Origin of the sequence: Coprococcus sp. AF99-45, from assembly GCF_027663865.1 — a bacterium.
GTDB classification, from domain to species: Bacteria; Bacillota; Clostridia; order Lachnospirales; family Lachnospiraceae; genus Allocoprococcus; species Allocoprococcus comes.
In genome coordinates this window covers 1-57,671 of sequence record NZ_JAQDGZ010000003.1, presented here as the reverse complement: position 1 = coordinate 57,671, position 57,671 = coordinate 1, and the positions used below count along the sequence as shown (strand labels likewise).

Sequence of the window (57,671 nt, the reverse complement as noted above, 5' to 3'; positions counted from 1 at the left end):
GAACGGGTCCGAGCTTTGTGCACCTTTCGGTGTCGTGTTGCGGATCAGGTTGTTAATTAGTTTCAGCACATCCTTGTCATCCCGGACATACGCAAACGGATTATAACACCAGGAAGTCTCCGGATTGATCAAATCAAAAACCCGGACTTCATATCCATTCCGTTCCAGAACACCTCCTGTTTTGCGCAGAAGTTCCGCTTTCGGATCTGTGATCACCATCGAGCAGTTGCACTGCATGATGTTCGGAATCGCATAGGTCCGGCTCTTTCCTGCCCCGGAACCTCCGACTACCAGCACATTTAAATTTCGTTTATGCTTATATCCATCCAGTCCCATGCGGAAATGCTGTGTCAGAAGCAGATTATTCGTGTACTGCTTTTCGCAGTAACGTCTGCAGATTTCGGACACGTTGCCCCATTTTGCGGAACCATGTTCCACGCCTCTTCTATAATTTCTTTTTTGGGATTCATAAATACCAATGCCTAAGAAATAGGCTGCTGTGAATATCAGAATACATTTGAACGTATACGGTGTATACGTGATAAAAAACGGCTGTTCGAGTTTTTCGCTCAGCGTTTCTAAGATTTGAATAAAATTCTTATCCGGTGTAATGGCACAAGCGGTAATCGCTGCCGCCCACCAGACAAATGGCAGAAAGACAAGATACAGAACCCAGTCCTGCTTTTTTGTACTTATCTCTGCAAGTCAGATTCTCTTTTCTTGCGTGGCTTTTCTTCTGGATGTCCCTGTCCTTCTTTCTTATGAAAGGAATCCACTCCCGGTATCAGTGAGAGACTTCTGCCGTTGTCCCACTTAACACCAAGCTGGCCTGCATCATCCACATACTGCACAGTTCCTTCCAGTCCCTGCGGCATACCCGCTTCTCCATCCATCGAATTCAGACAGATTCTTGTTCCTGCCGGATACTGTTCTCTAAGTCTTGCCACTTTTTCTCTTGAATAAATGACCAATCAACCACTCCTTTCTCTACCAGAACATGTGTCTGCTAGTATTCGGTTTTGCAACCTGAATAATAACTTTATCTATTCCATCACTGTATCTTACGGCTGCAAGATATTTACTTCTGAGTCTGTTCAGTGCCTTACGGATCTGCCTTTGTTCCCCGGCTGTAATCTGCAGTCGTTTCTGAGCGAGGTCGTATTCACTTACTTTTTTCAGAAGAGCTTTCGTTTCTTCCAAACATTCATCCTGCTCACTCTGCGCCTGTAGCTCATCATTCAGTGCCACCACGAACATATTTTTCATAATGTTATCCTTCTTCAAATAGTATTTTGTCATCTGGCTGACCTCCTTTTTTGTTACACCAACCATATCACAAGACCTCCGTAATAGCTACTCCAACCGTCCAACTTTTTCACTTTTATCGTTCCGGCTGGTTCTTTGCTTTTTTCTCTTTTCCAGATGCTTTTTCATCCTTGGTTTCCGGTGTTTTTACAGGGTCTCCGATTGCGAACTCATCGGTTACATACTCCTGTTCCTTTGCACCAAAATTCCGTTCGATATGGTTTCGGATACTATAGGAAGCCTGACGGACATCATTTAAAAAGTCTCTCAGTTCCTGTGGATCTTTCTTTCCACATTCATTTCTCTGTGCAATATACTCCAGATTGAATCCGGTAACATCCACACCATAACGTTTCGCAATCACATAGGCTGCACAATAAGCCTGTGCACTGACTTTCTGTCGGCTGTAGGTTCCGGTATGCTGGTCCAGTGCTGCACACGCCAGTTCTCTGTTCAGTGCATGGAATGTCGTTACTTCACTCATTCCGTTGCGGATATAAATGGTACGGTATCTCGGATTGTACTGGGCCTGCACTTTGTCTGGCAGATCATCCTCAATCTGCACACGTACCGACTGGTCTTTTAAGACAGTTCCTATCAGTTCTGTCAGACTTCGCTGAGGGCGTTCTTCCAATGGCTTTCCAGACATCTGACTGATGTCAAATCCTTTTCCAATCGTATACCCTCTCCGCATTTCTCCGTCTTTTTCGTATTCAGTGGAAATCATATAAGTAATGCCATGTTCCCCGACTTTGACCGAACGGTGTTCTTCTCTCCAGCGTTCATAAGACCTTACCACCTTAAAATCTGGATGCTGTCCGTAAATCAAAAGCAGATTCGGTGTTCTCTGGGTATTACACTCTGCCATAAAGTCCAGAAAGCCTTTCAGTTTTTCTCCATCCTGAAAAACTCCCTGTGCCTGTGAATCTACTTCAGCCCATACCTCTTCTCTTTCCTGCTGTTTTTTGGCTGCATATTCTTCTTTCGTCAATTTCTGTTCAGGAACCTGCTGTTCTTCCGTTCCCCCTGAAATCATATCTGTTAAATCCATATACATTACCTGCCTTTCGTTTTCATATTCTTACGTTTCTTCCGGCTCTCTCTGGCATTTTTCCGTCTGTCCGGCCTCTTACGTTTCTCTTCCTGTTCCTTGCGGATATCTCCGAGTTCTTTCCGCACAGATGGTTTTTCATTCTTTTCTTTCCAGCTAATTTCCCGATCGGAAGAAGTATTTCTGTTGCGCGAGAAAGGTTCGGATGGATTCTTTTCTTCCCCCTCCTGCGCCTGTGTAAAATTTCCTTCCGGGAAAGCCTCATCCCCGATCTGGAACATTTCTTCCGCATCGTCCAGTTCAAATTCTATCTTGCCTTCCGGCAGGACAACGGTCTCTGTCCGTACATTCTCCCCGGTTTCTTTTTCCATCTGGTTTTCTGCCTTTTCCGGTGCAGTCTCTTTTTCCACTGCTTCCGTAACCATAGAGCCTGATTCTGCTTTTACAAAATCCAGATTCATCCGGTCTAATACCCGATTCATCTTCGCTGCATCATCTGCAAATACCATGACCTCTGTCTGGTCCGGATTCACCTTATCTTTGATGACTACATATAAGATACCTCTCGCCTTGGCTTCTTTTGCAAATTCTTTTAAACGGTCACCCGGAACGGTAAAAAATTTCATCGGGCGCTGTTCCTTTAACATTCTGGTAAGTCTTGTTTTCCCTCTTGTCTTTTTCTGGTCCTTCAAGGCGGCAGCAATAAAGACTGCCACATGCTTTGCTACATTCCCGGTGATCTTCAGCGAATACTCCATCCCTTCCAGACTGTACCGTACCACCTGATCTGCCGGTTCTGCTCCGTAATTCATACTTATCTCATCTCCTGACTTTTCTGCATTCTTTCTTTATCTTCCACACGTTTTTCATTCTGGCTCTGTTCTTCCGCTTCCTGAAGTCTCGCTTCGATTTCCAAGGAATGTTTCTCAATCTGAACGGTCATACGAACTTCCTTACGGAGTCGCTTCAATTCCTCATTGATTTCGGACAATCGTTCTTCCCCAGTCTCCCTGCCCCCATTCCGATACAATCTTCTGCGTTCTTTCATAAGTTCCGCAATCTGCTTTTGCAATGGCTCTCGGTACGCGGCAAGCTGCTCTCTGGTTATGATGTCATGTTTCAGTAGAAATTCAATCTGTTCAATCCTGCGGTCCAGTTTCCGGATATCCTCTCTGACAGCGTATGGACTCCTTTTCGGTCTTTTTGGCAGTACCCCCATTTGATATAAATAGGAATAATACAGTGCCTGAATCCCGGTCAGTTTCTTTTTGGGATGAATCTGTACTGCCTTTTGATAGACTCGTTTCACCTTTGGCTGTAGTATCTGCCCACGTATTTCCTCTTCGGAATAGTTTTTTCCGAGAGAACGCAGACGGATATACCGCTCCATTCCCGGAGCTTTTAAAGAAATGTATTTCCTGTTCAGTTTCCATGTATAACCCCGCTTTTCCATCTCTTTTAGGAATTGTAACCAGGAGTAGCTTTCCTGTACCGATTCCCTGATATCCAAACGGATCGCCATTCTCCATGTCGGTTTTCCTTCCTGTTCTGCTTTCCACTGTACATAAGGGATTGATTTTTTCTGATTGGATTCAATGATAGACAGACCATATTTTCTGCACAGGTCATCGGAAATCTTACGGATCTCCGTATAATAACTCTTAGCATTACTATGGTACTTATGTCCGTCCACCATGCTTACAGAATTCCAGACAATATGATTATGATAGTGTCTGGTATTAAGATGTGTTGTTATGACTACTTCAAACTGTCCTTTTAAGAGCCGGTCTGCCAGTTCCTGCCCGATGAGATGTGCCAGTTCCGGTGTCACCTCACCTTCTGCAAAACTCTGTACCAGATGGTATCCTTCCACACCGCCCATCTTATGGAATCTCTTTTTCGTTGTCAGCATATCTTCATACGCATTTTCATTGGTGCATCCGATGGTATCTTCGAAGACCGCTTGTTCCGTCTTTGTCCGGTTCATGGCATAATCAATGGCAGCCTCCAGAGAGTCTGCTTTCTGTGTGGTTTTTTCTTTGTCTTTCACATATTCGATGGAACGGTCCAGGCGGTGGACGGGGATAACACTTGTATAAGCCATCTGTCATTACCACTCTTCCTTTACCAGATGCCATGTCTCTTTGGTAAGCCGGAGCATTTCCTGTACACTCTGCTCACTTGCCATTCCCGAAGCATTCGCAACATGGGCAAGCTGGTTCGCATTATTGCACAGACCCGCTATCTTCCTAAGCAGTTCCGGGTGATGTTCACAAGGTTTTGCGTGTACCTGTGCTCCTAAGATCAGCGAACGCATAAACTCTTCCCGACTCAGTCCGCTTTTTTCCACCTGTTCCTCCAATTCCCTGAGTTCCCTTGCATTTAACCGCACCGGGATCACATGGTTTCGTTTTCGCATTGCATCACCGTCCCTTCTCTTTTCTCTTTCATCATATCGCCAAGCTCCTCATCGGATTTTTTCGCTGCAACCATGCAACAGGTCACTATCACTCCTATAAATCCTCCGCTCATCAATGCGATTACAATCATTACTCCATTTCTTAACATGACTTGATCCTTCCTTTCCATTTCCGTCTGTGTCCGGGGGATTGGGGTTCTCCCCAAAGTGCGTTTGGATATCCAAACGCTATGCTTGCAATACGAGTACCACCAGTTTCTGTAGCACTGGATTGACTCGATTCTGATTTATTTTGATTCTTTTATCTGTACCAATCCATCAAGTGTCGTACAAATGATATGGAGTCTGTCTGCCATACTGATTTCGGTATTCATTGTTCCTGTCACTTCTTTTCCACATACGACTACCATCCGGCATCTCCGTAAAAGGATATGTGACATTCTTCCATATCCCTGCATATCTTCTGCATCGGACTCTTCCAAGAATGGTGAGAATACAAATCTCGGACAGATTGGTACATACCCAAGTTCATAGATTTTTCTGCAATATTTCTGCACTTTTACCCGGCTTTCTTCTGCTGAACAGCACACATAAGCCAGCGCCTGTTCCATACGCTCCATCTCCTTCCTGCATCCAGTTGGATGCCATGCATTTTCTCTATAAAAAACAAGATGTCCAATTGGACATCCCGGCTACTTTTCATCCTCTTTCTGCTCTGCTTCTAATGCAATTCTCACTCTGTCACTTCCCAGTTTGTAGTAGGCATCTGTTACCTCAATTCCCACTGCACGATAACCTGTCATAACCGCTGCAAGGACAGTCGTTCCTGCCCCGGCAAACGGGTCCAGGATCAGACCTCCCGGTTCGCAAATCTGGATGACATCTTTCATAAGCTGCAACGGCTTCTCTGTCACATGAATCCGGTTCTGCGGATTTCCATATCGGAAGACGCCCGGCAGACAAGATACTGGACGGTTGATTGGCATCGGTCCGTTACTGCCCCACACAATGTATTCAGCCTGCTGGCGGAAACGGCCTTTCTGTGGACGGGAGTTTCCCTTATCCCACACCGCTGTTCCTCGCCAAATCCATCCTGCCCACTGCAATGCATCGGTAATCGATGGATACTGACGCCAGTCAATGAACAGACAGATCGGAGCTCCTTTCTTGCAGGCTTTCCGCACATCGTAAAGCCACTCGGCCATCCAGTGAGTCCATGATCTCTGATCTTTATTGTCCCCATCAAAATCCGGAAGTGCATTTGCAGCACTCATACTGCTGTATTTCTGGTTTGTAGTACGATTTCTTTCATTCTGCTTTGTTCCACCGGACGCATACGGTGGATCGGTAATGACTGCATCAAAGATTCCCGGCTGGAATGCTTTGACCAGTTTTAATGTATCTCCATGTAATATTCTCCAGTTTTCCCCTTCGGCATATTCCTCTGGGTATGTTCCCTCTTTCATAAGTTCTTCCAAACTCAGGCCATTTGTCATAGGCATCATCCTTTCTTTTCTCAGCGTTCCGGCTGATTTTTCTTCTTTGTCTTTTTATTTTCTTTTGGTGGTGGACTCAACTCGGTTTCCACATATTCACTGATAATCAAAAGTGCTTTGTAATAGTCCCCACTTTCCAATACCCTTTTACACATTTCTTTTGCTTCTGCTGTCTGTTTATTCTTTTTCAAAATAGTTGAGGCATCGCCCATAATGGAAAAAATATTCCCATTATGTCCAAGGAGCTGTAACTTGGGACGTTGTTTCTCAGGCTTTGTCGGAATCTGCTCTGTTTTCTTCTCATACATTTTCGGCTGTTCTATATCAGGATGCCAAAAATGCACATTCAGCGTTCCTCCATCTACCTTGATATCCCTCTGCTCAAATCCTTCACCCCAACCGTCACTGTACTGTCCTGTAATGTATTCAGTGAATTCCTGTAGTTCTTCCTGACTTAAAAGTTCATTTAATTCCAGTTTGGTACATCCGTACAGGATTCCGTCTTTGTTTTCTATCGTAACAACTGCACTTTGTATCTTTCCCTGAATGGACTCACTTCCCTCAAAATACTGCATGAGATCATCTTCCCCATAGCGTTTCAGTTCTTCTCGGATGACTTCTTCATAATCGGCAAGTTCTGTTCCATCTAACGGCATTCCATATTCACCACTCTCCGACCAATCTTCTTCCCATTCGGATTCTTCTGAATAAAGATTTCCAGTCAGCTCTGTCAACAGATGTATGTGTATCGTTCCTTTTTCTTCCATTCTCTATCACCTTCTTTCTAATGGTCTGTCCCTGCATTTATTTGCCTGCTTTTTTTCTTTCGCAAGGTCTGCATAATCTGCCCCTTCTTTTTCCGGCAGATTGCAAATAATCTGATACGTTCCCTCGTAATGCTTTTTCATCTGTTCTTTCGCCCATCTCCCTGCAAAGTCATTATCGGTACAGATTTCAATTTCTTTGATTTCCGGATGATTCTTCAGAAATTCTTCCAGTGCGTCCGGCGGCTTTTTAAAACGTTCACTCTGTATCTGTGCGTTTTCTTTCGGAGCAGCGATTCCCCCAAGGGAAAGACGATATTTATCCCTATTTCCCTCTTCCAGTGTCATGTGTGCCAATGCATCAATACACGCTTCATATACGGCAACTCGCTTTGTTTCTCTTTCAGGTGGAATGCAAAAGCTGTACTTTTTTTCACTCCCGGTCTGCTCCATCTTGAATCCCTTCCCGTTTTTTTCATAGATTCCTCGCAGGAATGCATATCTTGCTTTTCTGGATTCATCTTTCCCAACAAAAACAGCGTTATGGTACGGGACACTTTCATAAAGGATTTCATGTGAAATACAATATGTGATCACTTCATCGCTGATTCCTCTGTGGTTTAAATAAGCCCTGATTCGTCTGCAATTACAATACCTCTCCGGCAACTTAAATGGCAGTTTTTCCCTTTCCACAGCCTGTGTCGGAATAAAAGACGGACTCTCTTCGCACAACAGTTTTACGGCATCTGTAAATTTCATTCCATCTACTTCAATCAGGAACCGCAGTGCGGACACGCCACCGATATCTCTAGATTTCCAATGCCATTTGCTGGACAGTTCATTGATTTTAAAACTGTCATGATCCGTCAACTGCCATTCATTTCTAGTCCTTGTCTTTTGCAGCCGCTGTGCCTGATGCGTTCGCAAATACTCATACGCAGTCATATTTTTTGCTGCCTGAATCTCTTCTTCCGTTACCCAGGGCATTACAGAATTACGTCCTGAAGAGCCAGTACCTTATCCGTCCGCTCCCAAGGAAACTCCTTTCTTCCAAAATGACCAAAAACTGCCGTCTGACGGAAAATCGGACGATTCAGTCGAAGGGATTCCATGATCTGAACGGGTGTCACTCCAAACACCAGTGGGATTGCTGCCGCCAGACAATCATCCGCACACACTTTTCCTGTACCAAAGGTGTCTACCTCAATCATAACCGGCTCTGCTACTCCGATTGCATAAGCCAAAGACACCTGACACTTGCTTGCAAACTCAGCAGCTACTATATTTTTGGCGATATACCTTGCCATATAAGCTGCCGAACGGTCTACTTTCGAACAGTCTTTTCCCGAAAATGCACCGCCGCCATGCGGAACCATACTGCCATAAGTATCCACCATCAGCTTTCTTCCGGTCAGTCCGGTATCTGCATCAAATCCTCCGCACACAAATTTTCCTGACGGATTGATCAGAATCTTCGTATCCTCATCCGGCGGCAGTAATCTGAGTGCTGAGCGAAGCACTTTCTCTCTGATCTCGGCATCTAACTTCTTCAGGTTCTTTTCTGCACCATGCTGGCAGGAAACAACAACACTTTCCAGTCTCACTGGTTTTCCATCTTCATATTCTACGGTTACCTGTGCTTTTCCATCCGAAAAGATATCTTTGATATATCCGCTTCTTCTGCAAGCCGAAAGTTCACGTGTGATCCGGTGTGCCAGAACAGTCGGCATTGGCATAAGCTGCGGAGTATCATCACACGCATATCCGACCATAACACCCTGATCTCCAGCTCCCCTGCTTCTATCTCTTAATTTTGCGCCGATATTATCCCGAAATTCTTTCGACACACTCACTGCTTTCGCAATATCTGGACTCTGCTGGTGTACAAACGTATCCATTTCTATCCCATCTGTACAATATCCACACTCTTCTAAAACTTTTCGGATCACATCAAACACTGGTGGTTCATATCCGCTGGTGATTTCTCCTGCTACAAACACATTTCCTCTTGTAGCAAGGACTTCACACGCCACTCTCGAAGATGGATCGTAACGCAGACATTCATCTAAGATTGCATCTGCTATCTGATCGCATACTTTATCCGGGTGTCCTTCTGTTACTGATTCTGCTGTATAAAAACGTCTCATCTTTCTTCTCCTTATCTACAGACAGGGCAGGCGCTGCCTTATGCACATCTCCTGCCCTGTCAGATTGGTTTATCCTGTAATTTTTATTTTATTTTACTTCTGTTTCTTCTTTGTTGTCTGTCATTTTTGACTTCTTTCTGCGGTATACAGTCACTCCTGTAGCTGTTCCTGCAGATGCCAGTGCAAGCAGAACAAACGGCCATACTTTCTGGTTATCACCTGTTTTTGGTGCATTTGTTTTCTCCGGTGTTCTGGCATCTTTCATTTCTACTTTCTGGACTTCCATTGTATCTTTCAATGTGAATGTAACATCTTCCGCAATCTCGTAACCATCCGGCGCTGTGATCTCACGCAGAGTAAGTTCTTCATTGACCGGGAGCTTTGCAACGGAATGTGGCTTTCCATCCGTAATCCACTCTTCCAAAACAGTTCCGTCTTTGCGGATGATCTGAAGCTTTGCCCCTTCCAGTTCTTTCCCTGTACTAATGTCTGTTTTGGAAATTTCCACTTTGGAATATTCGTCTTTCATCTCAACCTTTGTCACACTGCCATCTTCTTTGACTTCAAACGTCACATCGCTGGCAGACACATAACCATCTTCATAAGGAGCCAGTTCTTCATGTAAGGTATAACTTCCTTCCGGCAGTCCGTAAATGACATGTTCTTCCTTCGTACTGATCCACTCTTCCAAAACAGTTCCGTCTTTATCAATGACCTGCAGTTTTGCTCCTTCCAGCTCATTTCCGGTTGTTGCATCTGTTTTGGTAATACGTGTTTCTGTCGGCTGATTCTCAACTTCTTTGTTCAGTTCAATCTTTGCAAGATTCTGATTTTCATAGGTTGCATCTACATTCCATACTTCTTCATTTGGAAGATATCCGGCTTTTCTGACTTCCTCTTTGACATAGTATTTTCCATGTGGAAGATCACTGTCGAAAGTAAGTGTTCCCTTTGTATCTGTTGCTTTCTTTTCCAGCAGGGTATCTTTCTCTACGAGAACCTCTCCCTGATTAGAAAGAATATCTTCCGCAGCATACAGTCCAAAAATAACACCTTCCAGCTTTTCTCCTGTGACAGAATCTTTCTTTTCTACCGATACGGAAACTTTCTGTCTTTCATTTTTATAGGTAACGCCTTCATAAACAACTGCCTGTGTATCATCCTCTGCTGTCAGGGTAAATTCTTTCTGTTCTGTATTCAGGACAAAATTCTCTCCTGCTACAACCTCTTTCAGATAATACGTTCCCAGTGGCAGATTGTAGATAACTGCTGTTCCATTTTCATCTGTAGTCAGTTTGGCTACCAGGTCATCTTTCTCATAACGGACAACTGGATTTCCTTCTTCGTCCTTTGCTCCGTCCGGTGAATAGATGGTATCTTTGGCATATACTTCAAACTGGGCACCTTCTACTCCGGTTTCTTCATATTTAAAGTCTTTATAGATACCTGTTTCTTCTTTACCAGATACAGCATTTCTTACTTTAGAGACCAGTGCTTTTACTTTTGCCAGAACAGAATCTCCTGTTACTTCGGTAAGCTGTTCTCCCTTTTTCGTCAGGAGCAGGCTTCCTACCTGTTCATCGTTTTTCTGTTCTACCTCTACAATCGCTGCTCCTGTATCTGGATCAATCTGATGTGCAGTGTTTGAGGATACTGTAATTACAATACCGCTCTGTGGATTTTCTTTATATGTTCCTTTTGTAGTCTGCTCTAATGGTGAAATAATCGTTGTTCCATCATACAGGGACTCTTCGCTTCCCTGTCTTACAAATCCTTCCGGTGCTTTCACTTCTTCGATTCGGTAGGTAGAGCACTTCAGTTCCTGTGGTGTGATCAGATATCCTTCCTCGTTTGTTTCGAATACACTGATCTTTTCTTTCTTCGGATACTGAACAACCTGTTCCACATATTTCTTATTTGTCACATCGTAAATCTTATAAGATGCTCCGGCCTTTAAAACCGTATTTCCAGTCTGTGCATCCTTCTTTACAATTTTCAACAAGAATTCAAACGGACGGTCATCAAATACTCTCCACTGCATTGGTTCTCTGCTGTCATTTTCCACATTTACAACAAATGGATCAATGGTTTTCAGATTCTCCGGGGTAGTGCTTTCCACTACAACATAACTTCCATACGGCAGTTCCGGGCTGACTGCATATCCTTTTGTATCCGTGATCAGTTCCGGCACTGGTACAGCTGTTCCATTCTCATAGGTGACTGCCACCTGCTCTTTGCTGAAGTCATAATTCTTGAAATCACTTGCCGTGTAGCTTTCTCCATTGGACGGTTTCAGTTTCCCATTTTTCACCTGTGTCAGGTCGCTGATCAGATATACCTTAAATCCTGCGCCTGCAACCAGGTCTGTTTCTGTCTGCTCTCCATCTTCACTGACTTTGATCAACTGGAATGCCTGTTTCTTTACCTGCTCTTTTACCGTAAGCTCTCTTGTCACTTCTGCAACATCCTGACCTTCATAAGTTACGGATACTTCATATTTTGTAGTATCCAGTGTATATCCTTCCGGTGGAGTGATTTCTTTTACATACATTTCTCCAAGGTATAATTCTGAAAACTCCAGTGTTCCATCATCTCCGATGACTCCCTGCGCGATCAGGCTGTCCTGTTTATACAGAACCCCTGTTGTGCCATCCGGATGCACGATATCTTCTTTGGCATACAGACCATACACAGCACCTCGAAGAGCGCCGTCTCCCTGTGGCTGGAATGCAAATGTTTCCTTATCAATCTTTGCAATCTTTACTTTTCCAGTGACCCTCTCATCCGTTGCTGTTACCGTCAATGTCTTACCGGCTGCAACATCCACTTGATAGACTTCCTGATTCCGTTTATATCCGGTCGGTGCAGTCACTTCTTTTACATACACAGTTTTGAGTGCGGCATCAAAATAATCGCTGACTGCTTTTCCGTCTGTTCCGGTTGCAGTCATCGTCATTAGCAGATTTTCGCACTTCTTATCGGTGTAAATACCGTAAACTGCTCCAGATAGTGGGTTCTGTGTATTGATATCTTTCTTCGTCAACTCAATGCGTGTCATATTCAGCCACTGTACACTGAAACTTACCGGAGCTGCTGTTTCGCTTTCAAATACACCGATATCCTGCTTGGAATCTCCGGTTGTCAGCACCAGCGTTCTCCATGTCTTTCCGACAGAACCATATAAGCTGCCGGAAGCATAACTGCCTGTCAGTAATAAATCCGCAGACAGATAGAATGTATCTCCACCATAAATCTGGATTTTTCCATTTGTAACACTTGTTCCTTTAGAAAGATTATGTGCAGTCACATTTTCCGGCACACTGAGTGTCACATAGTTTCTGTGATCTCCAGACAGTGTGATATTTGGTGTTTTCTGGATGTTTCCATCCCGTACTGCATTCAGCTTTGTGCTTGAAAAGCTCAGTTCACCTTTTGGCGGTTCTTCCTGTCCGAACAGATAATTGATATATGCGATAACCCCTGCATTTACAAGGTCATTATAATTACATCCGGTAAATCCGGCTTCTCCTGCGTAAGCGTAGCTGGCTGCAATATGCGTATACACATACTTTTCATCCTCTGATTTCCCGGACAGATAACTTCCTGTCAGATCTCCTGCCCCGCCATAGCCATAGTAAAGGACTTTCTGCAGATTCTTGTTACTGTCCAATACCTGTGCCACATAACTTCCACTCGGTGGGGATGCTTTCTGAGACTGGAGACAGTATGCGATCTTTCCGTTTACGGTAAACAGACAAGTAAGATAATTTCCAAGATAACTTGGATAATAGATCGTTCTTCCTTTTGTCAGTGTGACTGTTGAACCGCTGCTTGTGGCTCTTTCAGCCGCAGACAGTACCATGACATTTCCTTCTTCAATATCCTCTTTGAATTCTTCGATTGCCTGTGCAGATGCATCTTCCCCGGATGCCTCGATTTCTACATCGGTATAGTTCTGCACAGGCGAGTCCGAATCATCTTCAGATTTTGTATCTGATTTTTGCTTTTCCCCACCATTGTCCTGTGCATGTGCCTGACCTTCCGTATCCGTCAGGATCACCTTTCGGCTGATGATGTAGCTGTCACTCTGATCCTTTGGTACAACCATGTAAGAGGCAATATATGTTCCTGCTTTGTCCGGATGGTATTCCCCACCATTTTCATCTTGGATGCTGATAAGCGTAACATCCTCTTTTTCTGCATCATAATGGATTCCTTCCATACTGGTTTCCGCTGCAAATGTTTCATCCGAAATCTCTTTCGTGATATCGTCTGCCGTAACTGCCTTTTCTTTCTGACTCGTAACCGCCTGTTCGGATGCCTGTACCTCCTGCCCCACATCCGTCTGTTCGGCAGCAAACGCATTGGCACTACTTAAGGTACTGACGCCCATCAGGACAGCCAGTCCAAAGGCTGCGATTCTGGTTTTTAAATTCTTCACCTTCATGTGTGTTTCCTTTCTGATAATAAATACATTGTTCACTAAAATACCGCAGAAGGCTCTCCCTCTGCGGTAACATTTATCTTGTATATTGCTTTTCTGCTTTTTTCATTTCCTGTCTGGTGCGTTTTACTGCATCCATCACTGCCTTTGTCGGCAAATCATTTTCCAGACATCCTTCCAGAATTCCATCCAGATAAAATTTCGATGGTCTTGCCGGAACATCCTTATGAGGGGAGTTCATCGTGTATACGAATACTTCCCTTGCAGTTCCAGCCTGATCCTTTACCTGAATGGTTTCTTTCCCATAAAAATTCGGAAATCCTTCATAAAAATCCAGATTCTTTTCACAAGCTTCTGTGATCTTCCATAAGACTCCATCCACATAGCTTCCTTTTTCCGGAAGCACAGTTGCAACGCCATTTCCCGGAGCTCTGCCACGGAATGCCAGCCGGTAATCTTCCAGCCGGACATTTCCAACCACTTCAGCATCCGGACAGCGGAATCTCATCTGCCCCAGGTTCATGTTACTGCCATATGCAAAATAATATCTCTCTTCTATTTTTCTCACCTCGATCTGACGTCTTCCGTCCTTTGTTTTTTCTTCAGGCACTCATACGTGCTTTTGTCGTATCTCCATGCCAGATCACCTTCCAGATTTGCCAGCAGATGTTTCCGTACATTTTTATATTCTTCTCCGATTAATCCGAGCCGCAACAAAAACGTTCGGAATGTAAACGCCGGGTTTTCTGAGATCGGTGTCTTTTTCATCTGGGTGGATCTCTGATTGATCGCCTGTGCGGAAATCGCAAGTGCCAGTGTAATGTTCGCTCTTACCTTTCCTGCATGTAGTGTGCTTTCAAAACAGCGCCATTCCAAAGTTCCCTTGGAAAACACAGCATGAAGATTTAGAGCATAATAACGGGTATGATCATAATGGGTATGACTTCCATCCCTGCCTCCATACCAGACATTTCTTACCCGGTCCATAGTGATTGATCTATTTGGTATTTTTCGGATTTTCTCCAATACATCCGGTCGCACCCTCTGGCAATAACTATTTGCTCTTCTTTCCTGCACTTTTAATGCTTTGAACAGGATATCTTCCTTTGCGTACATAATGGTTAGCGCATTTTTCAGACTCTGCGGTGTATGGTTCGCCGCATCTACATGAACATGCTGACCACAGGACTCATTTACAAAACCTCCATGCTGTCGCAGACAGCGTACTACTTCCTGTAACTTTCCCATTTCATCATAGGATAATTTCGGAGATACCATTTCTGTTGAATATTCTCCACTTGCATCTACAATTCGACCGTATACTTTCCGTTGTGTATAAATGCTTCCATCAGACATAAATTTCCACTTTTTTCCTTCCAAATCTATTACTGACCAGATTCCGTAAGTAGTACCGTCATAATATGCTTCTGTTCCAAACATTTCAGCAACAACTTCCGCAGCACGTTGTCTGGTAATTCCTGTCATCTCGATTTCTGTGCCAAAGAACTGATCTTTTATGTCGATCATTCCTAATGGATTCCTTTCTCAGACACTTTCTGTGCATTCAGTTCGGAGTCTGCCTTTTGTAACATTCTTCCAATTGCCTCGATAACATTAACAGTTACCCCGTTCCCAGCCTGTTTATATAGCTGCGCATCCGATGTGCAGTCTATGATCTTATCGATCTGCCAGTCATAATATCCCTGCAGACGCAGACACTCTCTTGGAACCAGTCTGCGTATTCTTCCGTGATACAAGATGCCATGACGATCTGTTGCAGTAATCGTGAACATTGGTTCTTCCGGTTCCTTCATGCGTCTGCCGTTCTGCCGGACATTTTCTTTTGCTGGTGTTAAGACTGCTCTTGCTCCATCCTCTGCTAATACACCGGAACATTCTCCTTTATATTTGTGGACACCGCATTGTCTGGTGTTCAGGCTTCTGCATTCTTCCGTTACCACCGGCGGCGGTGAAAGATCGACAAAGTGCAGCGTTCCCTGTTGAACACCTGTTGTCAGGGTATGTGCAATCTGGTGTCCGACTCTTCCTCTCCTGCTGTTGAGATTCGCATAGCCCAGATCGATGCTGTCCCCTTCTCTTGCAAGTTTGTAGCCGAGTTTTGTATTCTCTTTGATTGGAACACCTACATCATATAATCCTGTCTTGCCGCCCATTCCACCTGCCTGTGATGTCAGGGTACAGCTTAATCCTTTTGGACTGTAGACTCTTTTTCCCTGACTTCCTGCCCGGATTTGAACAAGAGCTGCTCCATTTGTTTCTGGTTCAGGTAATACTTTTCCGGCACATCGGAAATCAAGATATCCGACAATATACACCCGTTTTCTTGCTTGGGGGACTCCGAAATCCTTGCTGTTAAGCACTTTCCATTCGACATGGTACCCCAGTTCAGAAAGCGTACTGAGGATGGTGCAAAACGTCCGGCCTTTGTCATGCGATAACAAACCGGGAACATTTTCAAGGATAAAATACGAGGGTCTTTTAACTTCAAGAATCCGGGCAATTTCAAAAAAGAGAGTTCCTCTTGCATCTGCAAATCCTTCTCGCTTTCCGGCGATAGAGAATGCCTGGCAAGGAAATCCTGCACAGAGTAAATCAAAATCTGGCATTCGTTCTGGTTCGATTGTTCTTGCGTCATTACAATACCACTCCCCTTCCGTATCAAACAGCAATCGGTAGTTCTTATCCGCATAAGTATCCACCTCGCAATGTCCGACACAGACAAAGTTTCCTGCCCGTCTTAAGCCTTCACGAAATCCCCCGATTCCGCTAAAGAGATCAAAAAATTGAATGGTTGCGGCTATCAACCTCCTTTTTGCTGATAAAAACAGGCGGCATGATCTCTCATACCGCCCTTCGTTATTCTGTATCAATTGGTTACCATTCTGTTGGTTCTTCTGCTTTGGATTCTTCCGGATCAGTCTCTCCTTCTGGTTCAGTTTCCTCTTCCGGTTCACTTTCCCCTTCTGGTTTGTTTTCCTCTTTCGGTTCACTTTCTCCATCCGGTTCGGCTTCCTCTTCTGGTTCACTTTCCCTTTCCGGCTCAGTTCTTTCTTCCGGTTGAGTTTCTTCTGTTCCCAATTCTCCAGTTGTCTGTTCGGATTCTTCAGGCTGCTCTTTGCTTTGCCATTCGACCTCTACCTTTTCCAGTGCTTCTTCTATAATCTGAATTAAGAAGTCTTTCTGTTTCATGTGTTTCTTTCCGATGACTACTTTTAATCTCTGGAATAATTCCTCTGATACCTGTACTGCTACTGTTCTTACTGCTCCCATGCTTATTTCTCCTTTTCCTTCCACTCTGTTGAAATGTTCTTCAATGACCTGTTGTAAAAATTTTTGTGTGCTGCTTTCTGTGAGTTCAATCTCTTCTCTTACTTTCTCATGTAAGTCCATCGGGATCTTTCCGCAGATATTTTTCATCTCTGCCATAACCTTTCTCCTTTCACTTTTGCTACACACAACATACTCCAAAGCCGCATGGAAAGCTATTCACAATACCCACCAAAGATATCGATGCATTTCTTGCCTTACCCCTAGCAGATCCAACAATGTATGTATCGTGCAATCATAGGCCTCACCCCCTTTACAAATTTTCCATTTGAGATAGAAAATCCATCATCTGATCTGGTATTTCTTCCGATGATAGTTTCGTTGTCGATTGTTCCGTAGTGCCACATATTCCTAATTCCCGAACACTTTCTTTTATCGTCTTTTGAATGACTTCTTCCATCCATTTCCGATCCTCTTTTTCCAGAATTGCCTGAACCAGATACTGGCTTTTCTGCCCTTCTGGAACACTTTGAAATTTCTCCCATGCCCTCTGGTGTTCTGGATTTTTCAGGTTCGGGCGGAACGAATATACCGGGCGTGTCATCTCGTCCACATCTGCTCTACAATCCGTTCATACCCTGTTGCGTTGGCATGGACGTCCTCTATAAAAACGGGGCGGCAAATCGCGTCCTGTGCGGTCACGTGGCGTTTTAAAATTGCGGAGCCTCCCCCCATAAATACGGTGGGTACTGCCCGGAGATCAAACCCGGATTCTGTCACCGCAGACAGTATTCTTTCTATATATTTCCGTCCGTTTTCCTGTATGATCCGTCTGGCCTCCTCTGCCATACTGCAAGATTCCCTCCGAAGCACACGCTCAATTTGAGTTTCTGTCACAGACAGTCCGGTATTTCTACGCACTTGTTCTGCTGTCTCATCAATACATCGGATTACTCCAAGTTCCAGACTTCTGCACGTTGCTGCATTCGGAACAGCATTGTCCAGCCTCATAAGGTCAACGGTCCAGCCACCAATATCAACAAGCAGAACAGACGGTTCATTCTTCAGATACTCTGGATGCAGAGCAAGCGCAGAGTATCCCTGTGGGAACAGTTTCACATCTTTTATTGTTATCTCATATAACTCACTTTCATATAAAAATCGCACTGGCTGCTCTTTCCGCAACAGATACTCCCTGAATCCCTGTTTCTCTCTTCCAAAACTTGAAAGCGGAAGTCCGACAGCCAGAATTACCTCTGTCTTTCGTTCCGCTTTCCGATGCTTGATTTCTTCTGCAATGGCTGCCAACGTCAGCAGATAATAATTATCATTTGACGTTTTATTTTTTACCAGCGTCTGTCTTCCCGTACCGCAGACATAATACTTTCCTTGATATTGCAGAACATTCTGCATGGTATACGGCTCGTAATCATACCCAATAATTCCACTTGGGAAAGACACTTGTCTTGTTTTAATGGCATAATAGCCATGATCAATTCCTATGATTATCACAATCACACCCTTTCATTTTTCTGTTTAACGTAAGGTCAAAAATGCTTTCACTGCTGCAACGGATTGTTGCAAAAGTGCCATTCGTGAACACTTTTCCATGTTCCAGCGTCCCAAAACCTGCGGAAAATCTGGCTTTTTTATACCACTATCGCCAGAGGAACACTACTGTTCCTTCGCAGCCGATTATAAAATATCCCTCTCCCGGCGGCGGTCCAGCCTGTCCGGGGGAGGGATATATCGCAATGTTCCTTTTTGAACAATCGCCTGTCTTTTTATTTTTATGAGGTGTTTTTCCTGCTTTTGTAAAATGGGAAGATACTCCGGTTCTGTCAGAAACTTTCGTATGTAATTCCCCTTTTCTCCCAGCTTGTTATCATTTCCTAACAGCTCCATTTCTACCATGTAATGGGTATCTGGATGAAATCTCTTCTCACACAAAATGCTGTCCCCTTTTATATAATCAGATTTAGCCGATTCTCTTGCTGCCGCCAAGAGTTCATAAATACTTACTTCCACCTCTTATCACCTCCCAAAAGACCAGAAAAAAGCAGACCTCTTAATCGAAGTCTGCTCCTGTCGGATATGGTAATCCTCTTTCTTCATATTTTTTATCGATATAATTTCGAATCCATTCCCTGTATTCTTCCGTTAATGCCAGTTCCTGAAATTCTAACAACCACTTTTCCCCTTTTGCTTCGTCATCAAGCCATCGATCTTCTATGCACTCCGGCTCATCTAACATTTTCATCATCGCTTCAAATGGCTCTTTTACATCATCACCAAATTCTTTCCATAAGGCGATTCCATAGTTCTCCAGTTCAAAAAATTCTGTCAGATATGTCAATCGTTCCATATCCCCCAATGTCATTCTTTTTTCACCTGACAATAATGCTCGATCTCTTTTGCCACATAGATTTAAAAATTTTCTCTTTTCCATCTCCACATCCATTATACTTTTACCTCTTCCTGTTAAAAATAATTCCTTATTACGAAACATTATAAAATTTAAATTCTTTAGAATCAATATATATATTTCTGTATTACGAATCTTTTTATTTTATAAGGGGAGTTCATCATTATGCAAAAGATTAGACCAGATATGGATATTGGTAAAAATATCCAAGCAATTCGATATAAAAACAATATGACTCAAGACCAAGTAGTTGCAAAATTAAATCTTATGGGTATCTCCATCACCAAAAGTACCTATGCCAAACTGGAAACAAATCGCATGAACATTAAGGCATCTGAATTAGTTGCACTTGCAAAACTCTTTCATACCGATATCAATGCTTTCTTTTCCGGCTTGCTATAGTTCGACATTCCCCGACTCCCTGTGTATATAATAGCATATTAAAAATAAGAACCAGTCTATATTCTTATCGGATATAAACCAGTTCTTTTTTCTTATCAAATAATATAAAAGTGACAGGGAATTCAGATTCTTATCTTCTGTCACTCATGTAATTATTATTCTATTTTAAATTTAATGAATTTACCCATTCTTGAATTTCTTTTTCAATGTTATTTTCTATATAAACGTCATACACATTTTTCCACATTATCTGTGTATACTGTTATTTTCAACCCCATAATTATAACTTGGTACACGCTATACACTACTATAAACTGTACTCCATTTTAGGATAGCCAATGTATACCGTATCATATGAATCCCAGTTATCAACTGTTGTAGACACCAGTTCCACATCTCTTAAGCTCTCATCATCATGTTCTCTTGACACCCGGCTGTCATCATCTGTCCAGTCAAGGTCATCATCTGTATATGGCTCCACAGGCTCTATTTCAAACAGATCTGCCTCTGTAATTTTTGCTATCTTTTCAGCAACATCTTTTGTATTTCCTGAAGCTGAATAATATACAACCAATGTTTTTTCATTTCCAGACTGGTTTGTACTTGTAGACTGGCTTTCATTATTAGAAGCAGACTGGTTTGTATTGCTTGCTCCACATCCTGCCATCAAACCGATTGTCACGATGCATGTTAAGAGTACTGCTGCTATTTTCTTTGTTTTCATTCTAAGGTCACCTCCTGTCGTATAAAATGTTTGTCACGCTAATTTCTATCGGATGAAATTGGTAAATACAAAATCCGGTGCCTTTGGCATTTCAATTCCCATTTTTGTCGCAACATTTTTACAGTTAATGAAATATGCCATATTGTTTCCAAGGATCTGCATAACCTGCATTCCTTCGAGATCCTGTTTTACTTCATCCGGATTCGTCCCATGTACCATATTCCAATATCTCGATGTGATAATCGGCATCTGCATCAGACCAAAATATTTATTTACCTGATCCCATGTGGCCGTTGTTCCGGCCCTTCTTGCTGAAATTACCACAGCGGCAGGTTTCAGGCGGAATCTGTCGCCGCCACCGTTTAAATCGGCATAAAAGACTCTGTCCATAAAGGATGTGATTGCACCGCCTGCACCACCCCAGTGTACCGGAGTTCCAAATACGAATCCGTCATAATCCCCTGCTATTTCCAGAAATTCATTCACAATATCATCCAGGATGCATTTATTTTTTTCCTGACATTTTCTGCAGGCAATACATCCTGAAATCGGCTTATTTCCAATCCAGAAAATATCTGTACTTATGCCATTTTCATTTAATGCACTGGATACTTCACAAAGAGCTGTATAAGTACAGCCATTTTTGTGTGGACTTCCATTGACAAGTAATACTTTCATTGATTTTTCCTCTTATGCTTACCAGTTTCTTTTTTCTTTTGAACTGTCATTATTCTTTTTTCTTTCCTCAACCATCTTCACGAACCATTCCACCATATTCGGATCCTGATGCGAGAAGAAGGAGCTTGTCTTCTTGTCCAGTTCTGCAATAGTCTTCATATCTTCATCAGAAAGTGTGAAATCAAAAACATTAAAGTTTTCTTCCATTCTCTCAATGTGTGTTGATTTCGGAATAACCACTACCCCTCTCTGAATATGCCAGCGAAGCATAACCTGTGCCGGAGTCTTCTGATATTTTTCTGCAATCTCTGCGATAACAGGATTCTCAAAGGTGCCTCCTCTGCCCTCACCGAATGGTGCCCATGCTTCTAACCGGATATCATATTTGTCTGCCCATTCCTTCATCTCTTTCTGCTGATTGAAGATGTGGGTTTCCACCTGATTTACCATAGGTTTAATGCGGTTGAAGGATGCAAAATCAACCATTCTGTCTACATAAAAGTTGGAAATTCCGATTGCTCTGATTTTTCCCTCATCGTACAGATCTTCCAATGCATGGTAAGCACCGTAAGCATCTGAAAATGGCTGGTGAAGCAATACCAGATCCAGATAATCTGTCTTTAACTTTTTCATGGATTCAAGAACTGATTTCTTTGCTTCTTCATATCCATAATGTTCAATCCACACCTTTGTTGTAAGGAAGATTTCTTCTCTTGGAATGCCTGACTTTTGGATTGCATTCCCAACCTCTTCCTCATTAAAATAACTCTGTGCTGTATCAATCGCCCGGTATCCAACTTTTAAAGCATCAAGCACACATCTTTCACATTCCTCTTTTGTTACCTGATATACGCCATATCCCAGTATTGGCATTTTTACACCATTATTTAATGAAACATATTCCATTGTCGTATCCTCCTTGTTTTCTTTCATTCATCTTACATTCATACTATAAAACTGATAGATTCCTTTGAGAAGTTTCGATAAGTTTTTCAGTCTTAACCTTTCGGTTTATTCTGGTTCTTACTGATTGAACAGCCATCCCATAATTTCTTTGTCACGACAAAACAGATAGCCGCCGCCATGCTGATAAGTGACCGGTGTTCCTTCAAAGTAATCTTTATCTTTTACATCCAGTACCACCAGTTTATCAATCTCTGATTCCGATAATCCCTGTTCTTTGTAAAGCTCATGTATCTGCTGGTATGCCTCTTTAAAAGGTTCTGATCCATAGTATTCGTCGCTTTCGCCAATCACAAAATATACCGGCGTTTTCATCTCCACAACCGGCTCATATGCACCATCCCACTGAGAGCTGCACATAAGTGCCGCTGTATATAATTCCGGCTGCTTTGCCAATACCAGTGACAGGGTTTCTCCTCCTCCGGAATAACCATTAATATATACTTTCGATGGATTAATAATATAATGCGTCAGAAAATACTGTGTCAGTTCAATTGTCTGATCTGCTGATGTCTGTCCCCAGTCATTTAACTGTGGAGCTACAATAATCATATCGGTAATATACTTCTGTGCTTCAAATCCAAAATCTTCTGTCCGGATATTTTCTCCCACGCCCTGAAAATATAATCCCTGATATCCGGGTAATGTTACATATAGTGCATATTCCTTTGTCCCGTCATATGCATCCGAAATATATACATTGTAATGAATGTCCCCTTCATTTGGAGAATGAAGAACATTATCCAGGAGGAAGCCCCGGTATTCTTCGCTTCCCGGCGTAACATTTTCCAATTCATCTCCGGATGTATTTTTTTCTGTATTTTCTTTTTTCTCATCTGTCTTCTGCTGTACGGTCTGTACCTGGTTTATTGTTTGTTGATTCTTCTTTTCATCCCTGTCAGGTTTTGAAAAATAGATATATACCATGATTACCATTGCTAAAATAACAACTCCAATAATTGTAAGTACTAATTTCCGCTTTTCCATAAATACACCACCTTCTTTCAGTATGAACCTTTTCGTTTGCTCTTACCTGTTTTCTTTAGAAACACTCCACTATAATATCCAATAAATGCAATCAATATCATTACTGCCAGATAATCCAGCAGAAAAGGAAAGATCCCCTTTTCATAATCATAAAATACAAAATGCATCCTCATAATCAGATAATCTCCTATCTGTCTCCTGTAAAATGCATATAAACCATAACCTGCAATTACGACTGCAACAAATCTTGCCACCCATTTTCTGATAATGGATGGACTTTTCCATAATCGTCCTGCCATTGCTACCGCTATATTCCAATGAAATCCGAGATGTAATGACATCACCACCAGTCCCCAGTATGCGCAAAACATATGTATCTGTCTGGCTGTCATATATGTTCCGGAAATCTTTATCCATTTGAATATATAATTAGATAACAATATTCCACTTATCATAGAACCCATCATCAGAATAAACATGATGATAACCAGTACGGTCTGAATAACTCTGAATGCGTTATATTTTCCTTTTCCTATAGATAACAGCCATTTACGATTCAGCATGTGATGTGCGATAAAAAGCACAAGCATCGCCATACCAATCCACTCATGTGCAGTCTCGCTGAGCAGACTATATGGCATAAGAAGAAGCAAACATATCGTCATTCCTATATCTATCAATATTTTTGCTGTAAATCGTTTATTTTTCATATCCTACCTCTTATCTAAAGCATTCATATTGTCTTCCCAGAAAGATATTGCACGATCAATCCATCCTTCTGCTACAGTCCCCTCTCCCAATCCAAATCCATGAGAAAGGCCTTTAAATACTTCTATTTTTGTATTTGGGCCATTTTGTTGTATCTGGGAAATATAATTTTCCATACTTCTGTGTGATGCAATTCCGTCACTTGTTCCGACACAGGCATAGGTTGGCGGCTCCATTCCTGTCACCTGGGAAAGTCCTGTATACTGCATAATCACCGCAGCCGGTACAGGATATTCTTTTTCTCCAAAGTAAGCTGTTCCATAAGAACCAAGCCAGGCCGCCATCCTTGCTCCTGCTGAGCCACCCCAGAGAGAATAATCCGTCATATCAATCTGTAGTTTCTCTGCATTTTCATGTAAAAACGCAATTGCTCTGGCAAGATCCTCACAGGCAGTCTGTGCTCCCGGACGATAAATAAGAGCAAATGCATTATAGCCTTTCTTTGACAATTCTAAGGCATGAGGAAAGCTATCATGTATTCCGGCTACATATACAAAGCCTCCTCCTGCATTGATAATCGTTGTTTTTGCTCCTGCATTTCCCCGAAAGAAAAATAAACCTGTATCCTTTTTATCCGCATCTGCCTGCATTTCTTCTTCACTGTATATTGGATAAAAAATCTGCTCACCATTCATTGCCTGATTTTTCATATAATTTACGATTTCTACTGTTTTATCGGTGTTGACTTCGCTGTACCACGGTAAAATAGAGCTGACGTCTTTTAATTTCAGATTGTCCTCTATTTCCATATCTACCGGAAATATGAGTCTGCCATAATCATCGAAAGCTGAATCATGGATAACATCATTTATATTACTCTCTGCATTAAAACTTTCTTTTTCATTCATATTTATATCCTTCTCTGTCACGCTCTCTTGCTCTGTTTTTCCTGTTTCCAGCGTTTTTTCTTCCCCGATTGCCAGGTTCTGGACTGTTGTGCTACACCCACCGAACATGATAACAGTCATGATGATTCCTCCAAGAGCTATCCTCTTTATCTGCATATAGTATCCTCCATTTTCACTTCAGCTAAAGTATAACAAAACGAGACTCCATTAGAAGTCTCGTTTTGTTATTCAGTATTAACCTTTAGGTTTCTACTCGCATGTATTCAATTTTTATTTTACCTTGTTAATAGCATTTATCAGCCGCTTAACCTTAATGGACGGTTTTTTCGAATGAAGAATTCCAAACGGCATAGTATAATCCCACTCTACTGGAATGATTCTGATCAGTGGATGAACACTTTCCCAGCTCTTGAATGCCAGTAATACCTCATTATTGTTTTCGCATCGGTTAAATGCTTCTACATTGTACAGATTAAAGTCTACAATATTGATTTCAGGATGATTTTTCATCATATCATCCCTTAGCATATCGCCATAATAACTCCATCCTCTTCGCATGAGCATAAGATTTTCTCCAGCCAGATCATCAAGTGTTATTTTTTCTTTTTTTGCCAGCCTGTGATGAATTGATACCGCCACACAAAATGGTTCTCTTGAAATCTCAGTGCCATCACAGCCTCTGAGTTCAAGCATTGTTTCATCAAAGATTCCAGCTATCACATCAATATTCTTTCCCATATTAGCCAGTATCTCTCTTGCATTCTCTGGTGTATTTTCAAATGTAATCAATTTAAACTTCATCTCCGGATATATTTTCTGTATCTTAGGCCAAAGTTCCACAAAAACTTCCGGTGGAGTCATCGGAGATATTCCAACACGAATGATTTCTTCATTATGATTCATTGCTTCCTGCGCCCGTATCAACGATTCTTTTGAATATTGAATCAGATATTTTGCATCCTGATAGAGCGATTTACCAGCTTCCGTAATAATAAGACCTCTGTGTGTTCTTTCAAATAATTGCAAATTTAAGCTGTTTTCCAAAGAATTTATCTGTTTAATCACCGCAGGTGCACTTATATATAATTCTTCTGCCGCTTTACTAAAACTTCCAGCTTCTACAACGCAGATAAATGTATCAAGTTGTGGATTATACATCATGTAATTCACTCCTCTTTGTGATTTTAAATCATCTGAAATGCTTTCAGTGCCCCAATAATTGCCTCTTCTTTCTCCTTCGGACTGTCTACGCTCCGCTTCGGTCCGCGCTGGGCAAAGGTCCCCTGGACCTTTAGCGCCTCTCAGCCGCCGTTAAATCCATCTCGTCCATGTCAAGTCTCACATTCACATGATGCTTCGCTTAGTGGAGTTTGGACAATAAACATATTGTCTCAACGGTACTTTCGTTGTCCCAACAAAGTTCCTGTGTCTCCCTGTCTCCAAAATACACCGGAAAACGGAACTTTATGTGCTTCAGGAATCTGCCATCTGGCTGCTCCTGCTCATAAATGTCCACCTGTTCCACAAAGCTGTTAAGAAATTCTTTCTTCTCCAGGTCGGTGAACTTATCATATAGTTTATCAAAATATAAAAGAAATTGATAGACGTTTTCTTCTGATATTTTCTGTTGCCGGATATTCAGCAGGCGATTCTTAACTTCTTCTATACTGTTCTCCACGCCTTCAATTTCATCATACAGATGGTATAACCTTGTCTCCATATCCTGATATTTCTTCTCATAAAATTTATCCATGATATCCAGGCTATCCATCTGCTGTCCAAGTCTTCCTTTTGCTCCGGTCAGCTGCCTGTGCTGTTTTTCCAGTCTTTCAATCTCTTTTTCTATTTCTTCTGTATCTATTCTTGAACCGATTTTATTCAGAATTGCTTCTTCAAATTTAGGATTCTTCACCAGCTTCCGAATAACTTCTTCCACTGCATTGTTAATCTTCTCCTCACTCCATTGTTTACGATATCCACATTTATGACCATCTACCAGGCGACGATGTTTGCAGGCATAATAGAAATAATCCTTATATAAAGTTCCGTCTTTCTCAGGAGTTATATCCACAAGTTGGTTCCTTTCTTGGACAACAGATATCAAGTTCTTTAACAAAACAGGCATAATTTTGCGGCGGACAATTTGTCCGCCGTTGCTTTACTATCACTTTTGGTAGAAAGTATTTTCATCCTAATAATCATTAACGCTCTATGCTACTGATTTTTTTACTAATGGTCAATTGAATGATAAGGAGCGTCTATACGATGGGTATCTTCTTGATTACAAGGATGATGACAAAGATGACCATAGTCTTACTGAAAAGTGGAAATCTCTGATACCAATGCTTATGGCATTATGTATGTGGAGAGAAGAACCCAAGGAATAAAACTTATTCGTAATTTACATAAAAATGCAGGCAGAAGCAATCTTGAAAGTTTTCCTGCTTATATCATTATTAAAAATAGGGGAATTTTTACAGCCCCGAGTTTGTTCATATACATTCATTATTTCTGCATAAATTCAAACACTGTCTCTTTCGTCGGAATCGCAGGGATTCCACCTCTCTTTTGTACACACAATCCAGCAACTGCATTTCCCAAAACAGCACACTTTTTGATTTCTTCCCATTCCATTTTTTCAACATTCTTATTCATAGAAAGGAGACTGCATAATACGCCTCCCCAAAATGAATCACCTGCCCCAGTCGTGTCGACCGCATGTATCTGAAATGCTTTGATGATTTCTTTTCTGCTTTTTGTTGCCATAAGAACGCCCTGTTCTCCCAATGTAATGGCAACCAGCTTTGGTCCCATGGCAAGGAGTTGATCTGCAGCCTGCTCATAACTTTTCGCCTCTGTCAACAGAGTACCCTCTTCATCCGATACCTTCATGACATCTACCATTTCTATAACAGATCTCATTTTTTTCACTGCATACTCTTTGCTCTTCCAAAGAGACGGGCGATAATTTGGATCATAGGAAATAAGTGCACCCGCTGCTTTTGCCATTTTTACCGCTTCAATCGTTGTACTTTCTGCCGGTTCATCTGTCAACGATAATGATCCAAAATGAAAAATTCTACAACCTGAAATTAATGTCTGATCCAGTTCTTCTTTTTTTAACTGTGTATCTGCACCCGGTTTTCTTGCAAAAGAAAAATTCCGTTCTCCATTTTCACCGATTTCCACAAATGCCAACGTTGTAAAATAACCCGGGTCTTCGACAATAGCATCTGTATTGATTCCTTCCTTTTGCAATGTCTTCTTTAAAAATTTACCATGCATATCGTTTCCAACTTTTCCAATAAAAGATGTGCGATACCCAAAGTGGCTTGCAACGGTTAGAAGATTTGCCGGAGCACCGCCGGGATTCTGTTCGAACAATTTTCTCCCATCCTGACTGTGTCCTGCTTCCGTAAAATCAATCAACAATTCACCCAATGCCACGATATCAACTTTTTCTTCCATTTTTCAGTTCCTCCACAATCTCGTTATAACGTTTTTTATTTAACCGGTAGAAAAATAATACAACCGCAGTCACAATCCAAAGTGCGCCTGGAATCGTCGTAAATGCATGTTTCATAATTGAAAGTACAGTTGCATTTTGTGTCTGATTTGCAATATAACCATATTTTCCAAGTAATCCTGCTAAAAGTGCTGTTCCAACTGCCATTCCGATTTTATTTCCAAGTGAAATAAATGCATACTGAAAACCATCATTTCTAAGTCCGGTTTTCCACTCCCCATATTCCACACAGTCTGGAATAATTGCATAGATTGCGGTATTAAATCCAGAGAAAAAAAACTGTGTGAGACCAGATAATGCATAAAAAATAGCTGGTGATTCTTTGGCATTGAAGAAAAACATAAACAACATTGAAATTCCTGTAAATAAAGCAAAGAGAGATGCTGTTCTTCCTTTGTTATTCAACTTGCGGAATACTGGTTGAAAACAGGCTGCCCCGATGATAGAAGGAATAATGATGCACATCGAATAAGTTGTGTAGCAGGAGGCATTCCCTTCCACATATGTAAAATAATACAGAATATCTGCGTTTCTACCATATAATGTAAATCCAAATAATATCTGTCCTACCAATGCAAGAAGATATGGTCTGTTCTGCATGACTGCTTTCAACTGAACCTTTACAGAAATTTTTTCTTTTTCCGGAGTGATCACTGCCTCTTTCGTCTTCGCAAAGCAGAAGAAATGACAGGCTGTAAAAATACATCCATATATGACCGCAACCGTCAGATATCCTGTCTTTGCACTATGACTGCCGAATTTGCTGAGCAGTGGAACTGTGATAATATTTAACACACCAATTGCAATCATCGCTGCAACCGAACGGGATGTATTTATTTTTGCACGTTCATCAATATCCTGTGTCATAGCACCACACAAGGTTCCATATGGAATATTCACACAGGTATACCCCAAAACCAGCAGACAATATGTAATTACCATATAAATGATCTTTCCATTCTGCGGCCAGTCGGGTCTTGCCCAGAATGTCATAACAAGAAGAATCGCTGTAATTGGTGCCGCTACTAACAGCCATGGACGGTACCGTCCCCATCTCGATTTTGTTTTATCCGTAAGTCCCCCGACGATTGGATCATTGATTGCATCCCAGAATCTTGAAAAAAGCATAAGTGCTGAAACAGCCGCCATACTGATTCCGAACACGTCTGTATAAAATATCATCAGAAAATTACTGACAAACATCCAGCTGAAATTACATCCAACATCACCAAACCCATATGCAATCTTACTGATCAGCGGTACTTTTCCATTTTTGTTTTCGCTTCCCATATGTCCCTCCTATTTTTATCAGAGTTTCTGACAGAATTCTATTCTTTCCTCATTTGGTCCCTTAATCATAAAAAACTTCACACCATTTTCCCAAAATGGTAGTTCTTCGATTCCGTCTGTAATAATTGTGTATTTTTCATTGCAGATTTTCTGATACATACTTTCAATGTCTTCCACATCAAGTGCAACATGTTGGTATGCACCGTCTGACATTGCCGCCTGCCCATTTTCAAAAGTCTCTATACAGTAATTTTTTATCTGTAAAAATGCCACTTTTTCCCCTGCTTTTTCATTATAAGACTGCATAATCACTTCAAATCCAAGACTCTTATAAAACTCAACTGTTTTCTGTAAATCGTTTGTCGGAAGCCCGACATGGGCAACTCCGACAATTCCATATTTATTTTCCATACGAACTCCTTACTTTTCACTGACATTGATAATTACTTTCATCGTTGTCTCGCGGTTATCATCAATATACTGGTATGCTTTCAGATAATCTTTAAAAGCAAATGTCTTTGAGATGAGCGGTTTCAAATGAACTTTGCCCTCATTTACCAGTCTGATTCCATCTATGTAATCATCATGGCGGTACATCATCGTGCTCTTAATGTCAAGTTCGTGGTCATTTGCCACTGCAAGATCTACTTCTGCCATTCCTGCAAAAACAGCCACCAGTACAATCGTGCTTCCTTTTCTTGCATATTTAATTGCCTGTCCCATTGTGATATTGTTTCCGGCACAGTCGTAGATCACATCCGCCTTGTCCGGTCCAAATGCTTCGAGCATTGCCGCACCGAAGTCTTTATTTTTGGTATTCACACACACATCAATTCCACATTCTTTTGCCTTTGCCAGTCTAAGATCACTGATATCTGTGATCATCACTTTCGCTGCCCCCATTCCTTTTGCTGCCTGTGCCACGAGATTTCCGATCGGTCCTGCGCCAAGGACTGCAATATTCATGCCAGCCACATCGCCCATCTGTTTTACACCATGAACTGCCACGGCAAGAGGTTCGATCATAGCTCCTTCTTCATAGGACATATCTTCTGGAATCGGTGTTACTTTAGATGCATCCACTGCAAAATACTCAGATGCTGTTCCTGTCGTCTGAAATCCCATTACTTTTAATTCCTCACAGAGATTATACTTTCCATGACGACATGGATAGCAATGTCCACAATATACCTGAGGCTCTATCGTCACCTTCTGTCCCACATGAAACTCTGTGACATTTTTTCCAAGTTCTGTAATCTCACCGGAAACCTCATGTCCCTGTGTTACCGGATATTTTGTAAACGGATGTTTTCCATGATAAACATGAATATCTGATCCACAAACACCAATATTCATAATCTTTACCAACACCTGATTTTCCTTTACCTCCGGAACCGGAACCTCTCTGAAAATAATTTCTCCTGGATTTGTCATTACCTGCTGTAACATAATTGTTTCCTCCCTTTCATGTTGTTTTGTTTTATGTTTTATAAAATGTTTTATTAAAGTAATTATATTATTACAATGTAAACGCAATTTGTCAATATGTTTTTTCATATTTTTATATATTTCATAATTTCAAAACACATTTTTTGTATATTTTTCACAATTAACACGCAAAAAAACGGAAAGAAAACCGTAGTTACTGTTTTCTTTCCGTTTTTTACTATAATATCTTTTTTTAATTTTACACAACTTCTCGTTTTTCACACATATAAAGCGGACATCCGGATTCGCTTTGCAACCTGTCAGTGGGAGCTTTTAACTCCAACAGACTAAACATCCCCTTACCCTACGCACCAGATGCGGTGTACTGCTTATCTTCGTTCAAAAAATTTACAATTCTACCATATGTTTTGTAAAAAAGTATTTCGCGGCTCCAACAGCCGACGCTTCTTTCTTATACGAACAATTTTTCAAGTATGAAACATCATGCTCAAAGCCATTATATGCCATCACTTTTTCTCCCAGTGGTATCATATAATCTGACAATACACCTCCCACATCACCTCCTAGTATGATATCCATATCATATGCCATCCGCAGATTTGATATCAAAACAGCAAGATGATCCAGATACTCATTCCATATCTGCAAATTTTTTTCATCACCACTTTCAATTTTTTCCATAAATGCATCCAGTGACTGCCTGTTATCTTGTGTCAGTACACTTGCAGCACAATATGCATCTGCACATCCTGATTTACCACAATAACACTTTCTTCCACCGGGAACGAGTATCATGTGACCAAACTCCCCTGCTTTCTGGTTTTGCCCTCGAAACAGCTTTCCATCTATGCAGAATGCACCTCCTAAGGTGTGGTTTAAAGACAGATATATCGCATTTGGATACTTTTGCTTTTTTTCTGCAAGCATTGCAGCATTAGCATCGTTTTCAAAATATACTGGAATTTCCAGAGCCTGCTCTAAAAAGCGCAGACTATAATTCTCTATACCTAAAGCATGGGATTTTAAAACGATCCGTTCTTTCTGATCAATAATTCCTGGAATCGCCACTCCAATCCCAAGTAGCGTATCCTTCGCTAATTCGCCTTCAAGAAAAGTTTTGACCTTTTGTGCCACCTCTGTACAATAGGATAATTCTGCCGTAAATTTTAAACGGATGCGATCTTTTTTTATAATCTCATCTCCAAGATTTACTAATACCATTTCTATATGATTCGCTGTAATCAAAATTCCCATTGCATGACAGTATGACTTATTAATCCCTATACTTTTTGCCTTCCTTCCACCGGTTGAAGCATATTCCCCAGTTTCTTCCAACACCCTTTTTTCTAACAAGTCATTCACATTTGCTAACACAGTCGGCATACTCAAGTTTAACTCTTTTGCGATTCCCGCCTTGGATGTAACATGATTGTTTAGCACATAATTAATTATTTTTTTTCTTGTTATATTTTTTTTATCTTTATTTTCCGTTTTCTTACCCTCTTTTATTAAATATATTATAAAAGAATTATATGCTTTTTTATTCTTCTTGTAAAGTAATGTTTTATAATAAATCTCCGACAGAATTTATCTTATAAACAGCCAAAAACTCCCGAAGGAGCTTTCCATGCTTTAGATATACACCAATTCTTTTAACACAATCTCTTCTGCAATATTACGAATACCATTTACCAATCTGCCAGCTTTTATCCTAGTTTGGACAATAAAACACAAGTTTCTATATGATAAGTGCCCGGAAAAAGATCCACACACCCAATCCGTTCTACCTGATATCCTCTTCCCTGCAGAAGCTCCAGATCTCTTGCCAGGCTGGTCGGCTTGCAGGCAATATAAACCATTCTTTCCACACCAAAATCAATGATCTTTTCCAGTGCTTTCGGATGCACACCATCTCTTGGTGGATCCAATACGATCAGATCCGGTACTTCACCCAGATCATCGATTACTTTCAACACATCTCCAGCCCAGAAGGTACAGTTATCGAGTCCATTTAAAGCAGCATTTTCTTTTGCAGCCTCTACAGCCTCTTCAACGATCTCCACACCTACTACTTTTTTTGCCACTGGTGCAAGGATCTGTGCAATCGTTCCGGTTCCACTGTAGAGATCAAAGATTACCTTATCTTTCGTCTCACCGATATAAGATCTTGCTGCCTCATAAAGCACTTCCGCGCCAAGGGAATTAGTCTGGAAGAAAGAAAATGGTGTGATCTTGAACTTCAGTCCCAGAAGTTCCTCATAGAAATAATCCTGTCCATATAAAATTTTGGTTCCTTCATCTTTTACCACATCCGCAAGGCTGTTGTTGGTTGTATGAAGAATTCCGGCAAGCTTCCCATCATAAGAAAGACCGGTAAGCTTTTCCACCAGTCTGGCTTCATCTAGCCGTGCCTCCGATGTTGTTACCAGATCAATCAGAATTTCTCCGGTGCGAACTGCCTTTCTCACAAGAAGATGACGGAAAAATCCAGTATGGCGCATTCTGTGATAATACGGAAGACCTGTATCTGTCGCAAACTCCAGAACAGCCTTTATAATTCGTCTGAAATCCTCATCCACAATCTTGCATTCTGTAACATTTACAATATCGTGAAAGCTGCCTCTTTTATGCATGCCAAGTGCAAGAGGTCCGTCCTTATATTCGTCTCCAAAAGAAAATTCCATTTTATTGCGATATGCCTCTCTGACCGGGCTTTCTTTAACACCCTCCCAGATATAATCACCATCAACCGCCGCATCCATCATCGCATGGATCTGCGCTTCCTTCATCTCCACCTGCTTTTCATACGGCAGATTCTGATAAGTGCATCCGCCACAGACTCCAAAATGCGGACATGCCGGCTGACATTCTTCCGGTGAATGCTCCAGAATTTCCAGAAGCCGTCCCTCTGCCTGACCTTTTCGTATCTTATTCACCGCGAAACGCACCTTTTGTTCCGGAACGGTATTCTTCACGATCACTTTTTTTTCTTCGTCCTCTACCACGGCAAATCCTTTATTCGGGAAATCTACCCTTTCTATATATCCTTCTAATATCTGTCCTTTTTTCATCTATCTATATACCCTCACATAGAAAAGGCAGGAATATTTGACAATTCCTGCCTTCGCTGCTTTCTTAATATTACTGTACTTCATCTTCATCACTGAAGAAATCATTGTCGAAATCATCGTCAAAATCTTCTTCAAAGTCTTCCAGATAATCCGGAGTAAAGAAACAATATACTGCATATGCAATTGCTGCAACTGCTGCTACCGCACCGATAATTGCAAGAATCCAGAGAATAGTTGTCTTCTGATCATCATCTTTCTTATGCATCATATCGTTGAGTTTCGTTGTTGCAAGTAATTCTTCGATTCTGTTCATCTCCATACACGCCCTTTCTGCCGTCACTCTCTGCTTCGGCTCACTCATTGTTTATAGTTAGTATACCACAAATCCATGCATAATTTCCACCATATTGCACAGATTTTACGAAAAAGAATGTGTTTCTTAGGCACATAGTGCAATTTTAGTCAATTTTCTGCAGTTTTGCAAACATGGCAAACATCTTCTTCGTGCCCGCCGTATCAAAGTCCACAGTCACTTCATAGTCTCGTCCGCCTTCTGTGATCTGTGTCACCAGGCCTTCCCCAAACTTAATATGACGCACTCTGTCCCCCACATCATATCCCGGACCTTTTCCCTTGGTCACAGTAAACTGCTGTGCAGGCTTTGTCGCTGCGAACGCTTTTGTCGCAAATGCCTGCTTTGCCTGACGGTAAGCGGATACCTTTGGTTCCTCCTCTGTCTGCTCTTTTTTGAACAGGGCACCGGTAGAAAGCAGACTCAGCGGAATCTCTTTTAAGAATCTGGACATCTTATTATACTGTGTCTCACCGTGTACCATCCGTCGTCTTGCACAGGTCAGCGTCAGATTCTCCTTTGCACGGGTAATTCCCACATAGCAGAGTCTTCTCTCTTCTTCCAGCTCTGCCGGATCATCTGCCGTGATCGTCATATAGCTTGGGAAAATCCCATCTTCCAGGCCGGCGAGATAGACGTGTGGAAATTCCAGGCCTTTCGCACTATGTAAAGTCATCAGCACCACATAGTCCGTCTCCTCATCAAGACTGTCGATATCTGCAACCAATGCCACTTGCTCTAAAAAACCGGAAAGTGTCGATTTTTCATCTTCTGCTTCACAGGACTCCTCGTATGCAACAATTTTATTCCGGAGCTCTTCAATATTTTCCAGACGGCTTTCTGCTTCTTCATCAGAATCTGCCTGCAGTTCTTCTACATATCCAGTTGCATCGATAATCTCATCCATCAATTCCGCTACACTCATGCGTTCGCCTTCGGCTTTAAAATGTTCAATCAGGGCTGCAAAGGATTCGATTTTGCCAAGCGCACGTCCGATTCCCGGAACCGATCCTGCAGCCAGGATTGCTTCATAGAAACTGATCTCCCGTTCCGTTGCATAATCCTGCACCCTTCCGATGGTTGTCAGTCCGATTCCCCTCTTCGGTACATTGATGATCCTCCGTACTGCCAGATCATCTTTTCCATTATCTACTGTTTTTAAATATGCCAGCAGATCCTTTATTTCGCGTCTTGCATAGAAGTTTACTCCACCAACGATCTTATACGGAACATTGGATACCACCATCTTTTCCTCGAATATACGTGACTGCGCATTGGTTCTGTATAAAATAGCGAAATCCTTATATTCTCTTTTTCCACTGTTCACCTTGTCTTTGATATCACTGACAATATAATCCGCCTCATCGTAAGCAGAATCAAACTGACGGAACTGAATCTTCTCACCCTCACCATTCTCGGTCCAGAGCGACTTCTCTTTTCGTCCTGTATTGTGACGGATCACTTCATTTGCGGCGTTCAGGATTGTGGATGTGGAACGGTAATTCTGTTCCAGCTTGATCACTTTCGCATTCGGATATTCTTTTTCAAAATTCAGGATATTCATGATATTCGCACCCCTGAATTTGTAGATCGACTGGTCGTCATCACCAACTACACACAGATTCTGATACTTACCGGCAAGAAGGCTTACCAGCTTAAACTGTACCGTATTCGTATCCTGATACTCATCCACCATGATATAACGGAATCTTTCCTGATAATACTCCAGCACGTCCGGCTGTGTCTGAAGAAGCTGTACCGTCTTTAAAAGCAGATCGTCAAAATCGAGTGCATTGTTAGCTTTCAGCTGCTTTTCATACTCGGTATAAACCTGTGCAATCTTCTTTTTCGCCCAATCCCCTTCCGCACGAAGTGTCATCTCTTCCGGTGTGACAAGCTCATCTTTTGCAGAAGAAATCGCACTAAGAAGCGACCGTTCCTTAAACATTTTCGTATCAATCTGCAAATATTTACACACATCCTTGATCAGTGTCTTCTGATCATCTGCATCATAAATCGTAAAATTTGTATCATACCCGAGCCGGTCAATATATCTGCGCAGGATCCGCACACACATTGAATGGAAGGTGCTCACCCAGATACTCTCCGAACCGAATCCAACAATCTGATCCACTCTCTCACGCATCTCCCCGGCTGCCTTGTTCGTAAATGTGATCGCCAGGATATTCCATGGGTTCACACCTATCTGATCGATCAGCCAGGCAATCCTGTGTGTAAGGACACGTGTCTTACCGGATCCTGCTCCGGCAAGGATCAGAAGCGGGCCCTCTGTATGGAAAACAGCCTCCTGCTGTCTGTCATTTAATGTATCATAAATACTCATATTTTTGTTCCTCTTTCTTCTCCTCTCTCGAGGCTCTATTGCATCATTATATTATAAAAAAAGTGGGGTGTCAAAGAATCTCTCGTCCCTATTTTTCGTCGTAAAAATAGAAAAATCCAGCTCCTTTTTTCTTATCTGTAAAATTTTGCAAAATATCTGGACTTTAAAATTTTAATGTGCTAATATGTCATTGTATGAATGAGTGGGGCAGTTTATGTCACACTCTTATTGATTATTTGTCATGGAGGGATAATATAATGAGTAGAAAAATCAGAACAGAAGCGGTCGATTCTTTATTTGATGCCGTTCTCAGTCTGAAAAGCAGAGAAGAATGCTACACATTCTTTGAAGATGTCTGCACGATCAATGAGCTTTTATCGCTTTCACAGCGTTTTGAAGTAGCTAAGATGCTACGTGATCAGAAAACATACCTGGAGATTGCAGAAAAGACTGGTGCTTCCACAGCAACAATCAGCCGCGTAAACCGCTCTCTTAATTATGGTAATGATGGATACGATATGGTATTTGAGAGACTTCAGGCAGGGGCTGAAGAATCCGAATCTTAATTTTACAGACACCGGCAGGAGTTGGTAGTAACAGCTATTGCCAAACACATAATAGCAAAAAGGAACGAATTTCAAAATCTGAAATCCGTTCCTTTTTTTATTCTTCTTAAAAAAGCTAACGCTTTTATTTTTTCTTATCCGGCTTTGGAAGTTCGTCCACCATTTTTTCAATCAGTTGCTTTTTCACATACACATCAAAACTGAGATTACAGATAAAGGCAAACTTCTGAAGCTGTTCTCTTTCTTCATCATCCACACATACAAAAGAATGCTCAGCAGTCTCATACGCCTTACGAATACTATCCTGCAACTCTCCGATCCTGCTTTTTTCCATCTTACAGACTTCTTCATAGATACTTTCCATGTCAAATTCCGAATCCACAGCAAAATATTTGTCTGTCAGTGGCTTTAACAAAATCTCAATATCTTTGATTGAGAGCAGGTTCTTAAAATAATAGACAAAAATTAAAACCAGAAGGTGCTCTTTGGAATACTTTTTCTTGTTCGGAGGCGGAAGCAGATTGTTTTTCGCATAATTATTGATCATCGTTTTCGTCAGGATCTTATCATCCTCATAACGCTTCGTCGAACTGAGCTGTTCCTCCATAAAAGTTGTTACCTGATCCATATATAAATCTATATTCGGAATATCTACCGGATGAATATAATCAATTCCGCCGACACTTTCCAGGATACTGTTTAATAAATCTTCCGTATTTATCGTCATTCTTTTTCACCTCAATATAGATATTATATAGTATTAAAAACTAGATATCAAGTCTTTTCTCTATCTTTCATCCAGGCTTTTTTAACGTAAGTGACGTATTAACAATTCACTTTTTCTGTTTCCACATATTCCGTTTATACCGAATACATGATCTCAGAAGCTCTGCAGAAGTATTAACGATCAGTTCTTTCGGAAAATGACTCTCCTCGATCACCGGAAGCGCATAACTGTAATCTGCAAGATCTACATCCATATGTGCGTCGCTTCCCATCGTAACCGGAACTTCGTATTTCTTACAGTATTCCAGCATTTTTAAATCATTTTTCCTGGTATCCACGCGGAATCCGCCAGGTCTTAACGAACCGTTATTTACCTCCAGAATGGTTCCTGTCTCTTTTGCTTTTTTGGCCAGCTGTTCATAATCCACCGGATATCTTCCGTCATCCGGATGTCCAATAATATGAATCAGCGGATTCTCCATTGCCGCAAGGTATGCCGCCGTGATTGCCTCTTCCGTCCGCTCGCCTTTATAACAAGGTCCATGAATACTTGCAATTGCAATATCCATCTGACAAAGTGTACTCTCCGGAAGGTCAACCTCTCCCTTTTCATTCATAATATTCAGTTCCACACCCATGAACAGTCTCACGCCGTACATTTCACGCGGTACGATATGCAGATTCTGGAAATAGAACTCATGACAGGTTCCCGGCATCTGCGGTGCATGTTCAGTCAGTGCAAATGCCTCCAGTCCTTTCTCTTTCGCCATCTGTGCCATCTCACGTATCGTATTGTATGCATGTCCGCTGACAATGGTATGTGCATGTGTATCTAAAACTATTTTCATCGGTCTTTCCTCCTGCCTGCTCTTTGTCTGTGTTCTCACAGCTCATCTTTTCTTATATTCTTATGATAAACTGATTCTTTCTTTTTTACAATCCGTTTTTCCCCACTGTTTTCATTTCTAAAATTTCTATAAAATGTGCGGTGTTTTTGTTGTCACATGGTACAATAGACTATAAGAATATTTAACGAAAGAGGTTTTTTTATGAATCTTTTAGCAGCACTTGCAAGTGTACGGATCTTTCCCAGAAAAGCTTCCCATCAGACACTGACTACCCGTTGGGGAAAAGCTCTTGATCCGCAGCACATACTGGAAGAATATCCACGTCCGCAAATGATCCGCGATCAATATATCAACCTGAATGGAGAATGGAATTACACAGTTCTTTCAAAAAAAAATACCATAACCAAAGAAGGAACTCTTCTCGTTCCTTTTTCTCCGGAAGCCCCTCTTTCCGGTGCCGGTTTCCAGTTAAAGCCGCACGAAAAAATGCTCTGTGAGCGCCTGCTGTCGGTCAAGTGCCTTCCTTCCGACGGATCCCGGTGCATCTTGCATTTTGGTGCAGTCGATCAGTATGCGAAAGTTCTGGTAAATGGAAAAGTAGTTGTCTCACATATCGGCGGATATCTTCCATTTTCTGCTGATATCACAGATGCTCTGCAGGTGGGTTGCAACACTCTGACTGTACACATTGAAGACCGTTCCGACACTTCTTATCACAGTGTTGGAAAACAGAAATTAAAGCGTGGCGGAATGTTCTACACCGCCCAGAGTGGAATCTGGCAAACAGTATGGATGGAATGGGTTCCGGCTGTCTATGTCAAAAAACTGGAACTCACCCCTCTATATGAAAAAGAGACGGTACACGTATCCCTTCTTTTAAATCATCCGATTTCCGGATGCAGCGATGCCGAAGCGGTTGTCTGTCACGTCAGAGACATGGACGGTCGCCTGATTTCCAAAGGGATCTGCACCAATCAGTCTGACTCTCTTTGCTGTTACTCCTGCTACTGTGACGTCAACAATATGCATCCCTGGAATCCTGATGATCCTTATCTTTATACAATTGAGATACAGGCAGGCGAAGATAAAGTCACCGGCTATTTTGCAATGCGTACCTTTACCATCGAACCGGATAAAAAAGGACTTCCCCGCTTCTGCCTGAACCATGAACCACTTTTTCTGAATGGAGTCCTGGATCAGGGATACTGGCCGGACGGGCTTTACACTGCACCATCTGATGAAGCGCTGATCTATGATATCCAGACCATGAAAAATCTCGGCTTCAACATGATCCGTAAGCATGTAAAAGTCGAGACTGCAAGATGGTATTATCATTGCGACCGCCTTGGAATGATCGTCTGGCAGGACATGGTAAACGGTGGCACCTACAATGCTCCGTTCATGACCTGGCTGCCTGCACTCTTTCCAAAATTCAAGCTTCACACCAGTGACCGGATTCATCCTCTCTTCGGCAGGAAAAATGTACATGGCAGAGAAGAATTCATCCGTGAATGCAAAGAAACTGTCACTGCCCTAAAAGCATTCCCATGCATCAGCACCTGGGTAATCTTCAATGAAGGCTGGGGACAGTTTGATTCAAAAAAGCTCACTGCCTTATTCCGCGAACTGGATGACACCCGGCTCATCGATTCCGCCAGTGGCTGGTTTGACAGACGGCAGGGAGATTTCAAAAGTGAACATAACTACTTTGCAAAGCAGTTCGTAACTCCATCTGACCGCGCTTTCGTCATCTCCGAATACGGAGGCTACACCTGCCCGGTTAAAGGACATACCTGCTCCGGCAAGACATACGGATATAAAATCTGCTCTTCACAGGAAGAATTCCAGGCAGCCTATCATAAACTTATGTCTGAAGAAATCACCCCCCTCAAAGAACAGGGATTGTGCGGAGCAGTATATACACAACTCTCCGACATCGAAGATGAAATAAACGGGCTGATGACTTACGACAGGGAGGTTTGTAAGTTGTAGGTGGTTGACAAAGTTACGCACCCATGGATTCGGATTCACCCCCGCTCGCGCTTAGTCCGCAAACGTAGCGGATACTAAGTTCGATGATGTCTGACGACATCCTCTCACTAAGTACCGACGTTTCCGATGGGGTTCATTCCGAATGCATGGGTGCTTGCGTTTGTCGCTCCAGTACAAGTTGTGCGGAGGCGCTTCGCTGCCGCACTGGGAAAATACTATTTTAATTTCAGTGGGATAGGTTGCTCAGGAACGTAAACTTTATACCTTATCAATATACCTCCAGTACTTCTGCAAATCCATTGCCACCACTTCCCGTCAGACACCACATCCAGGCGATGCGCAGCGGATGCCGTCCCCCCTGGTATTAGTTTTTTGTGCGCTTAGTATGGTGCCGTCTTCCCCCCTTCGCCGATGCGGTTCTGGTGTCATAGCACAGCCCGGGGCAGAACGATAATTCTGCTGGCGGGCCCTCAAAAAACGCCGGCACTTAGTGAGGGGATAACGCTTGCGGTATCACCGAACTTAGTACCGCTGCGTTTTTTGCGGAGCGAAAGCGCGCCCGAAAGCAGAAATATCGTTCTGCCCCGGGCGTCCCTTTCCCCACCACCTAACTCATCAGCAAAATCCCCGAAAACGGCGGCAGGTCCAGCGTCACATGCGTCCCTTTTTTTGCTTTTGCCGGCAATGTCTTTTTCTTTTTTGTATTTCCTCCATATTCATCCCAGTCCGTATCCAGTATCACACTGAGTTTTCCTTCTTCTTCGGTATCCAGTTCGTAATCTTCCTGTTCTTCGTCTGAGAAGTTGAATATCGCGATAAAATTCTTATTTTTTCCTTTTCTTTTGATCGCATAGATACAGCGTTCTTCCTGATGGCAGTCCAGCCATTTAAAATTCTCCGGATCATAATCATGCCAGAATGCATCATTTTCCTGACCGATACGGTTCAGTTCGATCATATAACGGTGAAATGCATCATGGAGCGGATATTTTAGGATATCCCAGTCCTGCTCGCGGCTTTCATCCCACTCGCGAAGCTGACCGAATTCATTTCCCATGAAATTCAGCTTCTTACCAGGATGCGCCATCATATACAGGTACATAGCTCTTGCCTGCGGGAACTTATCCTCATATTCTCCGTTCATCTTCTGGAGAATCGTTGCCTTTCCATGTACCACTTCGTCATGACAGTATTCCAACAAAAAATGCTCATTATAATAATACATCATCGAGAATGTCAGCTTATGATAATCTCTGCTTCTGTATTCTGGTGCACTCTGGAAATATTCCAGTGTATCGTGCATGAAGCCAAGATCCCACTTGTAATCAAAACCAAGTCCTCCCTGGTCAATCGGTTTGGTAACACCTGGAAAATTGGTGGAATCTTCTGCGATCAGCATGGCTGTCGGATGAAGGGACTTTAGTCCCTGGTTCATCACCTTCAGAAAATCCAGTGTCGTCCCGTTAACACCTCTGGCCTCGTCACCCTGCCAGTAGATCAGACGGCTGACTGCATCCATACGGATTCCGTCAAAATGGAACTCACTCAGCCAGTAATTTGCTGCCGACTGTAAGAAACATCGTACTTCCCCTCTGGAATGCATGAAATTACAGCTTCCCCATTCGCTTTCACCTACTGCCGCATTTGGATATTCATACAGACAGGTTCCGTCAAATTCTTTCAAGCCATAATAATCGACTGCAAAATGTACCGGAACAAAATCCATGATCACACCAATTCCTGCCTGGTGACACTCATCCACAAATTTTTTCAGCTCATCCGGTGTTCCATAACGTGCGGTCGGCGCAAAAAATCCGGTATTCTGATATCCCCAGGATCCGTCAAAAGGATGCTCGGAAAGTGGCATCATCTCAATATGAGTATAATGATTCTTTTTTACATAAGGAATCAGAAGCTTTGCAAGCTCAATATAAGTATACCAGTCGGTCTGCCCTTCTCCTTTTTTTCTCCAGGATCCTGCATGGATCTCGTAGATATTGACCGGACTGTCAAATCCGACTGTCCGGTTCTTCATCCATTTTTCATCCTTAAATTTATAACTATAAAGATCCGTTAAGATTGAGCAATCTCCTGGTCTTAATTCCATCTGGAAGCCATATGGATCACAGTGCTCTACCCTTCCTCCATTTGCTGTGTAAATGCAGTACTTATACAGCTGACCAGTCTTCGCCGGAATCGGCTCTGACACATATACACCGCTCTGTCCCTCCTGATACATCGGGATCTCTGTCCAGTTACTGAACTCTCCAAATACGCACACTCCTTTTGCCGATGGTGCAAACACACGGAAAATAAAATTTTCACCCTCTTTATGCGCTCCAAAATAACGATATACATCAAAAAGATGCCCTGTATAAAACTCCTTCCGCATCTCTTTTCCCCCTGTTTATTTATTTTTTTGAAAAGATATGTTTGATAAAAACATACATTACAATGGCAAATGCCATCAGATATCCAAACGCACCGATTGCCGGAATCCCCCACAACCTTGGCTGCATATTGGTTGTACAGATAATGCTGGAACTGATCAGAAGTGCCATCACCCACAGTCCCATTACAATATTCCGCACCAACCTCCTGAGCAACCCGGAAAGTTCATCCGAAGTATGAAGATCCAGATTGACTCTGGTCTGTCCTTTCATGTGACCCTGCAGGATGTCTGCTGCAAGGGAAGGAATATCCATTGCCTTGTGAAGAGAACGATACAGTCTTTTTGCATCATTCTTTATCTCTTTTTTCCACTGTTCCTTCGTCAGAAAGCTCTCCTTCATCCGTGCCGCCGCAATCTCAACCATGTTGATCTGCGGACTGATCTCGGCAAGCACACCTTCCATATTGGCGAGTCCTCTTGCAAGCATAGTAAGTCCATGAGGCATGGAAATTTTATTTTCCTTCATAACTTCCATCAGATCCTGCATAACTTCCGCAATATCGATATCACCCATATCAATCGTTCCATATTTTGCCATCAGATTATTGATATCTTCATACAGCTTGCTCTGATCCGGCTTTCCGCGGAACTCGCCAAGTGCCATCACCGCTTCCTGGATCAGACCGATGTCATTCTCTGCCACACCTTTGACTGCATTACTGATCTGTTCCCGGTCACGCTCGGTAAGTCTTCCCATCATTCCCATATCGATCCAGACAATCTTTCCATCACGGATACGCACATTGCCCGGATGCGGATCAGCATGAAAAAAACCATCCTCCATAACCTGGCGAATGTAATTATCTACAAGCTTTGTTCCAATCTCATTCAAATCATAGCCATTTGCCAGCAGATTTTCTTTATCGTTGATTGCAAATCCATCAATATATTCCATCACTAGCACATGGTTGGTCGTATATTCGCGATAGAGCCGAGGCGTTGTAACAAAAGCCACATCCTGATTGCGTTGGGCAAATTCTTCCATACTGGCTGCCTCCAGAAGAAAATTCATCTCCTGCTGGGTGACAGTCCAGAGCTCGTCCAGAACCATGTTAATATCCACCATGTCCTTGATCGTACCTGGCGGGACCAGCTTTGCCGCTTTGTGGAGCAGACTGATATCTCTGGACATTACCTTATAGATGCCCTGCCTCTGAACTTTGACGACAACGTCTTCCCCAGTCTTCAGAACCGCCCGGTGGACCTGTGCGATCGATGCTGATCCCAGTGGATGCACATCAATGCTCTGGAACACTTCGTTCCACTCATAACCGTAGGACTTGCGGATCACTTCTGCTACCTGTTCAAATGGCATCGGTGTCACCTCGGAATGAAGCCGCATCAGTTCTTCACAATAGCTTTTCGGAAGAATATCGGAATGCAGTGACATGATCTGACCAAGCTTAATATAAGTCGGCCCCAGATCCTCCAGGATCAGCCGGAGCTTTTCCGGGGTAAGTCCACCGGTAATCCCATGTTTTCTGAGGACTGCTGTCATCTCCCGCAGTCTGGAACCATATTTATTTGACTCTTTTGGCTGGTTTTTGTTACTCATTCATGTCCTCGTTGCCAGATTCGATTGCTTCAACTTCTTTTGCTGCTTCCTCTGCCGTCTCTGTTTCAACAGTTTCAGCCGTCTCTCCTGCCTGTTCTACAGCTTCTTCTACTTTTTCTGTTTCTTCTTCAGAAACTGCTGCTTCACGCTCATAAATTCTTTCTTTGAGCTGTTCAATCTGCTCCGGTGTCATCTTATCAAGCAGCTCGTCCAGTTCTTCCGGTGAAGATGTCTTAACAGAAACATTGACATTTTCTTTTACAGTCTTCTTGATATTGTGGCGAAGTTCCTGATTCAGAACTTTTCCCTGTTCTACAGCTGCTTCTCCACGTTCTGCCATCTTATCCAGAACCTCTTTTGACTTTTCTACAGTTACTGCTGCTGTACCAATCCCTGCAAGTAATACTTTCTTAACTCCATCTCCTAAACTTCCCATAACGTCTATCTCCTTTCACAATTTCAATCTGCTTTAAAACCCAAGGAATGTAAGCCCCTTTGGCAGAAAAATAATAATCCCGGCGATCGCTGCCATAATTGCTGCGATCAGAACCGCACCTGCTGCTGTATCTTTTGCAATCTTTGCAAGTGGCTTCCGCTCTTCCGTCACCAGATCGACCACCGCTTCTACTGCGGTATTGACCAGCTCCAGCGCCATGATAAGCCCAAAAAGTGTCAGGCAGATGCACCATTCCAGCGATGAGATCTTCAATATCACTCCGGCAATCACTACCAGAATCGCTGCCGCACAGTGAATCTTCATATTCCGCTCTTTTTTGATACAGGTACCAATCCCTTCAAATGCGTATCCAAAACTTTTATAGAGCGGATCTTTCTTCTGACTGTCCATATTTCATCACCTGCTTCTTATTATTGTCTTTATTTTACCAAATCAGCTCTATAATAACCAGTCTTTTCCGTATTTTCTTTCTATACAATCTGTAAAAATTGTAAATTTGTATTTGTATGATGTAAGAATCAAAATTCACTTTTGACATTCACATCATTTAATGTTGTGGCAAAAGGTATTTTGACCCCTTTGATACCAGATTGCGACGTGCTTTGCACTCTCGCAATCCTCATCATTTGTATTGAAAAAAGCGGAAATACCATTTCTGATATTTCCGCTTCTCTGTCTGTTTATTTTATCTCTAATTCATCCATCGTTGTTTCCGCATTCATTGCAAAAAGTACACCTCCGAGGAATCCCGGGAAAACAATCGCATATCCTGCAAATATGATCAGCCAGGATATTCCTTTTAACACCACCAGACTGACAACTCCCCAAAGTGCTGCACCTATAACCCCACACAATAATGCATTCGTCAGCAGAAACCATCCTGTCATACTCTTTTTTCCATATTTTTTATTCTTCCAGAAATCCCACAGCTTTCTCATTTTACATCTTCCTTTCCAAATTCCTTACCTTTAACAGAATCTTAACAAAGGTATGTAAAATCCAAAGGATCTGCCATGTAAAATCTATGTAAGAATTTCAAATCACCTGATGCTTCAGCCACTTTCTGCTGTGGAATCTCCACGAAAAAATAATCCCACGGAGTGTCCAGTCTGAAAACATTCCGATCCACACGCCCATCGCTCCGACACCAACTATCCGAATCATAAATACGCTGAGGCAAAAACGGCACAGCCACATCGTCGTGCAAGATGTGAGCATTGAAAATTTCACATCCCCGGCTGCGCGCATACCATAGCCCGGGATAAATGCCATAATCCATACCAATGGCTTTACAATCGTGATCCACATCGTCATATGGATACACATATCCGCACTTTCTTTTTCCATACCACCAAGGATCGTGATCGGTTTTGTCAGCACAAATACACTCAGACAGCTGATGATCAGAATCACTTCCGCAATCATACAAAGCTTTTTGATATAGTAAACCGCTTCATCTTTTCTGCCAGCCCCAATACACTGTCCAACAATCGTCATCAACCCAACGCCAACTCCGATTGCTGCAATTCCATTCAGATTTTCCAGAATACTCGTCATTGCCTGTGCCGCGATTGCCACTGTGCCGAGCGTTGATACGGAGGACTGAATCGCAAGCTTTCCAAGCTGGAACATACTGTTCTCTACCCCTGACGGGATACCGATACTTAGAATTCTCCGGATCATCCGGAAATCTGGACGGATTTTCAGATAATCACGCACCACGATCGGCTGCCTGTCCTGACGCAGCTGGGCCAGAACTACAACTGCACAGAAAACACGTGAAATCAGAGTTGCAAGTGCTGCCCCTGCAACACCCATATGAAATCCCCAGATCAGCATTGCATTTCCTGCAATGTTCATCACATTGGATATCATGGAAATGAGCATCGGACCTTTCGTATTATCCTGTGCCCTGAAAATCGATGCTGCCGAATCATAAGCTGCGATAAACGGAAAGGACAGTGCCGTGTAGAAGAAATAAATTTCCGACGCACGCATGACCTCCGCCTCCACTGATCCAAAGATCAGACGCAGCATCGGCTTTTGGAAAACAAGACAGATCAGGCTGATCACAACCGAAATTGCCGTAATAATAAACAGCACCTGCCTTGCGGATTCATTTGCCCGCTTCACATTCTTCTGTCCGATATACTGTGCACAGACGATCGCACCTCCTGCCGCCAGCGCAGAAAACGCCTGGATCACCAGCACATTGATCGAATCCACCAGCGATACTGCTGAAATCGCCGCAGATCCCACATTGCTTACCATCATTGTGTCCGCTGTTCCCATGATGGAGTTCAGAAGCTGTTCCAGAACGACCGGTATCAGAAGATCTGCAATCATTTTATTTGTGAACATATGCTTTTGTTCCATTTTCTTTTAACTCCCTTTTTTCTCTGCTTCTCTCTTATTTCATTCCTGATTTCAAATAATTTCAAAAAAATCCCTTTGCTATTATGGTCTTCTTAAACTCAGAATGCAAGTATTTTTTTGCCCTGATGCGTTTAACAGACGGCTTTCTTTCTATCTCACATAGTTTTCAAACCCAAATGAGGCAGAAACCGTTTTTTTCATACATACTTTCTACCTATCAGCACATACTTATCTTATCCTGCCGGCAGTTTTTAAGATTTTCACTTTTTTCTGCCTGTGCCATATCAGATAAGGAGGTCCCCATGAAAAAAGAAAAACATTCTGATATTTCATCCCGCAAAAAATCCAATCAGAAGATCATCGATTCCTACGATTATCTGTCTAATGCAGCATCTGCGCAGGACTGCACCGGTCTGATCCCTGTCGGTCCCACAAACAGAGCTGAGCTGGAATCCTACGAAGAAGTCTATCATTATCGGCCGCCAAAAATTGATCCGAAGAAATGTGAGTGACTTCTATCAACCAAATAAGGAACGGTTTCGCTCTTTTTGTTCGAAACCGTTCCTTATATTTACGCTGGTAACTACTACTATAACATGAAAAAGCATAGAACATCCTTTGTCTCATTTTCTACAAAAATCATCCCGGTAAATTTCTGGTATCCTTCTTTTTTCGCCATCTCCAAAGAAACCCGCAGGCGCTCGATTTCCCGGCTGCGCAGCTTTTCAAAATGTTCGATCGTATCTTTTCCTTCATAGCAATAGCCCTTTGTTCCAACCAGGGCATATTCGCCATAAGAATAAAAATTATTCTGGAGAAATTCCAGACGTTCGGAAAACATTTCCTTCATTTGCACCAAGATAAACGGTAATCTTCATCTTCTATTCCTCATCAAAATCTACTTCAAATACGCCTTCCGGTGTCTTCATGGTCAGGATTCCAAGATTAAAATCATCATCCTGAATCGTGATATGATATTCAAACACGACATCATCATCAAATTTGGAAAGTAAAATATATTCTCCATTTTCCTTTCCTTCAATCTGATCACAGATATCATCGTATACATCCTCTCCGGAAATCAGTCTCGGATATCCGGATGATTTGATTTTCTTTTCAATTGCTTCATATAATTCGTTCATGCTTTCTCTCTCTTTCTTTTTTTCATTTTATGTTGTTCTTTTTACGAGAATCTGATCTTACATCTCGTCCCGAAATCGCACATTTTAATTTATGCTGATTTCTGCATAACATACCCGCTCTATATTTTCTATTTTGACCAGGTCAGTTCTTCCTTCCCGGTATAATCAAATTTACCATCGTTTTTCTCTTCCAGCGCCTTGATCATATGATAGGTGTATTCATTATACGGCATCGGGATTCCAAGCTCTTTTCCCATCCGAACAAGCGCGCCGGAGAACATATCGATTTCCGTGTGGCATCCGGCATCCAGATCCTGCAAGGTGGAATATCTGGCTGACGGTGGGACCGCACTTCCTCGTCCGGACGAGCTTTCGGTCTTGCTCATATCGATTCCTTTTGCCTGTGCGACTGCTTCCAGCTCTCTTTTTAATCCGTCACTGATTGCTTTCATGTGCACGCTGTCACGGTAACATCCAACGCCTGCTCCCAGAATCGCCTGCGGCAGATTGCTGCACACATTCAGGCAAAACTTGCACCAGATCTCTTCCTGAATATACTCTGTGGAGCGGAAATGAATCCCGGTATCTGCAAATAACTCTTCCACTGCTTTCACCCGCTCGCTGTCGAACGGCGCGAACGGTTCTCCGAAAATGATTCCAAGTGTGGTCGGTGGATCAAAATGATAACCGTCTTCCTCTTTATGTGAAGCCACTTTGATCAGTGCCGGTAACACATGCTCCATTCCCACTGTTCTGCCAATGATTTCTTCGCTGTCAATACCGTTCATCAGACTCATGATCGCCGTATGCTCGCCTGTTGCTTTTTGTATACTCTCCAAAGCACCTTCCAGTGAACCGTATTTCAAAGCAACCACCATCAGATCCACGTCATGTGCCTCATCCGGAGTCCACACTTCCGGATGGTAAGTCTTGCCATTGATCGCACATCCGTTCTTTTTCAAACGTTCTGCTCTTTCTCCTTCAGCGATTACTCCAAGCCGGATATCTGATTTTTCAGAAAGACCCCAGATCACATAAGAGCCTACTGCTCCCGCACCTAAAACTGCAACTGATTTTATCTTCATCTTCTCTCACCTCGTAAATTTTCTATTTTTCAACCTTTCGGAGTACCCTTGCCGGATTGCCGACGATTCCCGTCTTTTTCAATAAAATTCCAAAAACCATGACAAACGCCAGAGATGCTGCACGTAAAAGTACCGCTGCCATTTTGTTGTCCTCCTGATGTATGTTATTTTCTCTTTATCCCCGCATCGGTGTCCTGACTTCAATCAAATTGCCATCCAGATCATAAAAACGGATCACTTTCTGTCCCCAGCTGTACATCATCAGCCTGGTGACATATTTGGTTTCCGGATACAGTTTTTCTAATTTTTCAGTAAATGCTTCAATATTCCGCTCTTCAAAATAAAGTTCACAGGAATTATTCTCCGGGACAACTTCTTTTCCTGTAACATCCTTCCAGACTTTTTCGTCCTGTAAAACAAGTCCTTCTGTCAGAATAACGTTTCCATCATTGTCCAGAATGATATCCAGACCAAACAGATCATGATAGAATTTCTTTGATTTTTCAATGTCTTTTACGACAATCAGGATATTCCTTAATCTCATCTTCTCCTCCACAACCTGATTTTTTTACTCTATCAGTTTTTTCTGATCTTCCTGAAATAGCTACCGCAAATACTTCTGTGTCTTTTCCATTACGTTTTTCAGGATATCAATGTTTTGTAAAATATTTTCTTTTTCCAATGAATGATTGGCATCCTCATACACATAAATCGGAACTGCCTGATTCTTTGAACATGCAATTACTTTTTTTACATCGCTCCACGGATCCGCAGTTCCAATAAATGCAATTGCATCATCATGTTCAAACATAAAAGTCTGTTCAAGCGGGGTATACAAAATCTGGCAGCATTTTATCTTATATTTCTCAGCATAAGCGGATGCAATAATGGTTCCTACGCTTTTGGAAATAAATAAAACTTCACTGTACTCGTCAAATGCGATTTCTTCAAGCTTCTTTTCTGCCTGCGCATACAAGCACTCAAATGCCTCTTGCATTTTCTTTTTATCGCCGCGTATATTTTTGCCATTATAGGAATACTCCTGCATGACTATCTTTTCATATCCATATTCCTGAACCAGTTTTCTTGCATAGTACAAAAGTGGCTTATCACAATGATAACCAATTCCTGGGAAAAATACTGCTATTTTCATGGCATCCTCCTGATTTATCTTTTATTTCCATATTTATCAAAATTTTTTCTGAGTGCAATCTCCGTCGGTATGATCGAACCCACCAGTGGAATCATCTGAAATACACACAGAATTCCCCCGACATTTCCTATGGCATCATTAGACTTTCCCATAACCAGAAGTAACACAATTAAAGATACCACCAAAAGAATAAGTCCACAGATATACCAGATCTTTCCGCAATAATGATGTGCAAATACCCAGGTGTCCTGATTCTTCATTGACATTGATGTTCTGTAACCAAACACATAATTGATCTGATCCGGTGCTTTTTTCAAAAACATTTTTCCGAAGCCGATCATTGTAAACGGAATCAGTAAATCCATTATAAGCATAAAAATCCAGAATCCCATAACCGCACCTCCATTATTTTATCTTTTTTCAGTTTTTCTCAGATACACACACCCCAAATGTCTTATGTTTCAGTTTACTCTCTTGGGACAAATTAATCAACAAACCGTTTTCGGTTCTTGTGCATTTTGTGGTAAAAAAGAAACTGGAAATTTGTGCAAATGCTGGTGAATTCGGTTCTCTATGCAAATCAATTTTTAAGGCAGGACTCGCTCCTTTCGGACTTGCTCTGACTCCTAATATTTCACTGGTGATCATCAACCTGATATTGCAGGGCGTAGGTGATGGAAGTCAGCCACTTATGAGCAAATATTATGGTGAAAAAAGGACAAATGACTTAGCCGAAGCGAAACATATGGCTTATACTTTTGCTATTATTTATCTGCCATATTACTCGGATAAATTATATGATAAAATAAGGGACTTTTAGTTGCAGGTTGTTCTGGAGTTTCAAAATCTTCAGCGGAGAGCGATTGGCTATCAGATAAAAACACCAATTTCACATTTTTTGCATATCTTAAATGAGAATGTTATACCACCCAGGAGGACTTATGAAAAAAAATTTTATATCCTTACTTTTTGTTTCTGCTATAACTGTCGGCCTTTTATCAGCTTGCAGCTCTGCACCTGCCGATGATAATGCTACGAATCCTAAAGCTGAAACCGTCACTTCCCAAGCCAGTCATGACACCAATTCTTCTCCTGTCTCTGTGACACTGAACGAAGTCGCCCATTCTATCTTCTATGCCCCGCAATACGTTGCGATTGAAAATGGGTATTTTGCTGATGAAGGAATTAATTTGACTCTTGTTACTGGTTTTGGGGCGGATAAAGTTATGACCGCCGTCCTCTCCGGTGAGGCAGATATTGGCTTTATGGGAAGTGAATCTTCGATTTATACTTACCAGGAGGGTGCAAATGATGTCATCAAAAACTTCGCGCAGCTTACGCAGCGCGCCGGAAACTTTCTGGTCGCACGTGAAGAAATGCCGGATTTTTCATGGGATGATCTGAAAGGAAAAGACGTTCTTGGCGGAAGAAAAGGTGGCATGCCGGAAATGGTCTTTGAATACATTTTGAAAAAAAACGGAATTAATCCACAGAAGGATCTTTCTATCAACCAGAGTATTGATTTCGGTTCAACCGCTGCTGCATTTTCCGGTGGGCAGGCAGACTATACCATCGAATTTGAACCGAGCGCTACTGCCCTTGAAGCGGAAAATTCCGGTTATGTCGTTGCTTCTCTCGGCGTTGATTCCGGCTATGTCCCATACACCGCCTATAGTGCCAAAACAAGTTATCTGAATGCTAATCCGAACATCATTCAGAAATTCACCAATGCCCTGCAAAAAGGAATGGATTTCGTTCAGTCCCACACTCCGGAAGAGATTGCAAAAGTCATTGCACCACAGTTCAAGGAAACCGATCTCGCTACAATTACAACCATTGTCAGCCGTTACTACGAACAAGACACCTGGAAATCGGATCTGATTTTCAACGAAGAAAGCTTCAATCTGCTGCAGGATATTCTGGAAAACTCCGGTGAGCTGAAAGAGCGTGTTCCTTATGAAGAACTAGTTACGACTACCTTTGCGGAGAAGGCCGCCCACTAAATAAAAGCGCAGACGCTTCATTTTAAGCCAGCGTCTGCGCTCTATTCTTATATTTTAAAATTTATCCTTCTGAAACTCTTACCGGATATATCCCTCCTGATAAGCCTTCTGCTTATTGAATGTGTACATCTCCGCAAAGGATGCCTGTACATACGGATTTACATAAAAAATCGCAAGAAGTCCACAGGTAACCGCACTCAGCAGATACCATCCAAGGAATGACAAATCCATGATAAATGCTTCCATTTTTTCTCCATCCATCATCTGTTTACTGATCTGGAATGCTTCTTTGTAATCCATTGCCGGATTCTCAGCAATAATATATGGTACCATCAGATATTCATAATGCTTAACGATTCCAGGTACCACCAAAAGCAGACTCCAAAGTGCAGTAAATAAATCTCTTAAAAACATGGTAAGAACAATATTAACATAATGTCCGGAACGGAAACCGTCAAGCAATGTTCCGATTCCCGGCTGTGCAGTCTGGTTCAGGATAAAGAACCGGTATCCACCCATTTTCAGGAGATTACCTACAAATACTTTTGCCACAAGGACAATCAGTATTACTACCGTTGCGATTCCTGCAAGCAATCCGGTAATCATTCCCACATTAAATAAATTTCCACTATATATATCTGAATTCTCACTTACCCGTCTTGCACTGGATTCGCCAGAGACTGTGCCAAAGATTCCCATCAGAAGCGCAACTACAACGGCTGACACATAATTCTTCTTAAATGCTATATTGCCTCTCATTTTAAGTTCTGCTCTATTCCACATCATATACCTCTCCTCCTTCGAATACATTGATATGATTCTCACTACCTATACTTTATCATCTGTAAATCTGTCAATCACTTTACTGATTTTCTATCTGCTCAGCAAGATCATTCAAATACACCCATCTGTCCATCTTTTCTTCCAGTGTTGTCTCTGTTTCTTCTTTCTCTTTCATAAGTTCGGACAACTTCACGGAATTGGTGGCATTCTTAACCATCTCCCGATCCAGCTTTTCGATCTTCTCTTCCAGCTTTGCGATATCCTCATCGATCGTCTCGTATTCCCGCTGTTCTTTATAAGAAAATTTCAGCTTTTTTTCCCGCTGCTTCCAGGTCTTTTTGCTGTCAGACTCACCGGTCTGTGCAGAAGCTGCATCTGACATATTTTCTGCAATTGTCTGTCCGTCTTTCGGTTTTTCAAGCTCCACACGGATCAGATAATCGGAGTATCCACCTTCCGACTGACGGATTTTCCCACCTCCATTAAATGCAAAAATACGACTGACAGTACGATCCAGGAAGTACCGGTCATGGGATACAATCAGAATAATACCATCAAAATGATCCAGATAATCCTCCAGGATTGTCAGCGTCTGGATATCCAGATCATTGGTTGGCTCATCCAGGATCAGTACATTTGGTGCTTCCATCAAAACACGTAGTAGATAAAGTCTCCGTTTCTCGCCTCCGGATAACTTTTCAATCCGTGACCACTGCATTGCCCCGTCAAAAAGAAATCGTTCCAGCATCTGGGACGCGGTAATCTTCCCGTCAGAAGTTGCAATGTACTCACCTGCTTCTTTTACATAATCAATGACACGCTCGGATTCATCCATATATTCATTCTCCTGCGAGAAATAGCCAATCTTGATTGTCTGTCCAATTTCAATAGTTCCGACATCCGGTTTTATGATCCCGTTGATAATCTTGAGCAGCGTCGATTTTCCACATCCATTATGTCCAATAATTCCGATTCGGTCTTTCTTCAGAAAAATATAAGAGAAATCTTCGATCAGCTTCTTTTCTCCATAAGATTTGCAGATTCCGGAAAGTTCGATTGTTTTATTCCCCATACGGGAAGCCACAGAATCCAGCATTACTCGCTTTTCTTCCTGAATATCTTTCATTTCCTGCATAGCATGAATCCGGTCAATATGCGCTTTCTGTTTGGTACTTCTCGCCCTTGCGCCGCGGTGTAGCCATTCCAGCTCCGTACGCAAAAGGCTTTTTCTCTTACGTTCTGTGGCAAGCTCCATGTTCTGACGCTCGGCTTTCAGACGCACAAACTCGGAATAATTGCCTGGATAGTTATATAATTTCCCATGATCAACTTCCACGATACGATTTACCACACGGTCCAGGAAATAACGGTCATGCGTAACCATCAGGATCGCTCCCCGGAACTGGATCAGATATTCTTCCAGCCATTCGGACATCTCATTGTCCAAATGGTTCGTCGGTTCGTCAAGGACCAGAATGTCTGCCGGTGTTAAAAGTGCCCGGACAAGTGCCACCCTTTTCTTCTGTCCACCGGACATATGCTCAATCTTTTCATCATAATCGGTAAATCCAAGCTGATTCAGCATAGACTTTGCTTCTGCCTCGATCGTCCAGCGGTTCAGCTCATCATAATTTCCTTCTGTTGCCGCGCGAAGAATTGTTGTTCCTGCTTCAAATACCGGCGTCTGCGGAAGATAGCAGATCTTCACCTGATTCCCCATGCTGATCGTTCCGGCATCACTTTCTTCGATTCCGGCAACGATTTTCAGCAAAGTGGATTTACCCATTCCGTTGACTCCGATCACACCGATTTTTTCATTTTTATTGATTCCAAATCCCACATCATCCAGAAGCACACGATCCGTATAGGCTTTGGATACATGTTCCATTGTCAGTAAATTCATATATTTTCCCCTGTGATTCCCTGTTTTGTCTTTTTCCATTATAGCAATTTGTACGGGTGCTAGTCAATCCAAAGTATCTCACCCGGCACCGATTCTGACACGCAAAAAGCACAGAATCCTATCCGTTACCGGACAGTCCCTGTGCTTTCACATATCCCCATATTCTTTTTATCTTATGATGTGAGTGTCAAAAATAAATTTTGCCGCTCACTGGTGTAATCAGATTGCTCCATTGCTCAACAAGCTTGCATCGGCTTTCTGACCTTTTTGACCCTGGTATCATCATCTTATAAGAAAATATATTTCAGGATAAACAGTATCACCAGTACATACATCAGTACACTGATCTTCTTTTCTTTTGCTTTTCCTGTAAGTACGTTGATTACTACATAAGAAATCACTCCCATGGAAATACCTTCTGAAATACTGTAGCAGAATGGCATTGCCGCGATACAGATAAAGCACGGAATTCCTTCGCTATAATCACTGAAGTTAATTCCTGCCACATTGCTCAGCATATAGAAGCCGACGATGATCAGTGCCGGAGCTGTCGCAAAGGACGGAATTGCAAGAAAGATTGGTGATAAGAAAAGGGAAATTCCAAACAGGATCGCTGTTGTCAGGGATGTTAAACCTGTACGTCCTCCTTCTGTTACACCAGAAGCACTCTCTACGAATGTTGTTGTTGTAGAAGTTCCGAGTACTGCTCCAACTGTAGTTGCAACTGCATCTGCCATCAGTGCCCCTTTAATTCTCGGAAGCTTTCCGTCTTTGTCAAGCATGCCTGCCTTTGTAGATACACCGATCAGAGTTCCGAGTGTATCAAAAAGATCTACGAAAAGGAATGCAAATACTACAACAACGAATTCCAGTGAAAATACATTCTTAAAATCAAGCTTTCCAAATACCGGTGCAAGGCTTGGAATTGCAAGTCCGGAACTGAAATCCGGAAGCAGACTGTAGAATCCGATCTCCGGATTCGGTACATAAAGACCTGCTATCTGGCAGATGATTCCAAGTATCCATGTGATCAAAATACCCCAGAGGATATTTCCTTTGATGTTCTTAATCACCATGATTGCTGTAATCAGCACACCTATGATTGCAAGAAGTACAGTAATTCCAACGTTATTGAAGCTTGCTTCCACTCCATTTGCCTGATTATATGCATCTACGGAGAAGAGCTGTACCAGAGTAGATCCTCCGACAACGATATTGGCATTCTGAAGTCCAAGAAATGCAATAAATAATCCGATACCAACGCTGACTGCTGTCTTAAGACAAGTTGGGATCGCATTGAAGATCGCTTCTCTGACATTCGTCAGGGAAAGAATAATGAAAATAATACCCTCTGCAAATACTGCAGTCAGTGCAGTCTGCCATGAGTAGTTCATACCGATTACTACAGTATAAGCAAAGTAAGCATTCAGTCCCATACCAGGTGCAAGTGCAAATGGATAATTTGCGAATACTGCCATACACAGCGTACCGATCAGTGATGCAAGTGCTGTTGCAGTAAAGACTGCCCCCTGATCCATACCCGCTGCGGAAAGAATGCTTGGATTGACTGCCAGGATATACGCCATCGTCATAAATGTCGTAATACCTGCAAGAATCTCAGTTTTGACATCGGTGTGATTTTCTTTAAGCTTAAACACCTTTTTCAACATATTGTTTTCCTCCTGCTGTCTGTCTCGGATATTCCCTCTCACTCCTTAAAATATCCTCGTACAATTTTCTTGTAGCAGAGAATATTTTAGCAAAAAGAAGAGAGAAAGTAAACACATTACTTTCTCTCTGATTTCTAACTCTTGTTCGCTATTACTGTTCATAGTAGCTGTATACCGCAACTATTTGCTCTCTCTAATCTTCTTTCTGAGCGGAAGTAC

The 57,671-nt window shown here is 42.2% G+C and carries 60 protein-coding genes and 1 pseudogene (1 of these 61 running past the window's edge); 6 read left to right on the top strand and 55 right to left on the bottom strand.

Annotated elements, in window-relative coordinates:
* The 22 genes from PGR14_RS03350 to PGR14_RS03245 form a co-directional block, all read right to left on the bottom strand.
* Nucleotides 1-669 carry the beginning of a VirD4-like conjugal transfer protein, CD1115 family gene (locus tag PGR14_RS03350; protein WP_154301185.1) on the bottom strand. 1,056 nt of this gene lie to the left of the window's left edge, so 669 of the gene's 1,725 nt are visible here — the first part of the coding sequence; it begins with the start codon at nt 667-669; its stop codon lies off the left edge, out of view.
* A 23-nt stretch (nt 670-692) separates the two neighbouring features.
* Nucleotides 693-947, bottom strand: a complete 255-nt coding sequence (locus PGR14_RS03345) for a DUF4314 domain-containing protein (RefSeq protein ID WP_080543130.1) — start codon at nt 945-947, stop codon at nt 693-695.
* Between the two features lie 40 nt (nt 948-987).
* Nucleotides 988-1,332: a hypothetical protein gene (locus tag PGR14_RS03340; RefSeq protein ID WP_270222971.1), complete on the bottom strand. Its 345-nt coding sequence runs from the start codon at nt 1,330-1,332 to the stop codon at nt 988-990.
* A gap of 49 nt (nt 1,333-1,381) precedes the next feature.
* The gene (locus PGR14_RS03335) at nt 1,382-2,356 is read right to left on the bottom strand and encodes an ArdC family protein (protein WP_044927355.1); all 975 of its coding nucleotides are present in this window, start codon (nt 2,354-2,356) and stop codon (nt 1,382-1,384) included.
* Between the two features lie 5 nt (nt 2,357-2,361).
* Complete coding sequence (locus PGR14_RS03330; protein WP_007884625.1) at nt 2,362-3,168, bottom strand: PcfB family protein; 807 nt, start codon at nt 3,166-3,168, stop codon at nt 2,362-2,364.
* Nucleotides 3,169-3,170: 2 nt separating this feature from the next.
* The gene (locus tag PGR14_RS03325; RefSeq protein ID WP_118198977.1) at nt 3,171-4,460 is read right to left on the bottom strand and encodes a relaxase/mobilization nuclease domain-containing protein; all 1,290 of its coding nucleotides are present in this window, start codon (nt 4,458-4,460) and stop codon (nt 3,171-3,173) included.
* Between the two features lie 6 nt (nt 4,461-4,466).
* The gene (locus tag PGR14_RS03320; RefSeq protein WP_024852688.1) at nt 4,467-4,775 is read right to left on the bottom strand and encodes a plasmid mobilization protein; all 309 of its coding nucleotides are present in this window, start codon (nt 4,773-4,775) and stop codon (nt 4,467-4,469) included.
* On the bottom strand, nt 4,754-4,924 hold the full coding sequence (locus tag PGR14_RS03315; RefSeq protein ID WP_117482321.1) for a DUF3789 domain-containing protein: 171 nt from the start codon (nt 4,922-4,924) through the stop codon (nt 4,754-4,756). Before PGR14_RS03315 ends, PGR14_RS03320 begins: the two co-directional genes overlap by 22 nt.
* Nucleotides 4,925-5,062: 138 nt before the next feature.
* Entirely contained in the window at nt 5,063-5,386 is a 324-nt protein-coding gene (locus tag PGR14_RS03310) for a DUF7768 domain-containing protein (protein WP_015513330.1), read from the bottom strand.
* An 81-nt stretch (nt 5,387-5,467) separates the two neighbouring features.
* The gene (locus tag PGR14_RS03305; RefSeq protein WP_023923433.1) at nt 5,468-6,271 is read right to left on the bottom strand and encodes a DNA-methyltransferase; all 804 of its coding nucleotides are present in this window, start codon (nt 6,269-6,271) and stop codon (nt 5,468-5,470) included.
* A gap of 20 nt (nt 6,272-6,291) precedes the next feature.
* Nucleotides 6,292-7,038 carry a hypothetical protein gene (locus tag PGR14_RS03300; RefSeq protein ID WP_118198978.1) on the bottom strand — a complete coding sequence of 249 codons (747 nt, stop codon included), beginning with the start codon at nt 7,036-7,038 and terminating at the stop codon, nt 6,292-6,294.
* A 6-nt stretch (nt 7,039-7,044) separates the two neighbouring features.
* The gene (locus tag PGR14_RS03295) at nt 7,045-8,022 is read right to left on the bottom strand and encodes a DUF3991 and TOPRIM domain-containing protein (RefSeq protein ID WP_004614519.1); all 978 of its coding nucleotides are present in this window, start codon (nt 8,020-8,022) and stop codon (nt 7,045-7,047) included.
* Nucleotides 8,022-9,182, bottom strand: coding sequence for a methionine adenosyltransferase (gene metK, locus PGR14_RS03290; protein ID WP_118198979.1), 1,161 nt, complete (start codon nt 9,180-9,182; stop codon nt 8,022-8,024). Before metK ends, PGR14_RS03295 begins: the two co-directional genes overlap by 1 nt.
* An 88-nt stretch (nt 9,183-9,270) precedes the next feature.
* Entirely contained in the window at nt 9,271-13,629 is a 4,359-nt protein-coding gene (locus tag PGR14_RS03285) for a SpaA isopeptide-forming pilin-related protein (protein ID WP_118198987.1), read from the bottom strand.
* 73 nt (nt 13,630-13,702) lie between these two features.
* The gene (locus tag PGR14_RS03280; protein WP_330428619.1) at nt 13,703-14,236 is read right to left on the bottom strand and encodes a gamma-glutamylcyclotransferase family protein; all 534 of its coding nucleotides are present in this window, start codon (nt 14,234-14,236) and stop codon (nt 13,703-13,705) included.
* Nucleotides 14,191-15,153 carry an amidoligase family protein gene (locus PGR14_RS03275; protein ID WP_118198980.1) on the bottom strand — a complete coding sequence of 321 codons (963 nt, stop codon included), beginning with the start codon at nt 15,151-15,153 and terminating at the stop codon, nt 14,191-14,193. The genes PGR14_RS03280 and PGR14_RS03275 overlap by 46 nt, the downstream gene beginning before the upstream one ends.
* 2 nt (nt 15,154-15,155) lie before the next feature.
* Nucleotides 15,156-16,451, bottom strand: a complete 1,296-nt coding sequence (gene dcm / locus PGR14_RS03270; protein WP_118198981.1) for a DNA (cytosine-5-)-methyltransferase — start codon at nt 16,449-16,451, stop codon at nt 15,156-15,158.
* 70 nt (nt 16,452-16,521) lie between these two features.
* Complete coding sequence (locus PGR14_RS03265) at nt 16,522-17,073, bottom strand: hypothetical protein (protein ID WP_007884604.1); 552 nt, start codon at nt 17,071-17,073, stop codon at nt 16,522-16,524.
* Nucleotides 17,074-17,227: 154 nt separating this feature from the next.
* The gene (locus tag PGR14_RS03260) at nt 17,228-17,518 is read right to left on the bottom strand and encodes a hypothetical protein (protein ID WP_007884594.1); all 291 of its coding nucleotides are present in this window, start codon (nt 17,516-17,518) and stop codon (nt 17,228-17,230) included.
* Nucleotides 17,515-18,423, bottom strand: a complete 909-nt coding sequence (locus PGR14_RS03255) for a ParM/StbA family protein (RefSeq protein ID WP_044912250.1) — start codon at nt 18,421-18,423, stop codon at nt 17,515-17,517. The genes PGR14_RS03260 and PGR14_RS03255 overlap by 4 nt, the downstream gene beginning before the upstream one ends.
* A 186-nt stretch (nt 18,424-18,609) precedes the next feature.
* The gene (locus PGR14_RS03250; RefSeq protein ID WP_118198982.1) at nt 18,610-18,942 is read right to left on the bottom strand and encodes a DUF5720 family protein; all 333 of its coding nucleotides are present in this window, start codon (nt 18,940-18,942) and stop codon (nt 18,610-18,612) included.
* Between the two features lie 40 nt (nt 18,943-18,982).
* A complete protein-coding gene (locus PGR14_RS03245; protein WP_215727210.1) occupies nt 18,983-19,294 on the bottom strand; it encodes a hypothetical protein in 312 nt (103 codons plus the stop codon).
* Nucleotides 19,295-19,504: 210 nt separating this feature from the next.
* Here PGR14_RS03245 and PGR14_RS03240 point away from each other — a divergent pair, with 210 nt between their 5' ends.
* A complete protein-coding gene (locus PGR14_RS03240; protein WP_005341369.1) occupies nt 19,505-19,741 on the top strand; it encodes a helix-turn-helix domain-containing protein in 237 nt (78 codons plus the stop codon).
* Between the two features lie 307 nt (nt 19,742-20,048).
* Here the strand turns inward: PGR14_RS03240 and PGR14_RS03235 are convergent, their stop codons facing one another.
* The 16 genes and pseudogenes from PGR14_RS03235 to pcrA form a co-directional block, all read right to left on the bottom strand.
* Nucleotides 20,049-20,465 (bottom strand): flavodoxin, encoded by a 417-nt coding sequence (locus PGR14_RS03235; protein ID WP_270222970.1) that lies wholly within the window; start codon nt 20,463-20,465, stop codon nt 20,049-20,051.
* 45 nt (nt 20,466-20,510) lie between these two features.
* Entirely contained in the window at nt 20,511-21,143 is a 633-nt protein-coding gene (locus PGR14_RS03230; protein WP_006427000.1) for a flavodoxin family protein, read from the bottom strand.
* Nucleotides 21,144-21,161: 18 nt separating this feature from the next.
* Nucleotides 21,162-22,049 (bottom strand): aldo/keto reductase, encoded by an 888-nt coding sequence (locus PGR14_RS03225; RefSeq protein WP_195255959.1) that lies wholly within the window; start codon nt 22,047-22,049, stop codon nt 21,162-21,164.
* A gap of 117 nt (nt 22,050-22,166) precedes the next feature.
* Nucleotides 22,167-23,093, bottom strand: a complete 927-nt coding sequence (locus PGR14_RS03220) for a prolyl oligopeptidase family serine peptidase (RefSeq protein WP_270222969.1) — start codon at nt 23,091-23,093, stop codon at nt 22,167-22,169.
* A gap of 17 nt (nt 23,094-23,110) precedes the next feature.
* On the bottom strand, nt 23,111-23,803 hold the full coding sequence (locus PGR14_RS03215; RefSeq protein WP_270222968.1) for a DUF4405 domain-containing protein: 693 nt from the start codon (nt 23,801-23,803) through the stop codon (nt 23,111-23,113).
* A 3-nt stretch (nt 23,804-23,806) separates the two neighbouring features.
* Nucleotides 23,807-24,865, bottom strand: coding sequence for an alpha/beta hydrolase (locus tag PGR14_RS03210; protein ID WP_270222967.1), 1,059 nt, complete (start codon nt 24,863-24,865; stop codon nt 23,807-23,809).
* Between the two features lie 114 nt (nt 24,866-24,979).
* Nucleotides 24,980-25,870: a LysR family transcriptional regulator gene (locus tag PGR14_RS03205; protein WP_021650489.1), complete on the bottom strand. Its 891-nt coding sequence runs from the start codon at nt 25,868-25,870 to the stop codon at nt 24,980-24,982.
* A gap of 199 nt (nt 25,871-26,069) precedes the next feature.
* A pseudogene (locus tag PGR14_RS03200) lies at nt 26,070-26,765 on the bottom strand (recombinase family protein); the annotation flags it as partial.
* A 449-nt stretch (nt 26,766-27,214) separates the two neighbouring features.
* A complete protein-coding gene (locus PGR14_RS03195; RefSeq protein ID WP_270222966.1) occupies nt 27,215-28,177 on the bottom strand; it encodes a carbohydrate kinase family protein in 963 nt (320 codons plus the stop codon).
* Nucleotides 28,161-29,525, bottom strand: a complete 1,365-nt coding sequence (locus tag PGR14_RS03190) for an MFS transporter (protein ID WP_270222965.1) — start codon at nt 29,523-29,525, stop codon at nt 28,161-28,163. Before PGR14_RS03190 ends, PGR14_RS03195 begins: the two co-directional genes overlap by 17 nt.
* A gap of 18 nt (nt 29,526-29,543) precedes the next feature.
* Complete coding sequence (locus tag PGR14_RS03185) at nt 29,544-29,936, bottom strand: VOC family protein (RefSeq protein ID WP_008369413.1); 393 nt, start codon at nt 29,934-29,936, stop codon at nt 29,544-29,546.
* A 9-nt stretch (nt 29,937-29,945) separates the two neighbouring features.
* A complete protein-coding gene (locus PGR14_RS03180; RefSeq protein WP_044998589.1) occupies nt 29,946-30,974 on the bottom strand; it encodes a zinc-dependent alcohol dehydrogenase in 1,029 nt (342 codons plus the stop codon).
* Between the two features lie 387 nt (nt 30,975-31,361).
* Nucleotides 31,362-32,357 carry an ROK family protein gene (locus PGR14_RS03175; RefSeq protein ID WP_173699083.1) on the bottom strand — a complete coding sequence of 332 codons (996 nt, stop codon included), beginning with the start codon at nt 32,355-32,357 and terminating at the stop codon, nt 31,362-31,364.
* A 323-nt stretch (nt 32,358-32,680) separates the two neighbouring features.
* Nucleotides 32,681-34,045 carry a 23S rRNA (uracil(1939)-C(5))-methyltransferase RlmD gene (gene rlmD / locus PGR14_RS03170; protein WP_270222964.1) on the bottom strand — a complete coding sequence of 455 codons (1,365 nt, stop codon included), beginning with the start codon at nt 34,043-34,045 and terminating at the stop codon, nt 32,681-32,683.
* Nucleotides 34,046-34,115: 70 nt separating this feature from the next.
* Nucleotides 34,116-34,358, bottom strand: a complete 243-nt coding sequence (locus PGR14_RS03165; protein WP_270223027.1) for a DUF4366 domain-containing protein — start codon at nt 34,356-34,358, stop codon at nt 34,116-34,118.
* A 145-nt stretch (nt 34,359-34,503) separates the two neighbouring features.
* Nucleotides 34,504-36,741, bottom strand: a complete 2,238-nt coding sequence (pcrA, locus tag PGR14_RS03160; protein WP_177999243.1) for a DNA helicase PcrA — start codon at nt 36,739-36,741, stop codon at nt 34,504-34,506.
* Nucleotides 36,742-36,998: 257 nt separating this feature from the next.
* Between pcrA and PGR14_RS03155 the strand changes: the two genes are divergently transcribed.
* Nucleotides 36,999-37,307: a YerC/YecD family TrpR-related protein gene (locus PGR14_RS03155; RefSeq protein WP_022220320.1), complete on the top strand. Its 309-nt coding sequence runs from the start codon at nt 36,999-37,001 to the stop codon at nt 37,305-37,307.
* A gap of 124 nt (nt 37,308-37,431) precedes the next feature.
* Here PGR14_RS03155 and PGR14_RS03150 read toward each other — a convergent pair whose 3' ends face one another.
* Together PGR14_RS03150 and PGR14_RS03145 are read right to left on the bottom strand one after the other, a co-directional pair.
* Nucleotides 37,432-38,034, bottom strand: coding sequence for a DUF1836 domain-containing protein (locus tag PGR14_RS03150; RefSeq protein WP_195370827.1), 603 nt, complete (start codon nt 38,032-38,034; stop codon nt 37,432-37,434).
* A 106-nt stretch (nt 38,035-38,140) separates the two neighbouring features.
* Nucleotides 38,141-38,881 carry a phosphatase gene (locus PGR14_RS03145; RefSeq protein WP_270222963.1) on the bottom strand — a complete coding sequence of 247 codons (741 nt, stop codon included), beginning with the start codon at nt 38,879-38,881 and terminating at the stop codon, nt 38,141-38,143.
* 201 nt (nt 38,882-39,082) lie between these two features.
* On the opposite strand from PGR14_RS03145, the gene PGR14_RS03140 reads away from it, so the two are divergent.
* On the top strand, nt 39,083-40,873 hold the full coding sequence (locus PGR14_RS03140) for a glycoside hydrolase family 2 protein (RefSeq protein ID WP_270222962.1): 1,791 nt from the start codon (nt 39,083-39,085) through the stop codon (nt 40,871-40,873).
* 607 nt (nt 40,874-41,480) lie between these two features.
* Here PGR14_RS03140 and glgB read toward each other — a convergent pair.
* The 6 genes from glgB to PGR14_RS03110 form a co-directional block, all read right to left on the bottom strand.
* A complete protein-coding gene (gene glgB / locus PGR14_RS03135; RefSeq protein WP_270222961.1) occupies nt 41,481-43,265 on the bottom strand; it encodes a 1,4-alpha-glucan branching protein GlgB in 1,785 nt (594 codons plus the stop codon).
* Nucleotides 43,266-43,284: 19 nt separating this feature from the next.
* Nucleotides 43,285-44,880: an ABC1 kinase family protein gene (locus PGR14_RS03130; protein ID WP_022220317.1), complete on the bottom strand. Its 1,596-nt coding sequence runs from the start codon at nt 44,878-44,880 to the stop codon at nt 43,285-43,287.
* Nucleotides 44,873-45,316 (bottom strand): phasin family protein, encoded by a 444-nt coding sequence (locus PGR14_RS03125; protein ID WP_270222960.1) that lies wholly within the window; start codon nt 45,314-45,316, stop codon nt 44,873-44,875. Before PGR14_RS03125 ends, PGR14_RS03130 begins: the two co-directional genes overlap by 8 nt.
* 33 nt (nt 45,317-45,349) lie before the next feature.
* On the bottom strand, nt 45,350-45,727 hold the full coding sequence (locus tag PGR14_RS03120; protein WP_008369472.1) for a diacylglycerol kinase family protein: 378 nt from the start codon (nt 45,725-45,727) through the stop codon (nt 45,350-45,352).
* A 290-nt stretch (nt 45,728-46,017) separates the two neighbouring features.
* On the bottom strand, nt 46,018-46,275 hold the full coding sequence (locus PGR14_RS03115; RefSeq protein ID WP_055262273.1) for a hypothetical protein: 258 nt from the start codon (nt 46,273-46,275) through the stop codon (nt 46,018-46,020).
* Nucleotides 46,276-46,372: 97 nt separating this feature from the next.
* Nucleotides 46,373-47,713, bottom strand: coding sequence for an MATE family efflux transporter (locus tag PGR14_RS03110; RefSeq protein ID WP_008369476.1), 1,341 nt, complete (start codon nt 47,711-47,713; stop codon nt 46,373-46,375).
* A gap of 302 nt (nt 47,714-48,015) precedes the next feature.
* On the opposite strand from PGR14_RS03110, the gene PGR14_RS03105 reads away from it, so the two are divergent.
* Entirely contained in the window at nt 48,016-48,225 is a 210-nt protein-coding gene (locus PGR14_RS03105) for a hypothetical protein (protein ID WP_270222959.1), read from the top strand.
* 77 nt (nt 48,226-48,302) lie between these two features.
* On the opposite strand, the gene PGR14_RS03100 is transcribed toward PGR14_RS03105, so the two are convergent.
* The 6 genes from PGR14_RS03100 to PGR14_RS03075 all read right to left on the bottom strand — a co-directional run bounded on the left by PGR14_RS03100 (nt 48,303) and on the right by PGR14_RS03075 (nt 51,485).
* Complete coding sequence (locus PGR14_RS03100; protein ID WP_243272612.1) at nt 48,303-48,563, bottom strand: hypothetical protein; 261 nt, start codon at nt 48,561-48,563, stop codon at nt 48,303-48,305.
* A 31-nt stretch (nt 48,564-48,594) separates the two neighbouring features.
* Nucleotides 48,595-48,855, bottom strand: a complete 261-nt coding sequence (locus PGR14_RS03095) for a hypothetical protein (protein WP_008369481.1) — start codon at nt 48,853-48,855, stop codon at nt 48,595-48,597.
* 128 nt (nt 48,856-48,983) lie between these two features.
* Entirely contained in the window at nt 48,984-49,940 is a 957-nt protein-coding gene (locus tag PGR14_RS03090; protein ID WP_270222958.1) for a ketopantoate reductase family protein, read from the bottom strand.
* A gap of 175 nt (nt 49,941-50,115) precedes the next feature.
* Nucleotides 50,116-50,484: a VOC family protein gene (locus tag PGR14_RS03085; RefSeq protein WP_173686233.1), complete on the bottom strand. Its 369-nt coding sequence runs from the start codon at nt 50,482-50,484 to the stop codon at nt 50,116-50,118.
* 60 nt (nt 50,485-50,544) lie between these two features.
* Nucleotides 50,545-51,093, bottom strand: a complete 549-nt coding sequence (locus PGR14_RS03080; RefSeq protein ID WP_055249293.1) for an alpha/beta family hydrolase — start codon at nt 51,091-51,093, stop codon at nt 50,545-50,547.
* 14 nt (nt 51,094-51,107) lie between these two features.
* Entirely contained in the window at nt 51,108-51,485 is a 378-nt protein-coding gene (locus tag PGR14_RS03075) for an SdpI family protein (protein ID WP_117558887.1), read from the bottom strand.
* 128 nt (nt 51,486-51,613) lie between these two features.
* Here PGR14_RS03075 and PGR14_RS03070 point away from each other — a divergent pair, with 128 nt between their 5' ends.
* Both PGR14_RS03070 and PGR14_RS03065 read left to right on the top strand, forming a co-directional pair.
* Entirely contained in the window at nt 51,614-51,913 is a 300-nt protein-coding gene (locus PGR14_RS03070) for a hypothetical protein (protein ID WP_243272611.1), read from the top strand.
* Between the two features lie 121 nt (nt 51,914-52,034).
* A complete protein-coding gene (locus PGR14_RS03065) occupies nt 52,035-53,096 on the top strand; it encodes an ABC transporter substrate-binding protein (RefSeq protein WP_055249297.1) in 1,062 nt (353 codons plus the stop codon).
* 78 nt (nt 53,097-53,174) lie between these two features.
* Here the strand turns inward: PGR14_RS03065 and PGR14_RS03060 are convergent, their stop codons facing one another.
* The 3 genes from PGR14_RS03060 to PGR14_RS03050 all read right to left on the bottom strand — a co-directional run bounded on the left by PGR14_RS03060 (nt 53,175) and on the right by PGR14_RS03050 (nt 57,452).
* The gene (locus PGR14_RS03060; protein WP_270223026.1) at nt 53,175-53,879 is read right to left on the bottom strand and encodes a DUF975 family protein; all 705 of its coding nucleotides are present in this window, start codon (nt 53,877-53,879) and stop codon (nt 53,175-53,177) included.
* A 79-nt stretch (nt 53,880-53,958) separates the two neighbouring features.
* Nucleotides 53,959-55,782: an ABC-F family ATP-binding cassette domain-containing protein gene (locus tag PGR14_RS03055; protein ID WP_055157738.1), complete on the bottom strand. Its 1,824-nt coding sequence runs from the start codon at nt 55,780-55,782 to the stop codon at nt 53,959-53,961.
* 287 nt (nt 55,783-56,069) lie between these two features.
* Nucleotides 56,070-57,452, bottom strand: a complete 1,383-nt coding sequence (locus PGR14_RS03050; protein ID WP_173686199.1) for an NCS2 family permease — start codon at nt 57,450-57,452, stop codon at nt 56,070-56,072.
* Nucleotides 57,453-57,671 lie beyond the last annotated feature (219 nt).

Coding starts and splice junctions, on each gene's coding strand:
- PGR14_RS03065 (WP_055249297.1), top strand. CDS start 52,035: ATGAAAAAAAATTTTATATCCTTACTTTTTGTTTCTGCTATAACTGTC.
- PGR14_RS03305 (WP_023923433.1), bottom strand. CDS start 6,271: ATGACAAATGGCCTGAGTTTGGAAGAACTTATGAAAGAGGGAACATAC.
- PGR14_RS03075 (WP_117558887.1), bottom strand. CDS start 51,485: ATGGGATTCTGGATTTTTATGCTTATAATGGATTTACTGATTCCGTTT.
- PGR14_RS03060 (WP_270223026.1), bottom strand. CDS start 53,879: ATGTGGAATAGAGCAGAACTTAAAATGAGAGGCAATATAGCATTTAAG.
- glgB (WP_270222961.1), bottom strand. CDS start 43,265: ATGCGGAAGGAGTTTTATACAGGGCATCTTTTTGATGTATATCGTTAT.
- PGR14_RS03225 (WP_195255959.1), bottom strand. CDS start 22,049: ATGGAATATGTTTCATTAAATAATGGTGTAAAAATGCCAATACTGGGA.
- PGR14_RS03195 (WP_270222966.1), bottom strand. CDS start 28,177: ATGGAAGAAAAAGTTGATATCGTGGCATTGGGTGAATTGTTGATTGAT.
- PGR14_RS03235 (WP_270222970.1), bottom strand. CDS start 20,465: ATGAAAACAAAGAAAATAGCAGCAGTACTCTTAACATGCATCGTGACA.
- PGR14_RS03175 (WP_173699083.1), bottom strand. CDS start 32,357: ATGCCGACTGTGTTAGCAAATGTGAATGACTTGTTAGAAAAAAGGGTG.
- PGR14_RS03085 (WP_173686233.1), bottom strand. CDS start 50,484: ATGAGATTAAGGAATATCCTGATTGTCGTAAAAGACATTGAAAAATCA.
- PGR14_RS03245 (WP_215727210.1), bottom strand. CDS start 19,294: ATGACATTGGGGGATATGGAACGATTGACATATCTGACAGAATTTTTT.
- PGR14_RS03080 (WP_055249293.1), bottom strand. CDS start 51,093: ATGAAAATAGCAGTATTTTTCCCAGGAATTGGTTATCATTGTGATAAG.
- metK (WP_118198979.1), bottom strand. CDS start 9,182: ATGAGACGTTTTTATACAGCAGAATCAGTAACAGAAGGACACCCGGAT.
- PGR14_RS03165 (WP_270223027.1), bottom strand. CDS start 34,358: ATGAACAGAATCGAAGAATTACTTGCAACAACGAAACTCAACGATATG.
- PGR14_RS03335 (WP_044927355.1), bottom strand. CDS start 2,356: ATGGATTTAACAGATATGATTTCAGGGGGAACGGAAGAACAGCAGGTT.
- pcrA (WP_177999243.1), bottom strand. CDS start 36,741: ATGAGTATTTATGATACATTAAATGACAGACAGCAGGAGGCTGTTTTC.
- PGR14_RS03205 (WP_021650489.1), bottom strand. CDS start 25,870: ATGATGTATAATCCACAACTTGATACATTTATCTGCGTTGTAGAAGCT.
- PGR14_RS03055 (WP_055157738.1), bottom strand. CDS start 55,782: ATGAATTTACTGACAATGGAACATGTATCCAAAGCCTATACGGATCGT.
- PGR14_RS03150 (WP_195370827.1), bottom strand. CDS start 38,034: ATGACGATAAATACGGAAGATTTATTAAACAGTATCCTGGAAAGTGTC.
- PGR14_RS03320 (WP_024852688.1), bottom strand. CDS start 4,775: ATGCGAAAACGAAACCATGTGATCCCGGTGCGGTTAAATGCAAGGGAA.
- PGR14_RS03185 (WP_008369413.1), bottom strand. CDS start 29,936: ATGGAAAATAAATATGGAATTGTCGGAGTTGCCCATGTCGGGCTTCCG.
- PGR14_RS03325 (WP_118198977.1), bottom strand. CDS start 4,460: ATGGCTTATACAAGTGTTATCCCCGTCCACCGCCTGGACCGTTCCATC.
- PGR14_RS03190 (WP_270222965.1), bottom strand. CDS start 29,525: ATGGGAAGCGAAAACAAAAATGGAAAAGTACCGCTGATCAGTAAGATT.
- PGR14_RS03330 (WP_007884625.1), bottom strand. CDS start 3,168: ATGAATTACGGAGCAGAACCGGCAGATCAGGTGGTACGGTACAGTCTG.
- PGR14_RS03100 (WP_243272612.1), bottom strand. CDS start 48,563: ATGAAGGAAATGTTTTCCGAACGTCTGGAATTTCTCCAGAATAATTTT.
- PGR14_RS03180 (WP_044998589.1), bottom strand. CDS start 30,974: ATGTTACAGCAGGTAATGACAAATCCAGGAGAAATTATTTTCAGAGAG.
- PGR14_RS03260 (WP_007884594.1), bottom strand. CDS start 17,518: ATGACACGCCCGGTATATTCGTTCCGCCCGAACCTGAAAAATCCAGAA.
- PGR14_RS03310 (WP_015513330.1), bottom strand. CDS start 5,386: ATGGAACAGGCGCTGGCTTATGTGTGCTGTTCAGCAGAAGAAAGCCGG.
- PGR14_RS03110 (WP_008369476.1), bottom strand. CDS start 47,713: ATGGAACAAAAGCATATGTTCACAAATAAAATGATTGCAGATCTTCTG.
- PGR14_RS03220 (WP_270222969.1), bottom strand. CDS start 23,093: ATGGAAAAGCGGAAATTAGTACTTACAATTATTGGAGTTGTTATTTTA.
- PGR14_RS03140 (WP_270222962.1), top strand. CDS start 39,083: ATGAATCTTTTAGCAGCACTTGCAAGTGTACGGATCTTTCCCAGAAAA.
- PGR14_RS03230 (WP_006427000.1), bottom strand. CDS start 21,143: ATGAAAGTATTACTTGTCAATGGAAGTCCACACAAAAATGGCTGTACT.
- PGR14_RS03275 (WP_118198980.1), bottom strand. CDS start 15,153: ATGATCGACATAAAAGATCAGTTCTTTGGCACAGAAATCGAGATGACA.
- rlmD (WP_270222964.1), bottom strand. CDS start 34,045: ATGAAAAAAGGACAGATATTAGAAGGATATATAGAAAGGGTAGATTTC.
- PGR14_RS03105 (WP_270222959.1), top strand. CDS start 48,016: ATGAAAAAAGAAAAACATTCTGATATTTCATCCCGCAAAAAATCCAAT.
- PGR14_RS03130 (WP_022220317.1), bottom strand. CDS start 44,880: ATGAGTAACAAAAACCAGCCAAAAGAGTCAAATAAATATGGTTCCAGA.
- PGR14_RS03300 (WP_118198978.1), bottom strand. CDS start 7,038: ATGGAAGAAAAAGGAACGATACACATACATCTGTTGACAGAGCTGACT.
- PGR14_RS03295 (WP_004614519.1), bottom strand. CDS start 8,022: ATGCCCTGGGTAACGGAAGAAGAGATTCAGGCAGCAAAAAATATGACT.
- PGR14_RS03315 (WP_117482321.1), bottom strand. CDS start 4,924: ATGTTAAGAAATGGAGTAATGATTGTAATCGCATTGATGAGCGGAGGA.
- PGR14_RS03215 (WP_270222968.1), bottom strand. CDS start 23,803: ATGAAAAATAAACGATTTACAGCAAAAATATTGATAGATATAGGAATG.
- PGR14_RS03125 (WP_270222960.1), bottom strand. CDS start 45,316: ATGGGAAGTTTAGGAGATGGAGTTAAGAAAGTATTACTTGCAGGGATT.
- PGR14_RS03155 (WP_022220320.1), top strand. CDS start 36,999: ATGAGTAGAAAAATCAGAACAGAAGCGGTCGATTCTTTATTTGATGCC.
- PGR14_RS03340 (WP_270222971.1), bottom strand. CDS start 1,332: ATGGTTGGTGTAACAAAAAAGGAGGTCAGCCAGATGACAAAATACTAT.
- PGR14_RS03265 (WP_007884604.1), bottom strand. CDS start 17,073: ATGGCAGAGATGAAAAATATCTGCGGAAAGATCCCGATGGACTTACAT.
- PGR14_RS03120 (WP_008369472.1), bottom strand. CDS start 45,727: ATGGACAGTCAGAAGAAAGATCCGCTCTATAAAAGTTTTGGATACGCA.
- PGR14_RS03050 (WP_173686199.1), bottom strand. CDS start 57,452: ATGTTGAAAAAGGTGTTTAAGCTTAAAGAAAATCACACCGATGTCAAA.
- PGR14_RS03285 (WP_118198987.1), bottom strand. CDS start 13,629: ATGAAGGTGAAGAATTTAAAAACCAGAATCGCAGCCTTTGGACTGGCT.
- PGR14_RS03095 (WP_008369481.1), bottom strand. CDS start 48,855: ATGAACGAATTATATGAAGCAATTGAAAAGAAAATCAAATCATCCGGA.
- PGR14_RS03240 (WP_005341369.1), top strand. CDS start 19,505: ATGCAAAAGATTAGACCAGATATGGATATTGGTAAAAATATCCAAGCA.
- PGR14_RS03145 (WP_270222963.1), bottom strand. CDS start 38,881: ATGAAAATAGTTTTAGATACACATGCACATACCATTGTCAGCGGACAT.
- PGR14_RS03210 (WP_270222967.1), bottom strand. CDS start 24,865: ATGCAGATAAAGAGGATAGCTCTTGGAGGAATCATCATGACTGTTATC.
- PGR14_RS03090 (WP_270222958.1), bottom strand. CDS start 49,940: ATGAAGATAAAATCAGTTGCAGTTTTAGGTGCGGGAGCAGTAGGCTCT.
- PGR14_RS03115 (WP_055262273.1), bottom strand. CDS start 46,275: ATGAGAAAGCTGTGGGATTTCTGGAAGAATAAAAAATATGGAAAAAAG.